At 66.3% G+C, this 53,988-nt stretch carries 60 protein-coding genes (1 of these 60 running past the window's edge); 28 read left to right on the top strand and 32 right to left on the bottom strand.

Annotation, left to right across the window (positions count from 1 at the left end; genetic code table 11):
- Positions 1-252 carry the 3' portion of a 6-carboxytetrahydropterin synthase gene (locus VARPA_RS23755; RefSeq protein ID WP_013543133.1) on the top strand. 111 nt of this gene lie to the left of the window's left edge, so 252 of the gene's 363 nt are visible here — the last part of the coding sequence; its start codon lies beyond the left edge, outside the window; it ends in the stop codon at positions 250-252.
- Positions 253-370: 118 nt separating this feature from the next.
- Here the strand turns inward: VARPA_RS23755 and nadA are convergent, their stop codons facing one another.
- The 6 genes from nadA to VARPA_RS23785 form a co-directional block, all read right to left on the bottom strand.
- Positions 371-1,501, bottom strand: coding sequence for a quinolinate synthase NadA (gene nadA / locus VARPA_RS23760; RefSeq protein WP_013543134.1), 1,131 nt, complete (start codon positions 1,499-1,501; stop codon positions 371-373).
- 7 nt (positions 1,502-1,508) lie between these two features.
- Complete coding sequence (gene nadC / locus VARPA_RS23765; RefSeq protein ID WP_013543135.1) at positions 1,509-2,387, bottom strand: carboxylating nicotinate-nucleotide diphosphorylase; 879 nt, start codon at positions 2,385-2,387, stop codon at positions 1,509-1,511.
- Between the two features lie 22 nt (positions 2,388-2,409).
- Entirely contained in the window at positions 2,410-3,444 is a 1,035-nt protein-coding gene (locus VARPA_RS23770) for an NAD(P)H-dependent glycerol-3-phosphate dehydrogenase (RefSeq protein WP_013543136.1), read from the bottom strand.
- A gap of 25 nt (positions 3,445-3,469) precedes the next feature.
- On the bottom strand, positions 3,470-3,934 hold the full coding sequence (secB, locus tag VARPA_RS23775; RefSeq protein ID WP_013543137.1) for a protein-export chaperone SecB: 465 nt from the start codon (positions 3,932-3,934) through the stop codon (positions 3,470-3,472).
- A 118-nt stretch (positions 3,935-4,052) separates the two neighbouring features.
- Entirely contained in the window at positions 4,053-4,313 is a 261-nt protein-coding gene (grxC, locus tag VARPA_RS23780) for a glutaredoxin 3 (RefSeq protein WP_013543138.1), read from the bottom strand.
- 21 nt (positions 4,314-4,334) lie between these two features.
- On the bottom strand, positions 4,335-4,718 hold the full coding sequence (locus tag VARPA_RS23785; protein ID WP_416367512.1) for a rhodanese-like domain-containing protein: 384 nt from the start codon (positions 4,716-4,718) through the stop codon (positions 4,335-4,337).
- A 105-nt stretch (positions 4,719-4,823) separates the two neighbouring features.
- On the opposite strand from VARPA_RS23785, the gene gpmA reads away from it, so the two are divergent.
- The 3 genes from gpmA (at position 4,824) to VARPA_RS23800 (ending at position 7,960) form a co-directional block, all read left to right on the top strand.
- A complete protein-coding gene (gene gpmA / locus VARPA_RS23790; protein WP_013543140.1) occupies positions 4,824-5,567 on the top strand; it encodes a 2,3-diphosphoglycerate-dependent phosphoglycerate mutase in 744 nt (247 codons plus the stop codon).
- Between the two features lie 106 nt (positions 5,568-5,673).
- Entirely contained in the window at positions 5,674-7,116 is a 1,443-nt protein-coding gene (locus VARPA_RS23795) for a S41 family peptidase (protein ID WP_041943962.1), read from the top strand.
- 76 nt (positions 7,117-7,192) lie between these two features.
- Positions 7,193-7,960 (top strand): HesA/MoeB/ThiF family protein, encoded by a 768-nt coding sequence (locus VARPA_RS23800; RefSeq protein WP_013543142.1) that lies wholly within the window; start codon positions 7,193-7,195, stop codon positions 7,958-7,960.
- 4 nt (positions 7,961-7,964) lie between these two features.
- Here VARPA_RS23800 and VARPA_RS23805 read toward each other — a convergent pair whose 3' ends face one another.
- Entirely contained in the window at positions 7,965-9,977 is a 2,013-nt protein-coding gene (locus VARPA_RS23805; protein WP_013543143.1) for an AsmA family protein, read from the bottom strand.
- Between the two features lie 237 nt (positions 9,978-10,214).
- Here VARPA_RS23805 and VARPA_RS23810 point away from each other — a divergent pair, with 237 nt between their 5' ends.
- Positions 10,215-10,610 (top strand): response regulator, encoded by a 396-nt coding sequence (locus VARPA_RS23810; protein ID WP_013543144.1) that lies wholly within the window; start codon positions 10,215-10,217, stop codon positions 10,608-10,610.
- Between the two features lie 22 nt (positions 10,611-10,632).
- On the opposite strand, the gene VARPA_RS23815 is transcribed toward VARPA_RS23810, so the two are convergent.
- Positions 10,633-11,265, bottom strand: a complete 633-nt coding sequence (locus VARPA_RS23815; RefSeq protein WP_007837167.1) for a response regulator transcription factor — start codon at positions 11,263-11,265, stop codon at positions 10,633-10,635.
- A 130-nt stretch (positions 11,266-11,395) separates the two neighbouring features.
- Here VARPA_RS23815 and VARPA_RS23820 point away from each other — a divergent pair, with 130 nt between their 5' ends.
- The 6 genes from VARPA_RS23820 to VARPA_RS23845 all read left to right on the top strand — a co-directional run bounded on the left by VARPA_RS23820 (position 11,396) and on the right by VARPA_RS23845 (position 14,981).
- A complete protein-coding gene (locus VARPA_RS23820) occupies positions 11,396-12,715 on the top strand; it encodes a CHASE3 domain-containing protein (protein ID WP_041943025.1) in 1,320 nt (439 codons plus the stop codon).
- 197 nt (positions 12,716-12,912) lie between these two features.
- Positions 12,913-13,077: a DUF1328 domain-containing protein gene (locus VARPA_RS30800; RefSeq protein ID WP_013543146.1), complete on the top strand. Its 165-nt coding sequence runs from the start codon at positions 12,913-12,915 to the stop codon at positions 13,075-13,077.
- 54 nt (positions 13,078-13,131) lie between these two features.
- A complete protein-coding gene (locus VARPA_RS23830) occupies positions 13,132-13,509 on the top strand; it encodes a hypothetical protein (RefSeq protein ID WP_013543147.1) in 378 nt (125 codons plus the stop codon).
- 38 nt (positions 13,510-13,547) lie between these two features.
- Entirely contained in the window at positions 13,548-13,928 is a 381-nt protein-coding gene (locus tag VARPA_RS23835; RefSeq protein ID WP_013543148.1) for a phage holin family protein, read from the top strand.
- A complete protein-coding gene (locus tag VARPA_RS23840; RefSeq protein WP_013543149.1) occupies positions 13,918-14,424 on the top strand; it encodes a hypothetical protein in 507 nt (168 codons plus the stop codon). The genes VARPA_RS23835 and VARPA_RS23840 overlap by 11 nt, the downstream gene beginning before the upstream one ends.
- Complete coding sequence (locus VARPA_RS23845; RefSeq protein WP_013543150.1) at positions 14,421-14,981, top strand: ferritin-like domain-containing protein; 561 nt, start codon at positions 14,421-14,423, stop codon at positions 14,979-14,981. Before VARPA_RS23840 ends, VARPA_RS23845 begins: the two co-directional genes overlap by 4 nt.
- Positions 14,982-15,075: 94 nt before the next feature.
- On the opposite strand, the gene VARPA_RS23850 is transcribed toward VARPA_RS23845, so the two are convergent.
- From VARPA_RS23850 to VARPA_RS23940, 19 genes are all read right to left on the bottom strand, one after another.
- The gene (locus VARPA_RS23850) at positions 15,076-15,594 is read right to left on the bottom strand and encodes a BON domain-containing protein (protein ID WP_013543151.1); all 519 of its coding nucleotides are present in this window, start codon (positions 15,592-15,594) and stop codon (positions 15,076-15,078) included.
- Between the two features lie 87 nt (positions 15,595-15,681).
- Positions 15,682-15,879, bottom strand: a complete 198-nt coding sequence (locus VARPA_RS23855) for a CsbD family protein (RefSeq protein WP_013543152.1) — start codon at positions 15,877-15,879, stop codon at positions 15,682-15,684.
- Between the two features lie 133 nt (positions 15,880-16,012).
- Positions 16,013-16,834 carry a DUF429 domain-containing protein gene (locus VARPA_RS23860; RefSeq protein WP_013543153.1) on the bottom strand — a complete coding sequence of 274 codons (822 nt, stop codon included), beginning with the start codon at positions 16,832-16,834 and terminating at the stop codon, positions 16,013-16,015.
- Between the two features lie 13 nt (positions 16,835-16,847).
- Complete coding sequence (locus VARPA_RS23865; RefSeq protein ID WP_013543154.1) at positions 16,848-17,729, bottom strand: EamA family transporter; 882 nt, start codon at positions 17,727-17,729, stop codon at positions 16,848-16,850.
- Between the two features lie 16 nt (positions 17,730-17,745).
- Entirely contained in the window at positions 17,746-18,168 is a 423-nt protein-coding gene (locus VARPA_RS23870) for a BLUF domain-containing protein (protein WP_013543155.1), read from the bottom strand.
- 2 nt (positions 18,169-18,170) lie between these two features.
- The gene (folE, locus tag VARPA_RS23875) at positions 18,171-18,902 is read right to left on the bottom strand and encodes a GTP cyclohydrolase I (protein WP_013543156.1); all 732 of its coding nucleotides are present in this window, start codon (positions 18,900-18,902) and stop codon (positions 18,171-18,173) included.
- A 73-nt stretch (positions 18,903-18,975) separates the two neighbouring features.
- On the bottom strand, positions 18,976-19,746 hold the full coding sequence (locus VARPA_RS23880; RefSeq protein WP_041943026.1) for an endonuclease/exonuclease/phosphatase family protein: 771 nt from the start codon (positions 19,744-19,746) through the stop codon (positions 18,976-18,978).
- Complete coding sequence (nudB, locus tag VARPA_RS23885; RefSeq protein WP_013543158.1) at positions 19,743-20,204, bottom strand: dihydroneopterin triphosphate diphosphatase; 462 nt, start codon at positions 20,202-20,204, stop codon at positions 19,743-19,745. The genes VARPA_RS23880 and nudB overlap by 4 nt, the downstream gene beginning before the upstream one ends.
- Before the next feature lie 8 nt (positions 20,205-20,212).
- Complete coding sequence (locus VARPA_RS23890) at positions 20,213-20,530, bottom strand: CcdB family protein (protein ID WP_013543159.1); 318 nt, start codon at positions 20,528-20,530, stop codon at positions 20,213-20,215.
- 6 nt (positions 20,531-20,536) lie between these two features.
- On the bottom strand, positions 20,537-20,806 hold the full coding sequence (locus VARPA_RS23895; RefSeq protein ID WP_013543160.1) for a type II toxin-antitoxin system prevent-host-death family antitoxin: 270 nt from the start codon (positions 20,804-20,806) through the stop codon (positions 20,537-20,539).
- A gap of 64 nt (positions 20,807-20,870) precedes the next feature.
- On the bottom strand, positions 20,871-22,679 hold the full coding sequence (aspS, locus tag VARPA_RS23900) for an aspartate--tRNA ligase (RefSeq protein WP_013543161.1): 1,809 nt from the start codon (positions 22,677-22,679) through the stop codon (positions 20,871-20,873).
- Between the two features lie 37 nt (positions 22,680-22,716).
- The gene (locus VARPA_RS23905; RefSeq protein WP_013543162.1) at positions 22,717-23,349 is read right to left on the bottom strand and encodes a DUF502 domain-containing protein; all 633 of its coding nucleotides are present in this window, start codon (positions 23,347-23,349) and stop codon (positions 22,717-22,719) included.
- A 10-nt stretch (positions 23,350-23,359) separates the two neighbouring features.
- Positions 23,360-23,701: an FmdB family zinc ribbon protein gene (locus tag VARPA_RS23910; RefSeq protein ID WP_013543163.1), complete on the bottom strand. Its 342-nt coding sequence runs from the start codon at positions 23,699-23,701 to the stop codon at positions 23,360-23,362.
- 82 nt (positions 23,702-23,783) lie between these two features.
- The gene (locus tag VARPA_RS23915; protein ID WP_013543164.1) at positions 23,784-25,232 is read right to left on the bottom strand and encodes a sodium:solute symporter family protein; all 1,449 of its coding nucleotides are present in this window, start codon (positions 25,230-25,232) and stop codon (positions 23,784-23,786) included.
- 13 nt (positions 25,233-25,245) lie between these two features.
- Entirely contained in the window at positions 25,246-26,811 is a 1,566-nt protein-coding gene (ubiB, locus tag VARPA_RS23920) for a ubiquinone biosynthesis regulatory protein kinase UbiB (RefSeq protein WP_013543165.1), read from the bottom strand.
- Complete coding sequence (locus VARPA_RS23925; RefSeq protein ID WP_013543166.1) at positions 26,808-27,365, bottom strand: ubiquinone biosynthesis accessory factor UbiJ; 558 nt, start codon at positions 27,363-27,365, stop codon at positions 26,808-26,810. Before VARPA_RS23925 ends, ubiB begins: the two co-directional genes overlap by 4 nt.
- 51 nt (positions 27,366-27,416) lie before the next feature.
- The gene (locus VARPA_RS23930; protein ID WP_013543167.1) at positions 27,417-28,442 is read right to left on the bottom strand and encodes a Tim44 domain-containing protein; all 1,026 of its coding nucleotides are present in this window, start codon (positions 28,440-28,442) and stop codon (positions 27,417-27,419) included.
- Between the two features lie 33 nt (positions 28,443-28,475).
- Positions 28,476-29,207 carry a bifunctional demethylmenaquinone methyltransferase/2-methoxy-6-polyprenyl-1,4-benzoquinol methylase UbiE gene (ubiE, locus tag VARPA_RS23935; RefSeq protein ID WP_013543168.1) on the bottom strand — a complete coding sequence of 244 codons (732 nt, stop codon included), beginning with the start codon at positions 29,205-29,207 and terminating at the stop codon, positions 28,476-28,478.
- A gap of 157 nt (positions 29,208-29,364) precedes the next feature.
- A complete protein-coding gene (locus VARPA_RS23940; protein ID WP_013543169.1) occupies positions 29,365-29,778 on the bottom strand; it encodes a gamma-butyrobetaine hydroxylase-like domain-containing protein in 414 nt (137 codons plus the stop codon).
- A 99-nt stretch (positions 29,779-29,877) separates the two neighbouring features.
- On the opposite strand from VARPA_RS23940, the gene VARPA_RS23945 reads away from it, so the two are divergent.
- Positions 29,878-30,663, top strand: a complete 786-nt coding sequence (locus tag VARPA_RS23945; protein WP_013543170.1) for a hypothetical protein — start codon at positions 29,878-29,880, stop codon at positions 30,661-30,663.
- A 19-nt stretch (positions 30,664-30,682) separates the two neighbouring features.
- Here VARPA_RS23945 and VARPA_RS23950 read toward each other — a convergent pair whose 3' ends face one another.
- The 3 genes from VARPA_RS23950 to serA all read right to left on the bottom strand — a co-directional run bounded on the left by VARPA_RS23950 (position 30,683) and on the right by serA (position 36,389).
- Entirely contained in the window at positions 30,683-31,126 is a 444-nt protein-coding gene (locus tag VARPA_RS23950) for an HIT family protein (protein WP_013543171.1), read from the bottom strand.
- Complete coding sequence (locus tag VARPA_RS23955) at positions 31,123-35,001, bottom strand: DUF3683 domain-containing protein (protein WP_041943964.1); 3,879 nt, start codon at positions 34,999-35,001, stop codon at positions 31,123-31,125. The genes VARPA_RS23950 and VARPA_RS23955 overlap by 4 nt, the downstream gene beginning before the upstream one ends.
- 155 nt (positions 35,002-35,156) lie before the next feature.
- Positions 35,157-36,389 carry a phosphoglycerate dehydrogenase gene (serA, locus tag VARPA_RS23960; RefSeq protein ID WP_013543173.1) on the bottom strand — a complete coding sequence of 411 codons (1,233 nt, stop codon included), beginning with the start codon at positions 36,387-36,389 and terminating at the stop codon, positions 35,157-35,159.
- 226 nt (positions 36,390-36,615) lie between these two features.
- Here serA and ugpB point away from each other — a divergent pair, with 226 nt between their 5' ends.
- From ugpB to VARPA_RS23990, 6 genes are all read left to right on the top strand, one after another.
- Positions 36,616-37,929, top strand: coding sequence for a sn-glycerol-3-phosphate ABC transporter substrate-binding protein UgpB (gene ugpB, locus VARPA_RS23965; protein ID WP_013543174.1), 1,314 nt, complete (start codon positions 36,616-36,618; stop codon positions 37,927-37,929).
- 98 nt (positions 37,930-38,027) lie between these two features.
- Positions 38,028-38,909 carry a sn-glycerol-3-phosphate ABC transporter permease UgpA gene (gene ugpA / locus VARPA_RS23970; RefSeq protein WP_013543175.1) on the top strand — a complete coding sequence of 294 codons (882 nt, stop codon included), beginning with the start codon at positions 38,028-38,030 and terminating at the stop codon, positions 38,907-38,909.
- A 38-nt stretch (positions 38,910-38,947) separates the two neighbouring features.
- Positions 38,948-39,799: a sn-glycerol-3-phosphate ABC transporter permease UgpE gene (gene ugpE / locus VARPA_RS23975; RefSeq protein WP_013543176.1), complete on the top strand. Its 852-nt coding sequence runs from the start codon at positions 38,948-38,950 to the stop codon at positions 39,797-39,799.
- 3 nt (positions 39,800-39,802) lie between these two features.
- On the top strand, positions 39,803-40,810 hold the full coding sequence (ugpC, locus tag VARPA_RS23980) for a sn-glycerol-3-phosphate ABC transporter ATP-binding protein UgpC (protein ID WP_013543177.1): 1,008 nt from the start codon (positions 39,803-39,805) through the stop codon (positions 40,808-40,810).
- A 3-nt stretch (positions 40,811-40,813) separates the two neighbouring features.
- Entirely contained in the window at positions 40,814-41,560 is a 747-nt protein-coding gene (ugpQ, locus tag VARPA_RS23985; RefSeq protein WP_013543178.1) for a glycerophosphodiester phosphodiesterase, read from the top strand.
- Between the two features lie 51 nt (positions 41,561-41,611).
- Positions 41,612-44,119 (top strand): DUF3772 domain-containing protein, encoded by a 2,508-nt coding sequence (locus tag VARPA_RS23990; protein ID WP_013543179.1) that lies wholly within the window; start codon positions 41,612-41,614, stop codon positions 44,117-44,119.
- 6 nt (positions 44,120-44,125) lie between these two features.
- On the opposite strand, the gene VARPA_RS23995 is transcribed toward VARPA_RS23990, so the two are convergent.
- A complete protein-coding gene (locus VARPA_RS23995; RefSeq protein WP_144299149.1) occupies positions 44,126-44,596 on the bottom strand; it encodes an Lrp/AsnC family transcriptional regulator in 471 nt (156 codons plus the stop codon).
- Positions 44,597-44,864: 268 nt separating this feature from the next.
- On the opposite strand from VARPA_RS23995, the gene VARPA_RS24000 reads away from it, so the two are divergent.
- The 4 genes from VARPA_RS24000 to VARPA_RS24015 are packed head-to-tail and all read left to right on the top strand — an operon-like array spanning position 44,865 to position 48,015.
- The gene (locus tag VARPA_RS24000; protein ID WP_049794551.1) at positions 44,865-45,791 is read left to right on the top strand and encodes an ABC transporter substrate-binding protein; all 927 of its coding nucleotides are present in this window, start codon (positions 44,865-44,867) and stop codon (positions 45,789-45,791) included.
- A 15-nt stretch (positions 45,792-45,806) separates the two neighbouring features.
- Positions 45,807-46,703: an ABC transporter permease gene (locus VARPA_RS24005; RefSeq protein ID WP_013543182.1), complete on the top strand. Its 897-nt coding sequence runs from the start codon at positions 45,807-45,809 to the stop codon at positions 46,701-46,703.
- On the top strand, positions 46,703-47,497 hold the full coding sequence (locus tag VARPA_RS24010) for an ABC transporter ATP-binding protein (RefSeq protein ID WP_013543183.1): 795 nt from the start codon (positions 46,703-46,705) through the stop codon (positions 47,495-47,497). Before VARPA_RS24005 ends, VARPA_RS24010 begins: the two co-directional genes overlap by 1 nt.
- Positions 47,497-48,015 (top strand): GNAT family N-acetyltransferase, encoded by a 519-nt coding sequence (locus VARPA_RS24015; RefSeq protein ID WP_013543184.1) that lies wholly within the window; start codon positions 47,497-47,499, stop codon positions 48,013-48,015. The genes VARPA_RS24010 and VARPA_RS24015 overlap by 1 nt, the downstream gene beginning before the upstream one ends.
- Here VARPA_RS24015 and VARPA_RS24020 read toward each other — a convergent pair whose 3' ends face one another.
- Complete coding sequence (locus VARPA_RS24020) at positions 48,016-48,294, bottom strand: hypothetical protein (protein ID WP_013543185.1); 279 nt, start codon at positions 48,292-48,294, stop codon at positions 48,016-48,018. It lies immediately after the preceding gene.
- A 112-nt stretch (positions 48,295-48,406) separates the two neighbouring features.
- Between VARPA_RS24020 and hemA the strand changes: the two genes are divergently transcribed.
- The 6 genes from hemA to VARPA_RS24050 all read left to right on the top strand — a co-directional run bounded on the left by hemA (position 48,407) and on the right by VARPA_RS24050 (position 53,934).
- A complete protein-coding gene (gene hemA / locus VARPA_RS24025) occupies positions 48,407-49,678 on the top strand; it encodes a glutamyl-tRNA reductase (protein WP_013543186.1) in 1,272 nt (423 codons plus the stop codon).
- Positions 49,679-49,776: 98 nt separating this feature from the next.
- Positions 49,777-50,865, top strand: coding sequence for a peptide chain release factor 1 (prfA, locus tag VARPA_RS24030; RefSeq protein WP_013543187.1), 1,089 nt, complete (start codon positions 49,777-49,779; stop codon positions 50,863-50,865).
- Positions 50,865-51,713 carry a peptide chain release factor N(5)-glutamine methyltransferase gene (prmC, locus tag VARPA_RS24035; RefSeq protein ID WP_013543188.1) on the top strand — a complete coding sequence of 283 codons (849 nt, stop codon included), beginning with the start codon at positions 50,865-50,867 and terminating at the stop codon, positions 51,711-51,713. The genes prfA and prmC overlap by 1 nt, the downstream gene beginning before the upstream one ends.
- 32 nt (positions 51,714-51,745) lie before the next feature.
- On the top strand, positions 51,746-52,072 hold the full coding sequence (gene grxD / locus VARPA_RS24040) for a Grx4 family monothiol glutaredoxin (RefSeq protein WP_013543189.1): 327 nt from the start codon (positions 51,746-51,748) through the stop codon (positions 52,070-52,072).
- Between the two features lie 16 nt (positions 52,073-52,088).
- The gene (locus VARPA_RS24045; RefSeq protein WP_013543190.1) at positions 52,089-52,598 is read left to right on the top strand and encodes a cupin domain-containing protein; all 510 of its coding nucleotides are present in this window, start codon (positions 52,089-52,091) and stop codon (positions 52,596-52,598) included.
- 52 nt (positions 52,599-52,650) lie between these two features.
- On the top strand, positions 52,651-53,934 hold the full coding sequence (locus VARPA_RS24050; protein ID WP_013543191.1) for a hemolysin family protein: 1,284 nt from the start codon (positions 52,651-52,653) through the stop codon (positions 53,932-53,934).
- Positions 53,935-53,988 lie beyond the last annotated feature (54 nt).

Consider the following 53,988-nt stretch of genomic DNA (forward strand, 5'->3'; position numbering starts at 1 on the left):
GTCTGGCTTGCGGGGGAACGCGATCCCGTCACGGGCATGGTCATCGACCTGGGGTTGCTGAGGCGGCGGCTCGAAGACGTGCGTGAGCTGCTCGACCATCACCTGCTGGACGATGTGGCGGGGCTGCACCCGCCGACGCTGGAAAACCTTTGCCTGTTCATTGCGGATGCGCTGCCGGAATTCCGGGCGTCGCTTGCGCGGGTGCGCGTGTGGCGCGAGGCGCTGGGCGATAGCTGCACGCTGGAGTTCTAGGGTCTTGCTCCCTCTCCCCTCGGGGAGAGGGTTGGGGTGAGGGCCAGCAGCAATCGACGCCGCGCGATGTTGCGAGGCCTCACCCTAGCCCTCTCCCCAAGGGAGAGGGAATAAGACCTCAGGCGGCGCCGATGCCCGCGATCAAGCTGCCGGGCGCCTGGCCGTTCTTCAGGCCGGCGGTGAACGCCAGCATCCGGTCGATCGGCAGCCGCGCACGCAGGCCCAGCGTCGGGTCGACATGGATTTCTCCAGCGCCCGTTTCCAGCGCATTCGCCAGTTCGGCTAGCCCGTTCATCGCCATCCAGGGGCAATGCGCGCAGCTCTTGCACGTGCCGCCGTTGCCGGCCGTAGGCGCCTCGATGAAGGTCTTGCCTGGGTTCAGCGTGCGCAGCTTGTGCAGCATGCCGGTGTCCGTGGCGACGATGAATTCCTTCGCGTCCATGCGCTGCGCCGCATTCAGGATCGCGGAGGTCGAACCCACCGCATCCGCCAGCGCAATCACGTCGGCCGGCGACTCCGGATGCACCAGCACCTTCGCCGACGGATGCGCTTTCATGAGCAGATCGAGTTCGAGCGCCTTGAACTCGTCATGTACGATGCAGGCACCGTTCCAGCTCACCATGTCCGCGCCGGTCTGCCGCTGGATGTAGTCGCCCAGGTGGCGATCGGGACCCCAGAGAATCTTTCGCCCTTGTGCATGCAGCGCGCTCACCACGTCGAGCGCGCAGCTCGAGGTGACCAGCCAGTCGGCGCGCGCCTTCACAGCCGCGCTGGTGTTGGCGTAGACGACCACGGTGCGGTCGGGGTGCTGGTCGCAGAAGGCGCTGAATTCCTCGACCGGGCAGCCCAGGTCGAGCGAGCAGTTCGCGTCCAGGTCGGGCATCAGCACGCGCTTTTCGGGCGAGAGGATCTTGGAGGTCTCGCCCATGAAGCGCACGCCCGACACCACCAGCGTGGTGGCGGCGTGGTCGCGACCGAAGCGCGCCATCTCGAGCGAATCGCTCACGATGCCACCGGTTTCCTCGGCGAGGTCCTGCAGGTCGGGATGCACATAGAAGTGCGACACCATCACCGCATTGCGCTCGCGCAGCAGGCGGCGGATGCGCTCCTTGAGCGCGAGGCGCTGGTCGGGTGAAGGCTCGGCGGGCACGCGCGCCCAGGCGTGGCGCGTGTCGCAGGCGGCGCCAGTACCGGTGCCGTTTTTTGCGGCGGGTTGCTCGTAGTCGATGTCGATGACCGGGGACGACATGGGCGGATCAGCTTTCCTGGAAACGCATCGAGAAATCGATGGCTTTGACATCCTTGGTCAACGCACCGACCGAGATACGGTCGACACCCGTCTCGGCCAGGGCGCGCAGGCCCTCGAGCGTGACACCGCCCGAAATCTCGAGCACGGCCTTGCGGTCAGCGCCCGCTTCGTCGTTGATGCGGACGGCCTCGCGCAGCGTGGGCAGGTCCATGTTGTCGAGCAGCACCATGCGCGCGCCGGCGCCGAGCGCCTCGCGCAACTGGGCCAGCGTTTCGACCTCGACTTCGACGAAGTCGGCCTGCGAAGCCCCCGGCGCCACCGAGCGCAGCGCCGCGGCGACACCGCCGGCCGCGACGATGTGGTTTTCCTTGATGAGCACCGCGTCGTAGAGGCCGATGCGGTGGTTCAGCCCGCCGCCGGTGCGCACGGCGTACTTCTGCGCGAGGCGCAGGCCGGGCAGCGTCTTGCGGGTGTCGACGATGCGGGCGCGCGTGCCTTCGACGGCGTCGGCGTACAGCGCGGTCTTGGTGGCGACCGCGCTCAGCAGTTGCAGGAAGTTGAGCGAGGTGCGCTCGGCCGTCAGCAGCGCGCGGGCGGTGCCTTCGATTTCCAGCACGGTCTGGTCGGCCGCGCAGCGTTCGCCTTCGGCGCAGAGCCAGGTGATGCGGGCCTCGGGATCGAGTTGCCTGATCGTCGCCTCGACCCAGGGCGCGCCACACACCACGGCGGCTTCGCGCGCCAGCACGCGGGCGCGCGCCTTGCGGGCGGGATCGACCAGGGATGCGGTGAGGTCGCCGTCGGCGACGTCTTCCTGCAGGGCGCGCGTGGCGTCGGACAGGGCCAGCGCGGCCACGGCCGACGCTGAAAAATCGAAGCGAAGGCTCATGGCTCTTTGTCTCTGCGTTTTTTTAAGAGGATTGACGAGGGGAAGCCGCGGCGCCGGGTTGGACCGATTCGGGCACCGGGTCGCGCCCCGTGAGCGCGGCGACAGCGTCCTGTGGACTCACGCGGCCGTCGAGCAGAGCGACCACACCTTCGGCGATGGGCATCTCGATGCCCAGGCCGCGTGCGCGCTGCACCACGGTGCGCGCGCAGTACACACCTTCGGCCACGTGGCCCAGCGAATCGACCGCTTGCGCCAGCGTGCGGCCCTGGGCCAGCAGCAGGCCGACCTTGCGGTTGCGCGACAGGTCGCCGGTGGAAGTCAGCACGAGATCGCCGAGGCCTGAGAGGCCCATGAAGGTTTCGGCACGGGCGCCGAGCGCGAGGCCGAAGCGGGTCATTTCAGTCAGGCCGCGCGTGATGAGAGCCGCGCGGGCATTGAGCCCGAGCGCGAGGCCGTCGCACAGGCCCGTCGCGATGGCGAGCACGTTCTTGACCGCGCCGCCCACTTCGACACCCACGATGTCTTCGTTGGCATAGACGCGCAGTGCCGGTCCGTGGAAAGCATCGACGAGCGCATCGCGCACCGCGGCATGTGGGCTGGCGGCGACCAGCGCGGTCGGGCGGCCTTCGGCGACTTCCTGCGCGAAGCTCGGACCGCTGAGAACGCCAGCTATCAAATCGGGAGCAGCCTGCGCCCATATTTCATGGGCGAGCAGGCCAAAAGACGTGGCATCGCGCGCGGGCTCGACGCCCTTGCACAGCCAGGCGACCGGCGCGGTGCAGCCGCGCAGCGCGACGAGCTGTTCACGCAAAGCGGCCATCGGTGTGGCCACGATGACAAGGTCGGCGCCGGCATGCGCTTGGCCGATATCGCCCGCCCGCACCGCGAGCGAGGCCGGCAGGGCCAGCCCCGGCAGGTAGCGGGTGTTCTCGCGGGCCTTCGAAATGGCATCGGCCTGGGCCGCATCGCGTGCCCAGAGCGTGACCTCGTGGCGGGCGGCGGCATTGACGGCCACCGCCGTGCCCCAGGCACCGGCGCCATGAACGCAGATCTTCATCGGCGTTGGCGGCGTTGTGCCGTGTTTACTGAGCGAGCGTCGGTGCAGGCTGGCCGGCGGCCTGTGCCTGCTGCTGCTCGTACATGGCCTGGAAGTTGATTTCGGCCAGGTGCACGGGCGGGAAGCCGCCGCGCTGGATCACGTCGGCCACGTTGCCGCGCAGGTACGGGTAGACGATCTGCGGGCATGCGATGCCAAGGATGGCGCCCATCTGGTCTTCGGGCAGGTTGCGGATCTCGAAGATGCCGGCTTGCTTGGCTTCGACCAGGAACACGGTCTTGTCCTGGATCTTGGTCTGCACGGTGGCCGAGACGGTGATCTCGAAGATGCCTTCGGCCACGGGCTGGGCGTCCACGCCGAGCTGGATGTCGACGGTGGGTTGTTCCTGCTCCAGCAGGATCGCGGGCGAATTGGGTTGCTCGAGCGACAGGTCCTTGAGGTAGACGCGCTGGATCTGGAAGATGGGATCTTGGGCTTGCTGGTCGGCCATGGCTGAACTTTCGAGGATCAAAACAATGCCCGCCGGGGAGAGGTTCCCGCAGCGGGCTGCAGATGGATGAGCAGGCGATTATCGCCCGCCCGCAAGACGGCTTTGGCTACGCCCTGTTTCAGGCTGACTGGAGCAGCGGAACGAGGCCGCCGCGGCTGTCCAGGGCCATCAGGTCGTCGCAGCCGCCCACGTGGGTGTCGCCGATGAAGATCTGCGGCACCGTGCGGCGCTGGGTGATCTCCATCATGGTGTTGCGGGCCTCCGGGTCGGTGTCGATGCGGATCTCTTCGATCTGCTCGACGCCCTTGGACTTGAGGATCTGCTTCGCGCGAATGCAGTAGGGGCAGACGGCGGTGGTGTACATCTTGACGGCTTGCATACGCTCTATCTCGGGGAAGTTTCAGGCCTTTTCAACAGGCAGATTAGCTTCTTTCCAGGCCTTGAGCCCGCCGGCCACCGCTTGGGCCTGCTCGTAACCGAGTTTCTTGGCCATGGCCACGGCGCGCTGGGCGCGGGCGCCGGTGGCGCACACCAGAAGCAGCGGCACGTTCTTGTTCTTGACCGTGCTGGTCAGCTTCTCGTCGAGCTGGTTCAGGGGCACGTTCTTGGCGCCGATCATGTGGCCGGTGGCGAATTCTTCGGGTTCGCGCACGTCGACCAGCACGGCGCGCTCGCGGTTGATGAGCTGCACGGCGCCCTGGGCCGTGAGCGTTCCGCCGCCAGAACCCCGGATCAGCGGCCAGGCCAGCATGCCGCCCGAGCTGAGTGCGATCAGGATCAGCATCCAGTTCGCGGTGACGAATTCGATCAATTTCACGGGGGTTCCTTGGATGGCAAACCCGGGATTTTAGAATGCTGGTTTTCCCAAGCGCATCCAAAGGCCTCCGACATGCACAAACTGGTACTGATCCGCCACGGCGAATCGACCTGGAATCTCGAAAACCGCTTCACCGGTTGGACCGACGTCGACCTGACCGAGACCGGCGTGGAACAGGCCAAGCAGGCCGGCCGGCTGCTCAAGGCCGAGGGCTACGACTTCGACGTGGCCTACACCAGCGTCTTGAAGCGCGCCACCCGCACCCTCTGGCACACGCTGGACGAACTCGATCGCACCTGGCTGCCGGTGGTGCACTCCTGGCGCCTGAACGAGCGCCACTACGGCGGCCTGCAGGGCCTGAACAAGGCCGAAACCGCCAAGAAGTACGGCGACGAGCAGGTGCTGGTCTGGCGCCGCAGCTACAGCACCCCGCCGCCGCCGCTGGAAGCGGACGATCCGCGCAGCGAACGCAGCGACGTGCGCTACGCCAAGCTCTCGCCCGAGCAGATTCCGCTGACGGAGTGCCTGAAGGACACGGTCGCACGCGTGCTGCCGTTCTGGAACGAATCGATGGCGCCGGCCATCCGCACCGGGCGCCGCCTGGTCGTGGCGGCCCACGGCAACTCTATCCGGGCGCTGGTGAAGTACCTGGACGGCATCTCGGACGACGCCATCGTCGGGCTGAACATCCCGAACGGCATTCCGCTGGTCTACGAACTGGACGACGACTTGAAGCCCCTGCGCCACTACTACCTCGGCGATGCAGCCGCTGCCGAAAAGGCCGCGGCCGCGGTGGCTTCGCAAGGCAAGGGCTGAAAAGAAAACCCCCGCGTGCCGGTCCCCCCGTGGAACCCCGGCAAACAAATTGCTTCCAAGCTGTGTATATTGGTTCGACAGCCGCCGACAAGGACAACCACTCATGATGGGCCAGAAACTGAAGATCACCGGCTGGGTCGCCGCCGGCGCCGTAGCTGGCGTCCTGACCACCGTCTCCCTGCAGACGGTCGCACGCGGATCGCTTGCGCCGCTCCCGCTCGAGGAATTGCAGCAGCTCGCCGCCGTGTTCGGCATGGTCAAGAGTGACTATGTCGAGCCGGTCGACGAAAAGAAGCTCATTTCCGACGCCATTTCCGGCATGGTTGCCGGGCTCGATCCGCATTCCCAGTACTTCGACAAGAAGTCCTTCAAGGAATTCAGGGAAGGCACGACCGGCCGCTTCGTCGGCGTCGGCATCGAGATCTCCCAGGAAGACGGGCTCATCAAGGTGGTCTCGCCCATCGAAGGCTCGCCGGCCTTCCGTGCGGGCTTGAAGCCCAACGACCTGATCACCAAGATCGACGACACCGCCGTGCGCGGCCTCTCGCTCAACGAAGCGGTCAAGCGCATGCGCGGCGAGGCCAACACCAAGGTGCTGCTCACCATCTTCCGCAAGGACGAAAGCCGCACCTTCCCGGTCACGATCACGCGCGAAGAAATCCGTACCCAGTCGGTACGCGGCAAGATCATGGAACCCGGCTACGGCTGGATCCGCCTGTCGCAGTTCCAGGAACGCACCGTCGACGACTTCGTGAAGAAGGTCGAAGACCTGTACAAGGAAGAGCCGAACCTCAAGGGCCTGGTGCTCGACCTGCGCAACGACCCGGGCGGCCTGCTCGACGCGGCGGTGGCGGTGTCTTCGGCCTTCCTGCCCGAGAACGTGACGGTGGTGACCACCGACGGCCAGCTGGCCGAGAGCAAGTCGGTCTACAAGGCGGCGCCCGAGTTCTACCAGCGCCGCTCCGGCAGCGACCCGCTGCGCAACCTGCCCGCCGCCCTGAAGAACGTGCCGCTGGTGGTGCTGGTCAACGAAGGCTCGGCCTCCGCGAGCGAAATCGTGGCCGGTGCCCTGCAGGACCACAAGCGTGCGATCGTCATGGGCAGCCAGACCTTCGGCAAGGGCTCGGTGCAGACCGTGCGCCCGCTCGGTCCGGACACCGGTCTCAAGATCACCACGGCGCGCTACTACACGCCGAGCGGCACCTCGATCCAGGCCAAGGGCATCGTGCCCAACGTGCTGGTCGACGAAAGCGCCGAAGGCAGCCCGTTCGCGGCCCTTCGCATGCGCGAGGCCGATCTCGAGAAGCACCTGGCCAGCGGCCAGGGCCCCGAGACCAAGGACCCGGAACGCGAAAAGGCCCGCGACGAAGCCCGCAAGCGCCTCGAGGAAGAAGCCAAGAAGCCGCCGCAGGACCGCAAGACGCCCGAGTTCGGCACCGACAAGGACTTCCCGCTGGTGCAGGCGCTCAACCGCCTCAAGGGCCAGCCTGTGCTCGTGAGCAAGACACAGGTCATCGTGGAAAACAAGGACGAGAAGAAGGAAAACTGAAGCCGGTGAACGGACCGCGCGCAAGGTGCGGTTCGACCCGGCGGCGGCTTCTTCATTCGCGAAGACCCGGGCGCGCATGGACGATCACGACCTGCTGCGCTATTCGCGGCACATTCTTCTGGAAGAGTTCGGCATCGACGGCCAAGCGCGCGTCAGTGCCGGCCGCGCATTGGTCATCGGTGCGGGCGGATTGGGTTCTCCGGTAGCGCTCTACCTGGCGGCAGCCGGCGTCGGCCACATCACGCTGGTGGACGACGACGAAGTCGACCTCACCAACCTCCAGCGCCAGGTCGCACACACCAACGCCCGCGTGGGCAGCCCCAAGGTCGAGTCCGCCGCACAGGCGATGCGCGACATCAACCCCGACATCGCCATCGAAACGCATGCGTTGCGCGCCGATGAGGCCCTGCTGTCACGCCTCGTTGCGGCAGCCGATGTGGTGGTCGATTGCTGCGACAACTTCGCGACCCGCCATGCCGTCAACCGCGCCTGCGTGACGCACGGCAAGCCCTTGGTGGCGGGCGCTGCCATCCGCTTCGACGGCCAGTTGAGCGTGTACGACACGCGCGATGCGGCCTCCCCCTGCTACGCCTGCCTCTTCCCGCCCGATGCGGCCTTCGAGGAAACGCGTTGCGCGGTACTGGGTGTGTTCGGTCCCGTCGTCGGGACCATCGGCACGCTGCAGGCCAGCGAAGCCTTGAAGATGCTCGCGGGCATCGGCCCATCGCTCGCGGGCAAGCTGTTGATGTTCGACGGGCGCAGCACCAGCTTCGACACCCTGCGCGTCGCGCGCGATCCGCACTGCAGCGTCTGCGCGCAGCGCGCCGCCGCCCCGTTCCTTTAAAGACTCAAGGCTGCTTTGCGCCCTTGGCCCGGGCTGCACCCTGAGCCGCGGCACCAGCGGTGGGCTTGTTGGCGCCCGCCACCACATCCTTGCAATCGGCATCCTGGCCCGGCCCGGTCTCGATGGTCGCGGCCAGCGCCAGCAGCGGATTGACGGCGCCCAGCGCGAGCGCGGCCAGCCCGCGTCCGGCCAGCGGCCCCACCGCGACGCCACCCGAGGGATCGCCGAACGTGCCGCGGACCACCAGCGGCGTGCGCAGCGAAAGGATGTTCTTCGACTTGGGCTCCGGGTGCACCTCGAAGTTCAGCGTCTCGTTCGCGAGGCTGGCCTGCCCGGTGGCGGTGAACAAGGCATTGGTCGTGTCCACCACGAGCGTGCGGCCCGTCATCAGCCCCTTGTTCACGTCGAACGCCACGGCCGCGCATCGCAGCTCGACATTGCGGTCGCCACGCAGCAGGAACTTGATGATGTCCCCGCCCACCAGCGTTGCGAACACCGGCAGCAGGTTGCCGAACTGGCCGCGCCCCGCCAGCACCGCCACATCGCCCGACGAGCCGCCGAGCCACGTGGCCACCGAGTTGCCGGAGCCCGAAAGGTTGAGTCGTCCGTCGATCCGCCCGACGCTGTTGCCCGTCGTCTCCAGTTTGGGGAACAGGCGCGCGAGCTGCATGCCGCGCAGGTCGAGCGAGGCGCGGATGTCCGCCGGGTTCTTCGCCGCGTCGATGCGGATCGCGCCGGCCAGCTTGCCGCCGCCCACGCCCAGGTCGAGCGGATCGAGCGTCAGCACGCCGTCTTTGAGCTTCACCTGCACGCTGCCGCGGTCGAGGGGAATCTCGCGCACGTTCTGGATGCGGTCGGCCGTGTATTTGACGTCGGCGTTCATCGCGCGCAGGCGTTCGAAATCCAGTGGTGCCGTCGGCAGCACCTTGGCGCCGGCCGGACGCCTGACCTGCGTGATGCTCGGCGGCGGCGCCACGCCTTCGACCGCGCCGGCCGATCGCGCGGTGGGCGGCAGGCCGATGAGCGGGCCGAGGTCGTCCATGTCCATCACCTTCGAGCGCAGGTCGCCAGCGAGGTAGGGCACCTGGGTGGCCTGGTCGAAGCGCATGTCGCCGGCGATGTCGGACAGGCCCAGCTTGCCCTTGAGCCCGGCCACCTGCCAGAGCGTGCCGCGCTTGCTCAGGTCGCCGCTCAGCGCGTAGGGCGAGGTTTGCGGCAGCGCGATGCCCAGCAACGGGAACAGCGCGCCCAACGTCTGGCCCTTGAGCTGGAACTTGGCGTCGACGCCGTCGAGGCTCGCCAGTTCGGCCACGGTGCCGGACGCCTTGAGCTTGGTCTGGCCCGCCGCCGCGTTGATCTCGAGCGGAAACGGCGGCGCGCCGGCCGCGTTGATCTGCAGCACGTTGCCGGTGCGGCCGTCGGCCGTCAGCGGCTGGCCCTTGTAACGGCCCTTGATGCGGTAGCTGAGAGGCATCGCCCCCAGGCTCGTGTCGTATTTGACGTCGGCGTGCAGGTCGACGCCCAGGTGCTTGGCGAGGAAATCGATGGCCCCGCTGTCGATCTGCATGAGGCCGATGCTCGGCACCGTGCCCCCGTCGGAGGTGTCCTTGCCGAACGCCCAGGTGCGGCGCCCGTCCTGCTCCATCTGCAGCCCGAGCGTGGGCGAGAAGAGCGCGAGGCGCGGAATGACGATCTTGCTGGTGACCAGCGGCCAGATCCGGATGTCGAACTCGGCGCGGTCCGCTTTCACGAGATAGGGGTCGCGCGCCCACGAAGGGTTGGCGAATTCGATGCCGTCGAATTTCACCGTGGCGGCGCGCCAGCCGAGATCGACGTCGAGCCGCCGGGTGATCTCGAACTTGCGCCCGGTCTTCTCGCTCACGTAGCGGTTGACCGGCTCACGCAGCACGTCCCACGGAAAGAACACGAGGACAAGCAGCAAGGCGACGAACAGCAGCACGAGCGAAGCCAGCAGTTTTTGCCACAGCGGGCGAGTGCGAAGGATGTTCGTAGCCATATCGTCTGAATAACCTTCCTGCGTCGATCGCCGGGTCGGCAACGAACCGCAACAACCGTGCGGTATTGCCTACGGGCAACGCACCGCCAACGACCTCGTCGGAACACGCCTACAACGCCCGGTCCATGAACCCTGCATGATGCGCTTCGGCGGAGCCTCAAGCTCCTCTGCAGGCATTCCCGTCAGCGGGACGACGTAGGGATGCATCCGCCAACGTGAGAGGAAGCGCGGCTCGGCATGGACTCCAGATTGCAGACATACGTCGTCGAAGACAACCTCACGATCCGTGAAAACCTCATTGGCACTCTGGAAGAACTCACCTGCACCACGGTCGTCGGATTCGCCGAGACCGAAGATCGCGCGCGTGCCTGGCTGCTCGGCGCCGGCAACGAGTGGGACCTTGCCATCGTCGATCTTTTCCTCAAGCAGGGAAGCGGGCTGGGGGTTCTGCAGGCCTGCCAGTCACGCAAGCCGACCCAGAAGGTGGTCGTGCTCAGCAATTACGCGACACCCGACATCCGGCGGCGCTGCGCCGAATTCGGTGTGGACGCGGTGTTCGACAAATCGAATGAAATCGACGCGCTGGTCGATTTCTGCATCGAGCAGGCGAAGGCGTTGCGCGCTTCGCCTTGAAACCAGCCCGAGGCCTGGAAGCTCAGTCGATGAGCTTGTTCTTCAGCGCGTAGTACGTGAGGTCGCTGTTGGAGGAGAGATTCATCTTCTCCATCAAGCGCGTGCGGTAGGTGCTCACCGTCTTCACCGACAGCGACAGCGTCTTGGCGATGTCGCCTGCGGTCTCGCCCTTGGCCAGCTTCAGGAACACCTGGAACTCGCGCTCCGAGAGCTGTTCGTGCGGCGCGGCGTCGTCCTTGCGGTCGAGCTGGCGCGCGAGCAGTTCGGCCACGGCGGGCGTGATGTAGCGGCGGCCCAGCGAGATGGTGCGGATGGCGTTCACGATCTCGATCGGATCGCATTCCTTGTTCAGGTAGCCGCTCGCGCCCTGACGGATCAGGTTCATCGCGTAATGCTCTTCGGGGTAGCCGCTCAGGATCAGGATGCCGACATCCGGCGCCTTGGCGCGGATCATGGCGAGGGCGTCGATGCCGCTCTGCCCGGGCATGGAGAGGTCCATCACCAGCACGTCGAGTTCGGTGGTGCGTACGAGTTCGATGGCTTCGCGCCCGCTGGCCGCTTCGCCCGCCACGCGCAGGTCCACGTGCTCGGAGAAGAACTGCCGGAGTCCAGACCGCACGATGGCGTGGTCGTCCACAATTCCAATTTTGATCATCTGTTACTTTCGTCGTTGTGTTGCGCGCATCTCGGCCGCAACATGCCGGTCCCTGAATGTTGTCAATTATTGACGAACTTGCGTTGAACATAGCTTTGAAAGTTTCATGCACTGGCTAGCCCCTCCAAAAATGGCCTTGAGCCTGCTGCTCGCGGCGCTGGCCGCGCTGGCCCTCGTCGGTATCAACGAGGCCGGATTTCGCCAGTCCACCCGCGCCCTGGCGGACATCGACGAGGCGCAGAAGGGGCGCAGCGTGGTCAACCAGATCCTGCAGAACATGCTGGACGCCGAAACCGGCCAGCGGGGCTATCTGCTGACCGGCGAAGCCAGCTACCGGCAGCCCTACGACACGGCGATCAAGGAGGTCGACGGCAATCTCGCGACCCTGCGGCAGCTGTACGCCGAACGGCCGGCCGAAACGGCCCAGATCGCCGAACTCTCGAAGCACGTGCTGCGCAAGGTCGCCGAAATGGACATGAGCGTGCGGCTGCGCCAGGACGGCAAGGAAGACGCCTGGAAATTCGTCATCACGACCGATGTGGGGCGGGAGGAAATGGAGGCCATCCGCGCCACCGCGCTCCAGCTGGTCAAGGTGAGCAACAAGACCCTGCACGACGGCCAGACGCAAGTGCTGCGGTCGCTGCAGCTCGCGCGCATCGGCACGGCCGTGGTGGCGCTCGCGGCGCTGATCGCCTTCTTTCTCTACCTTCGGCAGACGCACGCCCTGCGCTCCATCGGCGAGCGCCAGCAGGAAGCCCTGCAGCGCGAGCGCAACGCGCTCGAAGACGAGGTGCGCGAGCGCACCGCCTCGCTGGCCGAGCTGGCCACCCACCTGCAGGACGTGCGGGAAACCGAGCGCGGGTATCTCGCGCGCGAGCTGCACGACGAGCTCGGCTCGCTGCTCACCGCCGCCAAGCTGGACGTCGCGCGGCTCAAGTCGCGCCTGGCGGAGTCGCCCGACGCCACCACGCGCCTGCAGCATCTGACCGAACTGCTCAACAGCGGCATCGCGCTCAAGCGGCGGATCATCGAAGACCTGCGACCCTCGTCGCTGTCGAACCTCGGGCTGGTCGCGTCGCTGGAGATCCTGGGGCGCGAGTTCGCAGAGCGCTCGGGGCTGCAGGTCGAGATGGCGCTGGAGCCGGTGACGCTGGACGAATCGCGCCAGCTCACGATCTACCGCATGGTGCAGGAGAGCCTGACCAACATCGGCAAGTACGCCGAGGCCGGCGAAGCGACGATCGTGATGAAGAACTACGAGAACCACGTGATCGTGGAGGTCTCGGACAACGGCAAGGGCTTCGACACGCAGCGCATGCGCCCGTCCACGCACGGGCTGGCGGGCATGCGCCACCGGGTGGAAGCGGCGCGCGGCAAGCTCACGATTTCGTCGACGCCCGGCCGGGGCACGCGCCTGAGCGCGATGCTACCCGTGGTCAAGCCGGCCTGAGCGCGATCCGCAGAACGGCATTGCGTCACACCCCGGCGCGGGCGGACTCGGTCGTCTCCTACGCTCCCCGCCCCCGGTCGCTGACAGGGTGCCGAAGAGGCCCCACTTAAGGTTGCTCCTGTGCCATCCGATGCTTCCCATGAAGACCGGATGCGCCGTTCTCAAAAACAACGAGGGAAGCCTCGAAGGAGTTCCACATGTTGCATTACGCCGTGGTGTTTCTGGTCATCGCACTCATTGCCGCATTGTTCGGCTTTGGTGGGATTGCAGCCAGTGCAGTCGGGATCGCCAAGATTCTTTTCGTGATCTTCGCCGTGCTCGCCATCGCGAGCTTCCTGGCTGGCTTGCTACGACGCAAGTAGCGTAGTTACGATCAACAGGCTCCCGCATTTCATCTCCCCGGAAAGGACTCTCCCATGAACACGACGACCAAGACCCCTTCGCAACTCGCCGACGAGGCGCGCCAGACCGCCAACGACGCGGTCGAATCGACCCGCGCCTATGCACAGAACGCGGTGAATGCGGCGGGCGAAAAGGTCCGCGAATTGCGCCGCGACACCGAGCCTGCCGTCGAGCAGCTCGCAGCCCGCGTGCAGCAAGCCGTTCAGCGCGGCCTGGACGCCGCATCGACCACCAGCGCACGTGCGCAGCGCCGCCTCGAGGCCGCTGCCGACGTCACCGGCCGCTACATCTCCGACCAGCCCGTTCGCTCGGTGCTGCTGGCCGCCGCTGCAGGCGCCGCCATCACGGCGCTCATCGTGCTGGCCAGCCGCCGCAGCCGGGACGACTACTGACCGCTTGAGTTTTCTCAGTTCCCTCGATCCCCGGCACCATGCTTCATCCGATTTTCTCCACGGTGCTCGGGCATCCGGACCTCGTTGCTGAACACCTCGCCAATTACGCCGCCCTCGTCCGCCAAGAGTCTGCTGAGGCCGGGCGCGGCCTCGTCGCCCGCATCGTCGCGGGCGTGCTGGCAGCAGCCAGCGTCATGCTGGCCCTCGGTCTGATCGGCGTGGCCGTTCTGCTGGGCGTGCTGCATGGCAGCTTTCACTGGGTGCTGGTGGCCGTGCCGGCGGTGGCCGTGGTGATCGCGGCTGTCTGCGGCTGGTATGCAACGCGCCCCAGCCAAAGCTACGGTTTCGACGACCTTCGCGCGCAACTGGAGGCCGACCTCCAGGCCTTGCGCACTGCTGGAGCCGACCATGGCCGCTAATACCGAACGCTCCTCGTTGACTCCGCAGCAGCGCCTTGCCAATTCGCGCCGCGCGCTGGTGCGGCAACTCCAAGGCGGCGAGGCTCGCGACCACGATCGTCAGGCGCTCGATGGCGATACCGAAGACGAACTCGAATACGCGCACCACGACGCATCGGGCGAGCCGGGGCATCAACGGCACGCTTCCCGCAGAGGCGGCAACAGCATCTGGGCCGGCGTGGCCCGCAGCGTCGCGCAGCGCTGGTGGCGCCGCCATCCGGCCCATGCGATGGGCCAACTCGCTCGCCCGTTGCTGGAGCACTACGCGCGCAAGGAGCCCGCCAAGCTCATGGCCGCCGCCGCGGCCACCGGTGCATTGCTGGTGCTCGTGAAGCCATGGCGACTGCTGTCGGTCACTGCCGTGCTGGCAGCGGTGCTGAAGACATCCGATGTGGCTGACGTCGTCAACACGTTGATGCAGAAGAACCCAAGCTCCCCACGAAAGGACCCCACATGAATGCCAATGCTTCCTCCCAGAAGACAACCGAGCCGCACAAGCACCTGGAGCTCGACCAGAGCGCTCTCGACGCTGCAAGCCGGAGCCTCGACGAAGGCGCCGTGACGCCCAGCTACGGCCCATGGCGCGACGATGTCGTGAAGCTGCTGAACGACGCGCTCGCCACCGAGCTGGTGTGCGTGCTGCGCTACAAGCGCCACTACTTCACCGCCAACGGCGTCGAGTCCCCGGCGATTGCCGAAGAATTCCTGGTGCACGCCAACGAAGAATCGGCCCACGCCGACCGCATCGCCGAGCGCATCGTGCAACTGGGCGGCGAACCCGATTTCGCCCCGACGCACCTGCTGGAGCGCAGCCATGCCGGCTACGACGAATCGACCGACCTGCAGGCCATGGTGCGTGCCAACCTGGTGGCCGAGCGCATTGCCGTCGAGGCGTACCGCCAGATGATCGTGCTGATCGGCGACAAGGACCCGACAACCCGCCGCATGCTCGAAGACATTCTTTCCGACGAGGAAGAACACGCCGACGAGTTGAAGGATTGGCTCGGCCACTGAGCGTCAGAAAGATTCGGGCCCGAGCGGTCCCGCCCCAATGAAAAAGCCCGGACGAACCGGGCTTTTTCACTGGGGCCGAAAGAAAGAAGAACGATCAGCCCTTCACTTCCAGTTCGTTGCTCACCGAGGTCACGCCCTGCACGCCCTTGGCGATTTCCTCGGCGCGGGCCTTCGCGGCTGCCGTCGGTGCCGGGCCCTTCAGGCTCACCGCGCCACCCTTGGTGTCGACGTTGATCTTGATCGCGCTCAGGTCCGGGTCCTTCGCGAGGCCCGCGGACACCGACGCGGTGATGGCCGCGTCATCGACCGTCGCGCTCACGGCGGTGCCGGCGTCCTTGGCGGCCTCCTTCACATTGGCCATGCCTTCCTTCATCTCGGAAGTGGTGCCGGAGGCATCGAGCTTCGCCTTGGCGTCCTTCACGGCTTCGCCGGTCTTGGCAGCGGCGGTTTCCGCCGCCTGTTCTGTCTTGGCCACCGCGCTGTCGAGCTTCTCGCCGGCGGTGCGGTTGTCGGACTTGTCGCAGGCCGCCAGCGTCAGCGCGGCGCCGGCCACGAGCACGGCGAGCCATGCGCGCGAATGCGGCATGGCCATGGGTTGTTGGGGTTTTTTCATTGAATCCTCCAGTCGATCGTTCGCATGCTTCACATGGAAATGGAACGAGAAAAACAGGTTGCGCCTTGAAGGCGCAACCCGGGTCGGTCACAACTTGTCGGCGCCCGACTTGATGGCGTCCTTGGCCTTTTCCTTCACGTCGCCGTAGGTCTTCTGCACCTTGCCGGCGGCTTGGTCGGCGAGGCCTTCGCCTTCGAGCTTCTCGTTGCCGACAACCTTGCCGGTCACTTCCTTGAGCTTGCCCTTGGCTTCTTCGACGCGGCCTGCCACTTGGTCCTTGTTCATGTCGTTTCCTTCCTGAGTAGATATCGATGGATCGAGACGGGTGGACCAGAATGGCCCACTTGTTTCAATCTAGTCGCCACCTGCAACCCGTGGGGTATCGCCGGCACCCCGAAGCGGTGTAGGACAACAAGGCTCAAGCCGTGACGATCCATCCCTCCAGCGGATCGAAATCCACGGGCAATCCGTAGCCCGGACCGGGGCTTGCGGCGCGCTGCAGGCCCCAGGCGGCCTGCAGGAGACACAGCACCGCATCAATGTGATCGCCGCGCGGGTCGGCCAGCAATTCGGCGCGCTGATCGGCATCGAGCCGGAGCCGCAGGCCGAGCCGCGTCGTGCCCGCCTCGAGTGCGGCGAGCAGGCCGGTGCGGGCCGCAAGGCGCTCGGGCGTCTGCTTCGCAAGGTCGTCGCTCTTGTAGCTGCGGCGGCCGATCAGCTCGCGCGCCAGCAGGCCCGGGTAAGCCTCCAGCGCGATGCGGCCCTCGTGGCTGCCCACGTACAGGCCCGGCAGGCTGGCACCGGCTGCAACGAGCGGCGGCACGCCGGCGTGCAGCATGAAGGCGACCGGCGGATTGACCCACTTCATCGACGGGCTCGACCCTGCGGGTGCATCTGCCGCGCGATGCGCAAACTTGCCGCCAACGGGTCGTGCCGCGCAGAAGGCAGCAAAGGTGTCGCGGATCTCGGCGCGGCCGAGGCTCGCGTAATGCGCCATCAGCGGCGCCCACTCGAGCGGCCATTTCAGGTGCTCGACAAGTTCGCGCGGCAGACTGAACGGGAAGTCGAAGCCGCCGACCCACGAAGGCGTATCGCGCAGCCACCGGCCCCAAGCTTCGAGTGTCGCAAAGCGCTGCAGGGCGGTCAGCGCGACGCTGCCTGCATCAGCCATCTCCCCGATGGCCACCACGATCGGTTTGCGTGTCGTCGGTGCGCTCGAAAAATCGCAGCCGAAGAGCATGGCTCGTCTTCCCTCAGCCCAGCGCGAGCGCCACGACGCCCGCGGCGATGAAGAGCGCGCCCAGCAGCCGCAACAGCCGGTCGCCTTCGCGCAGCAAGTGCCCGCCGATCAACGCGGCGAACAGCATCGACACCTCGCGCGCCGGCGCGACATGCGAGATCGGCGCCTGCTGCACCGCATAGAGCACGAGCACATAGGACACCGGGCTGATCGCCGCCACCAGCAGCGCGTACTTCCACTGCTCCCGCCACATGCGCGCGGTCGTCGCGCGGTCCTGCAGCGCGGCGGGGAGCAGCAGCGCGAGACGCACGAAGTTGCTCATGTAATCGAGCAGGATCGGCGACATCGCGAGGAACTTGACCGCATAGCTGTCGGTCACCGTGTAGGCCGCGATGAAGGCGCCCGTCAGCACCCCGTAGCGGATACCTTTCTGCACACGTTCGCGCTGGATGGGGTCGTGCTTCCTGTGAAAGAGGCGCGGACCGCCGGCCACCAGGAACACGCCGAGCACCACGCCGAAGATGCCGGCCACGCCGACCAAGCTGATCTTCTCGCCGAGGAACAGGATCGCCACCAGCGAAGACAGCAGCGGCCCCGAACCGCGCGCCAGCGGGTAGACCACCGTGAGGTCCGACTTGCGGTAGCCGCGCAGAAGAATGACGTAATAGAAGACGTGCAGCACGCCGCTCAGCGCGATGAAGCCCCACTCCTTCATGCCCCAGGTCGGCACGACGCTCCAGCCGAGCGTGATGCCCACGGGCGCCCACACCAGGGCCATGAACACACCGCTCTGGAACGCGAAGCGCGCGTCGCCGTTCGCCTTCTTGGCGGCGATGTTCCAGCTGGCGTGGATGACCCCGGCCAGCAGGATCAGTGCGAAGGCGGAAAGCGGCACCCCGGTGGAACCGGGATCAGTGGCGGCCGACGATGGCGGCGGTGGCCATCAGTTCTTCGAGCAGCGCCAGCGAGACCTTGCCCGAGACCTTGTACGGGTCGAGTTCGGGCTTCTCGGAGTACTTGAGCAGCGTCGAGGCATTGAGCTTCGAGAGGTTGACTTGCCCCATCGTCCAGCCGCCGAAACGGCGCTCGGAGATTTCTTCGTAGTGCAGCAGCACCACGTCCTTGTGGCGCGCATCGCGCTGAATGTGGCCGTAGAGATCGCTGATGGCGTCGCGCCCGCCCTCGATCGCCTGCAGGAAAGTGCCGGCACCGTAGCAGAGGATGCCGGTGATGCCGCACGCCGGATTGTGGGTGCGCGATTTCGCAAGAATCGCCTCGATGGCCGCAGGGCTGGTGTCGACGGCGCGGCTTGCGTAGAGAAGACGGACCAGCATGTTCAGCTCTTTCGTGGCAACAGGGAAAGAAATTCGCGGCGCAGGCTCGGGTCCTTGAGGAACACGCCGCGCATGACGGAATTGATCATCTTGCTGTCCATTTCCTTCACGCCGCGCCAGGCCATGCAGAAGTGCTCGGCTTCCATCACCAGCGCGAGGCCGTCGGGCCGGGTCTTCTCCTGGATCAGGTCGGCCAATTGCACGATCGCCTCTTCCTGGATCTGAGGACGGCCCATGACCCACTCGGCCAGGCGCGCGTACTTCGACAGGCCGATCACGTTGGTGTGCTCGTTGGGCATCACGCCGATCCAGAGCTTGCCGATGATCGGGCAGAAGTGGTGCGAGCAGGCGCTGCGCACCGTGATCGGGCCGACGATCATCAGCTCATTCAGGTGCTCGGCGTTGGGAAACTCGGTGAGCGGGGGCGGCGGTACGTAGCGGCCGCGGAACACCTCGTTCAAATACATCTTGGCCACGCGGCGCGCGGTGTTGTCGGTGTTGTGGTCGTTCTCGACGTCGATGACGAGGCTCTCGAGCACGGCCTTCATCTTGACCTCGACCTCGTCGAGCAGCGACTCAAGTTCACCAGGCTGGATGAACTCGGCGATGTTGTCGTTGGCGTTGAAGCGCTTTCGCGCTGCATTCAGGCGCTCGCGGATCTTGACGGAGACGGGCGTGCCCTCGTCATCGTCTTTTCGATCGGGGAGCGGTTCGACGTCGGTTTTCCTCAGCATGGCGGGGATCGTACCAGTGAATGGCTCCAGGACATTCGGGCTGCAACGCCCGTCCCTTCTTGGAGCAGTGCTATCAATTAGGTAGCGAAAAGTCAGCTACCAGCGGGAGGTGATCGGACATCCGCGCCCAGATCGGGCCGCGCGGGACGGTGCAGGAAAGCGGCTCCAGCTTGCGGCCGTAGACGAAATCGAGCTGCGCCACCGGCAGCCGCGAGGGGTAGGTGAGCGTGCGCGGGCCGCGCAGATCGCTGGCGTCGCGCAGGCCCATTGCGTTCATGGCGTAGCGCATGCGCGCGCCCCAGTCGTTGAAGTCGCCGGCCACGACCACGGCCTCGTGGGCCGGCACTTCGCGGTCAATGAATTCCCGCAGGCGCGCGATCTGCCGCACGCGGCTTCCCTTGATGAGGCCCAGGTGCACCACGATGGCATGCACCGGCTGGCCTTCGACCTCGATCACGACGTGCAGCAGCCCGCGCTGTTCGAAGCGGTGGTCGGAGATGTCCTGGTGGCCGGTGCGGATCACCGGCCAGCGCGTGAGCAGCGCATTGCCGTGCTCGCCATGGCGCGTGACGGCGTTGGTTTCGTAGACGGCGGTGTAGCCCTCGGGCGCGAGGAAGTCGGCCTGCGGCAGCTCGGGCCAGCGCGCGAAGCGGGCCGCAGCCTGCCGGTTCATCTTGCGCACTTCCTGCAGGCAGACGATGTCGGCGTCGAGCTGCTCTATGGCGTGGCCGAGGTTGTGGATTTCGAGCCGCCGGGCGGGCCCGATGCCCTGCACACCCTTGTGGATGTTGTAGGTCGCGACCCGGAGGTTGTTGGCTGCTGCTGCGGCTGGCGGCTGGTTCATCGCGCAAATTCTGGCAGCAACAGAATGGCTTCGGCGTTCGACGGGGAAAAGCATGCGTCGGCAGCCTCCCGGTACGGCAGCCATTGCCAGTCGGTGTGTTCGCGCGGCGCGAGGCGGGGCGTCAGGCGCTCGGGCACGCAGAGGCCGAACAGGTGCTCGGTGTTGTGCGTGACACCGGGCTCGTAGCGCGCGCGCCAGCCGGGATAGATCTCGTAGATGTTGCTCAGTTGCCAGTCGACCAGTTGCGAGGCCAGCGCGGTGCCCTCGCCGCATTCGATGCCGGTTTCCTCGGCCACCTCGCGCGCCGCAGTGAGCGCGAGCGGCTCATCGACCGCATCCTTGCTGCCGGTGACCGATTGCCAGAACTCGTGGGCATCGGCACGCCGGATCAGCAGCACGTCGAGCGCCGGCGTGTGGATCACGACCAGCACCGACTCTGGAATCTTGAAGGGCTTCACAGCGGTGTTCAGACGCCGCTGATGACCGCGTCGAGCGCAGCCACCAAGTCGTTCGACGCGATGCGCACATTGCCTTTCGCGGTACCCAGATCCTTCACCCGGAAAGGCGAGGTCATCTGAGGCAATGCGAAAAAAGTTTCCCCTTCCCAGTGGACCGGCGGACACAGCCGGCGCGGCGCCTTGGGCGGAAGGTACTTCTGGGTCGTCAGCGGCATGACCAACCGCGTCGGCAACACGCCCAGCAGATCGCTTTGCATGTCGACACACCACGGGAATGCAGTGCGCTGGGCCTTGTCGGGATTGGCGTAGATGTCGAATTGCGCCACAGGTGCTTACCAGGGGCGGAAGTTTTCGCCGAAAACACCGTGCGTCTCGACCAGCTCGTTCTGCGCAGCAATCCAGTCCTTGTATTCCTCGTTGAATTCGCGCTTGCGCTGCGCCATCGACTTCTGCTTTTCGAGCGCTTCGAGTTCCGCAAAACGCGCAGCGGAAACAAGAACGACCGCCACGCGGTCGTTCTTCATCACATGCACCGGTTCACGCTCGGCTTGGCCGAGGTAGTAGCCGAATCGGTTCTTGGCTTCGGTGGCGGTGATCTGCATGGCTGGCTCCGGGGAGTGATTAGCCATTTTAGCCAATCACACTGCCCACGCCAACCTGCCGGACTCAGGCTGCGGCTTGCGGCGTGTTCCGCAGCTTGATGTGCAGTTCGCGCAGCTGCTTCTCGTCGACCGGGCTCGGCGCCTGCGTCAGCAGGTCTTGCGCGCGCTGGGTCTTGGGGAAGGCGATCACGTCGCGGATCGACTCGGCGCCGGTCATCAGCATGACCAGGCGGTCCAGGCCGATGGCGATGCCGCCGTGCGGCGGGGCGCCGTACTGCAGCGCGTCGAGCAGGAAGCCGAACTTGAGCTGTGCGTCCTCAGCGCTGATCTTCAGCGCACGGAACACCTTGCTCTGCACTTCCTCGCGGTGGATACGCACCGAGCCGCCGCCCATCTCGATGCCGTTGAGCACCATGTCGTAGGCCTTGGCGATGCACTTCTCGGGGGCGGTGTCCATGAGGTCTTCATGGCCGTCCTTCGGTGCGGTGAACGGATGGTGCACGGCGCTCCAGCGCTGGCCTTCCTCGTCGAACTCGAACATCGGGAAATCGACCACCCAGAGCGGCGCCCAGCGATCGTCGAACAGGCCGCTCTTCTTGCCGAAGGCGCTGTGGCCGATCTTCACGCGCAGCGCGCCGATGGCGTCGTTGACGACCTTTTCCTTGTCGGCGCCGAAGAACAGGATGTCGCCGTTGCGCGCACCCGTGCGGGCGATGATCTCGGCCAGCGTGTTGTCGTCCAGGTTCTTCACGATCGGGCTCTGCAGGCCTTCGCGGCCGGCAGCCGCGTCGTTCACCTTGATGTAGGCGAGGCCCTTTGCGCCGTAGATCTTGACGAACTCTTGGTACGCGTCGATTTCACCGCGCGACAAGCCGCCCTCGCCGCCGCCGCCAGGCACACGCAATGCGACCACGCGACCGTCCTTTTGCGTCGCGGCGTTCGAGAACACCTTGAACTCGACCCGCTTCATCAGCTCGGTGAGTTCGGTGAATTCGAGCTTCACGCGCAGGTCAGGCTTGTCCGAGCCGTACTTGAACATCGCATCGCCGTACGTCATGGTCGGGAACACCGGCAGGTCGATGCCCGCGGCATTGCGGAACACGTTGCGGATCATTCCTTCGAACATCTCGCGGATTTCCTCTTCGGCGAGGAACGAGGTCTCGATGTCGATCTGCGTGAATTCGGGCTGGCGGTCGGCGCGCAGGTCTTCGTCGCGGAAGCACTTCACGATCTGGTAGTAGCGGTCGTAGCCGGCCACCATCAAGAGCTGCTTGAAGAGCTGCGGCGACTGCGGCAGCGCGAAGAAGCTGCCGTCGTGCACACGGCTGGGCACGAGGTAGTCGCGCGCGCCTTCGGGCGTGGACTTGCCCAGCATCGGCGTCTCGATGTCGATGAAGCCGTTGGCATCGAGGAACTTGCGCGTTTCCATCGTCACCTTGTAGCGCAGCATCATGTTGCGCTGCATGGCCGGACGGCGCAGGTCGAGCACGCGGTGCGTGAGGCGGGTGGTTTCCGAGAGGTTGTCGTCGTCCAGCAGGAACGGCGGCGTGACCGACGGGTTGAGCACCTTCAGCTCATGGCACAGCACTTCGATCTTGCCACTCTTGAGGCTGTCGTTGGTCGTGCCTTCGGGGCGCGAACGCACGAGGCCGGTGATCTGCACGCAGAACTCGTTGCGCAGGTTCTCGGCCACGGCGAAGGTGGAGGCGCGATCGGGGTCGCACACCACCTGCACGTAACCTTCGCGGTCGCGCACGTCGATGAAGATCACGCCGCCGTGGTCACGGCGACGGTTGACCCACCCGCACAGGGTGACGGTCTGGCCCAACAGGGCTTCGGTCACAAGACCGCAATAGTGAGTACGCATGGCCATAGGGATGACTTCCGGCGCCGTCGTGGCGCGTTCGTTTTTATGAGTTGGATGGCTTGATCGCCACCGTGGCGGGGCCGCCTGGAACGACCACCCCCATCGAGACGATGTACTTGAGCGCTTCGTCCACGCTCATCTTCAGTTCGACGCAGTCGCTGCGGCGGAGCATGACGAAGTAGCCGCCCGTGGGATTGGGCGTGGTCGGCACGTAGACGCTGAGGAATTCCTCGATGCCCAGGTGCTCGGCCACCTCGTTGCCCGGCGCGCCGGTCACGAAGGCGATGGTCCACACGTTTTCGCGCGGCCACTGGATCAGCACCGCCGTGCGGAATGCATTGCCGTTCTCGGAGAACAGCGTGTCCGACACCTGCTTGACGCTCGAATAGATCGAGCGCACGACCGGAATGCGCCGCACCACGGCATCGCCCCAGCCGAGGAGGCGCTTGCCGACGAAGTTGCTCGCGATGGCGCCGACCACCAGCAGGATCGCCAGCGTGAGCAGCACGCCCAAGCCGCGGATATTGTTCTCGAACAGCCATTTCTGCCACACGGCCGGGAGCACCCAGAGCGTCTGGTCCAGCGTGTCGATGATCCACTTCAGCACCGCCAGGGTGATGAACAGCGGAACGATCACCAGCAAGCCGGAGAACAACCATTTGCGCAGGGCGAGCATGGGTGGGGTCTCAGTCGCCGGTCTTGGCGGCAGGAGCCGGGGCGGGAGCGGGCGCCGGGGCAGGAGCAGGGCTCGGCGCGGCGGCGCTGGAGGAAGAAGGTGAAGAGTCGGCGGACTTGGCGCCCTCGCTCGCTGCGGGAGCAGTGGCCGGCTCGGCCTTCTTGCCGCCGCCTTCGCGGAAATCGGTCACGTACCAGCCCGATCCCTTGAGCTGGAAACCGGCGGCCGTCACCTGCTTTTCGAAAGCGCTGGCGCCGCACGCCGGGCACACCGTGAGGGGCGCGTCGGACATCTTCTGCAAAGCGTCCTTGGCAAAGCCGCAGGCGCTGCACTTGTAGGCGTAGATGGGCATGGGGAAATAGGGTCCAGAAGCGGCGCAGCTGCCGCTCGCAAAGCCCTCGATTATAAGGGCCCACCCCGCCCCCGGGGCGCTCTCAGGCCGCTTCGGTGGCCAGCGGCCGATGCGGCGTGTGAGTGTTCGCTACCCACTGCGGCAGCAGCGAGCCGGCCACCATGCCGGTGAACGAGGCCAGAACGCCCGCCAGTTGCGCCGGAAAAACGGCGCCCCAGGGCAACGCCAGGAACAACAGCCAGGTGCCGATGCCCAGCAGGATCGACGCCACCGCCCCCTGCGTGGTGGCGCGGCGCCAATACAGCCCGCACACCAGCGGCACGAACGCCCCCACCAGCGGCACCTGGTAGGCGCCCGAAACCAGCTCGTAGATCGGCGTGCCCTGCATGCGGATCGCGTAGGCCAGCACGGCGGCGCTGAACAGCAGCACCGTGATGCGCATGGTCCGGAGGTTCTCGCGGTCCGTGCCGGACGGACGGAACTGGCGCCAGATGTTCTCGGTGAAGGTGACGCTCGGGGCCAGCAGCGTGGCCGAGGCGGTCGACTTGATGGCCGACAGCAGCGCGCCGAAGAACAGCACCTGCATCACGAACGGCATCTTCTGCAGCACCAGCGTGGGCAGCACCTTCTGCGGATCTTCCTTCAGCAGCACGGCCACCTCGTCCGGCATGATCAGGAGCGCGCTGGCCACGAGGAACATCGGCACGAAGGCGAAGAGGATGTACGCCACGCCGCCGATCACCGGCCCGCGGGTCGCGGCTTTCACGCTGTTGGCCGACATCACGCGCTGGAACACGTCCTGCTGCGGAATGGAGCCCAGCATCATCGTGATGGCCGCGGCGAAGAAGAACACCATGTCGTGCCAGTTGGGCTCGGGCCAGAACTTGAAGAGATCCTTGCTGACCGCGAAGGCCACCACCTTGTCGGCACCGCCGGCCATGTTGCCGGCGAACATCGCGATGATCGCGAGGCCGGCGACCAGGATGATCATCTGGATGAAGTCGGTCACCGCCACCGACCACATGCCGCCGAAGAGCGTGTAGGCCAGGATCGAGATGACCCCGATCACCATGCCCATCGGAATGCTGATGGCGCCGGCCGACAGCACGTTGAACACCAGCCCCAGCGCCGTGACCTGCGCCGAGACCCAGCCCAGGTAGCTCAGCATGATGATCAGCGTGCAGGCCACTTCCACCGTGCGGCCGTAGCGCTCGCGGTAGTAGTCGCTGATGGTCAGCAGCGTCATGCGGTAGAGCTTGCCCGCGAAGAACAGGCCCACCAGGATCAGGCAGGTGCCGGCGCCGAACGGGTCTTCCACCACGCCGTTCAGCCCGCCTTCGATGAATTTGGCCGGGATGCCGAGCACCGTTTCGGACCCGAACCAGGTCGCGAAGGTTGTTGTGACGATCATGAAGAGCGGCAGGTGCCGCCCGGCGATGGCGAAGTCGGTGGTGTTCTTCACCCGCTTGGCGGCATAGAGCCCGATGGCGATGGTGACCAGCAGATAGACGACAACCAACGTCAGCAGCACGGGGGAATCTCCTCTAGAACAACTTCACACGCACCAGCAATTGCATGGCGAGCAACCCCAATACAAAACCTATGCCACCGTAAATGATGGTCTGGAGCAGCCTGTTGGTGCGCTTTTGCGCGGCCAGCAGTTCGAGCAACTCGCGGCGATGATCGGGCGGCCGATTTTCCAGGAAATCGTGAAGCAATCGAGGTAATTGCGGCAGCAATTTTGCGTAGCGCGGCGCTTCGGCCTTGAGTTGCTGCAGCAGCTTCTTCGGCCCGATCTGGTCGACCATCCACTTTTCGAGGAAAGGCTTGGCCGTGTGCCAGAGGTCGAGTTCAGGGTCGAGCTGGCGGCCCAGGCCCTCGATGTTGAGCAGCGTCTTCTGCAGCAGCACCAGTTGCGGCTGGATTTCCACATGGAAGCGGCGCGAGGTCTGGAACAGCCGCATCAGCACCATGCCGAGCGAAATTTCCTTCAGCGGCCGGTCGAAGTACGGCTCGCAGACGGTGCGGATCGCCGCCTCCAGCTCGTCGATGCGCGTGCCTTCGGGCACCCAGCCGCTTTCCAGGTGCAGTTCGGCCACGCGCTTGTAGTCGCGCCGGAAGAACGCCACGAAGTTCTGCGCGAGGTATTCCTTGTCCGACTCGGTGAGGGTGCCGATGATCCCGAAATCCAGCGAGATGTAGCGCCCGAAGGTCTCGGGCGCCAGGCTCACCTGGATGTTGCCCGGGTGCATGTCGGCGTGGAAGAAGCCGTCGCGGAACACTTGGGTGAAGAAGATCGTGACGCCGTCGCGCGCGAGCTTGGGAATGTCGACGCCGGCCGCGCGCAGGCGGTCGAGCTGGGCAATGGGCACGCCGTTCATGCGCTCCATCACGATCACCTCGGGGTGGCAGAAGTCCCAGAACATCTCGGGAATCAGCACCAGATCGAGCTCAGCCATGTTGCGGCGCAACTGGGCCGCATTGGCGGCCTCGCGCACCAGGTCGAGTTCGTCATGCAGGTACTTGTCGAATTCGCCGACCACCTCGCGCGGCTTCAGGCGCTTGCCGTCGGGCGAGAGCTTCTCGACCCAGCCGGCCATCATGGCCATGAGCGCCAGGTCTTTCTCGATGATGCCGCGCATGCTTGGGCGCAGCACCTTGACCGCCACGTCGCGGATCTCGCCGTCGTTGGTCCGGATGGTCGCGAAATGCACCTGCGCGATCGAGGCGCTCGCGATCGGCGTCTCGTCGAACTGCACGAACACATCGCCGACCGGCCTGCGGAACGCGCGCTCGATGGTGGCGATGGCCACCGCCGAGGGGAACGGCGGCACACGGTCCTGCAGGAAGGCGAGTTCGTCGGCGATGTCGGGTGGCAGCAGGTCGCGCCGTGTCGACAGCACCTGGCCGAACTTCACGAAGATGGGACCCAGGCGCTCGAGCGCCTCGCGCAACCGCTGGCCGCGTGGCGCATCGAGGTTCCGGCCGATGGAAACCACACGGGCCACCACGCGCAGCCAGGGCTTCTGGAAGCTCGTGAGCACGAGCTCGTCCAGGCCATAGCGCAACGCGACCCAGACGATGAACAGGCCGCGGTAGAAGCGCCTCATTCGGCCTGGCCCGCCGAACCGCCGGCCTTGGCCGTGCGGTCGCCGACGAACTGGCGCAGCGCCGTCACCACGCGTCGCACGCCATTGCCCAGGGTGTGCGCGGGCACATCGCCGATCACGCGTGCGAGGTCGTCCTCGACGTCCCAGCGCACATGGTCGACCAGCCAGTTGACCTCGGCCGCGAGCTGCACGTCGCCGACGATCTGCACCGAGGGCTTGTCGCCGCGCAGCGTGGCACGGGCGATCTCGAAGGGGGAATCGTCGGTGACGGTGAGGGTGAGTTCAGGCGTGGAACCTGCGGGTGCCAGGTCGAGCAGGCCGGCCGGCGTGGCGACCAGTTCCATGGTCACGAAGCGCCATTGGAATCGCACCACCCTGCCCTGCTGGCGCAGCAGCCGCTGCTGGGCTTCGGGCTCCTGCTGAAGCACGTGGTTGAGGAACAGGACCGCGCGGTGCTGAATCTCGTGGACCGCCCAGTCCGGCGGCTGCAGGCGCTCGCCGATGCGGTTGAAGAGGTCGCCGAGAAAAGAAAAAGGGGACGATGGTGTGGCCATGTCCCCATTATCGTTTCTGTACGCGGCCCGGCGGCCGCGAACGTCTGCCGTTTACTGCAGCGCTTGCACGCCGGCAACCAGCCAGCCGCCACCGCCGCTGGTCGGCTTGGTCATGTTCCACACTTCGCGGAACGGACCCGGGCCTGCCGAGGCGTCCTCGCGGATCATGCCGGAGAACTCCACGCTCGCCATGTAGGCATCGGGCAGCTCTTCGATGCCGAGCAGCTTGGCGTCGAGCATCACGACTTCGGTCTTGTTCGACGCGCCACCGGTGTGGCTTGCACGGTCGGCCAACTGCGTGCGGATTTCCTCGACCATCTCGTCGGTCATCATCGAGCGCAGCATCGACACGTCGGCGCGGTCCCATGCGTCCTGCAGCGTCACGAAGTTGCGCTTGGCGGCGCCCAGGAAACCGTCGACATCAAAGCCCGTGGGGATGCCCCAGGACTGCGAACCGCCCAGCGCGGAGCCGATCATGCTGCCGCCGGCTGCGGCGCCTGCTGCAGAGAGGCTGCTGCCATGGCGATCACCGTCGGCCGGCGTGGCGTCGAAGGCCGTGGCCGAACGCTCCCATGGCCGTGCCGAGGCATCGTTGCCCACGTTGTTCGGGCTGTATTGCGCCGGCGCGCTGGCGTTGGAGGGGCTGGCGCCCGCGCCCTGGAACGCGAAGCCGCCTTGGCCATTGGTACCGTTCGAAGCAGCCGAACGCGCCTTGAAGATGCGCCACACGGCGAGCGCCGCGAAGATCAGCAGGCCGATCAGCAGGATGTTGGCGAAGCCGGCGCCCAGGCCGAGCGAACTCGCGAGCCATGCGAGGCCGAGGCCAGCGGCGAGACCGCCGAGCATCGCGCCCCATGGACGCTTCGGTGCAGCGGCTGCAGGCGCAGGCGTTGCGGGCTTGGCGGCCGAGTTGGTCGCGTTCTGCTGCGCAGGTGCGGCAGGCGGCGTGGACTGGCGCTGCGTCACGTTGGACGATTGGCGGCCGAGGGACTTGCCGCCGCCCACACGGGCGGCGTCGGCCTGCACGCTCACGAGCACCAATGCAGCTGCCAAAAACAAAGAACTCAAACTTTTCATGTCGTCTCCTCTAGAGCGAAAAATTCGCTTCAATCAACACTTGATTCCAACATGCAGGGCAGCGATGCCACCCGTCATGTTGTGATAGTCCACATGTCCGAAACCGCCCTCTTTCATGAGGGTCTTGAGCTCCTCTTGCGAGGGATGCATGCGGATCGATTCGGCCAGGTAGCGATAGCTCGCGTCGTCGCCGGCCACGAGCTTGCCAAGGCGTGGCAGCACGTTGAAGGAGTACCAGTCGTAGGCCTTGGTGAGCGGCTTGGCGATCTTGGAGAACTCGAGCACCAGGAGCTTGCCGCGCGGCTTGAGCACGCGATTCATTTCCTTGAGCGCGATGTCTTTGCGCGTCATGTTGCGAAGGCCGAAGGCCACGGTGACGACATCGAAATGGTCATCGGGAAACGGCAGCTTCTCGGCATCGCAGACCAGCGTGGGCAAGGCAACGCCGGCATCGAGCAGACGGTCGCGGCCGGTGCTCAGCATGGCTTCGTTGATGTCGGTGTGAACCACCTGGCCGGTGGCGCCGACCTTCTTCGAAAAGGCGAGTGCGAGGTCGCCGGTGCCGCCCGCGATGTCGAGCACGCGCGAACCTTCGCCCACGTTCGCCACCATCACGGTGTAAGCCTTCCACGCGCGGTGCAGGCCCACGGACATCAGGTCATTCATGACGTCGTAGCGCGAGGCCACCGAATCGAAGACGCCGCGGACACGTTGCGCCTTCTCGCTTTCGTCGACTTTCTCGAAGCCGAAGTGGGTTGTACTCATGCAACCGATGTTAGGCCGGAAGCCTACACATCAAGCCGACGACCCCGCACCCACGGCGGGCATTTGTTGCTTTTTCTTCAAATGAAGAGGCGCTGCAACGCGCGTCCCTGCTGCCTGCAGAGCTATCTTTTCAATAGCGCCAAGGAAATTTGGAGCATCAATGGCTGCTGCACGCAGACCCGCCCTTGTCGATCATCGGCGCATCGCGATCGACGCCCGCTTCGGCGAGTCGGCGTTCGTATTGCGCCCACAGGTCGGCCTGGTTCGCGCCGAGTTCATAGAGCAGGTCCCACGAATAGATGCCGGTGTCGTGGCCGTCGCTGAAGGCCGGCTGCACGGCGTAGTTGCCGACCGGTTCGAGACCGACGAGCTCCACATCGCGCTTGCCTGTCTGAAGCACTTCCTGGCCCGGACCGTGGCCCTGCACTTCGGCCGAGGGCGAGTAGATGCGCATGAGCTCGAACGGAATGCGGAAGGTCGCGCCGTCCGAGAAGCCCACTTCGAGCACGCGCGACTGGCCGTGCACGGTGATCGATTGCGGCGTCGGTGCGCCCGGTTTCAAACCTGCCATGGGATTCCGTTCGGAAAATTTTCGTGAGGCGCGCAGTATGCCGCGCGGCTGCGCCTGCATGCGCCTCGGCCCACGAATACCAGCGCTTAGCATCGCAGCATGCAGATTCAACGCCATCGATCATCGCGCCCGAACTGGGCAGCACTTGTCCTCTGCGCCGCGCTGGCGGTCGGCACCGTCGTGCCGGCGCATGCCTTCCTGGGCCTGCTCGGCAAGGCTGCTGGCAAGGCTGCAACCGCGGGAAAGGCGGCCGGTACCGCAGGCAAGGGCGCGGCAGTTGGCGCAGGCGCCGTGGCGGCGGAGAGCGCGACCGGCGTGGCGGGTGTTGCCGGAAAAGGGGCGGCGGCGCTGGGCGACGACGCGGCGCATGCCGCGCAGTTGGGACCGCGGGGCGCAGGCGCCAGCCATGAATTCAGCAGCGTGAATGCGGCGCTGCCTCCCGAAGTCGCGGCTTACCTGTCAAAGCCCGCGAAGGACCTGACGCCCAAGGACACGTCACGAATGATGGACAGCTACCGCCAGATGGTCGAGCGCGCGGGCAAGAGCGGCGACTTCACCGCGGTCGAGCGGCTGCCCACATCGGCGGGCACGGCCCGCACGCTGCCGACGGCCGAGACGGCAAGGCCGGCCACATCCCCCTCGAAGACCGAAACGACGACCGCATCGAGCGGCGTGCCGTCTGCGCTGCCCATCCACGCACTGCGTGTGCTGGCCCATGCATCGCATGCGGGTAACCACGACGCGCAGGCCGAACTGGACCGTGTGTGCCGCGATGGCAGCGCCGCATCGAAGCGCTTCTCGAAGGAGATGCGCGCCACGCCGGAATTCAAGGAGACCTGCGCGAACCGCAAGCTGGGGACGACTCGCACGGCCGCCGCGCGCTGAGGCGTCATCGCTCTCGCGTTCAGCCCTGCAGCAGCACCAGCCGGCGGACCATCTCGGCCTCGAGCTCCGGCAGCAGCGCCTGCAGTTCCGCCACGCGATCGACCGGCGCCGCGCGTTGCGCAGCCGCCCAGAACGGCGCGGGAAAGTGGCTGTCCCAGTCGAAGCGCGCGATCACGTGCCAGTGCAGGTGCGGCACCATGTTGCCGAGCGCGGCGAGGTTGATCTTCGTGGGCTTCAGCCGCTCGCGCAGGCACTGCTCGACCGCCGTCACGGCTTCCATGCACAGCACGCGATCCGCGGCATCGAGATCGGAAAATTCCGGCGCATGCTCGCGCCAGATCACGCGGTAGAAGGCCGGAAAGCCGGCCTCTTCCGCATGAATCACGCGCAACTTCGCGCCCTCGAAGACGACGCGGCCACCAGGGCCTTCGCAGAACGGACAGCCTTGCTGCACCGTCGTCATACCAGCACCCGCTCGATGCCGCCCTGGTTGGCGGCGGCCACGTACTTCGGCATCCAGTCGTCGCCCAGGATCTTGTTGGCCATCTCCACCACGATGTAATCGGCTTCGAGCAGGCCGTTGTTCAGGTCGTTGCCGTAGCGCGAGAGGCCTTGCAGGCAGCTCGGGCAGCTGGTGAGAATCTTGACGTTGTCCTTGGCGCCGACGACTCCGCTCTCGCGCAGCTCAGCTTCACCCTTCTTCAGCTCTTCTTCCTTGCGAAAGCGGATCTGCGTCGAGATATCCGGCCGCGACACGCCCAACGTGCCCGACTCGCCGCAGCAGCGGTCGTTCTTGAGCACGTTGTCGCCGACCAGCGCCTTCACCGTCTTCATTGGGTCCTGCAGCTTCATCGGCGAGTGGCAGGGGTCGTGATAGAGGTAACCGCCACCGCCCGCATCGGCCAGCGTGATGCCCTTCTCGAGCAGGTACTCGTGGATGTCGATGATCCGGCAGCCCGGGAAGATCTTGTCGAACTGGTAGCCCTGCAACTGGTCGTAGCAGGTGCCGCAACTCACCACCACGGTCTTGATGTCCAGGTAGTTGAGCGTGTTCGCGACGCGATGGAAGAGCACACGGTTGTCCGTGATCATCTTCTCGGCCTTGTCGAACTGGCCGCTGCCGCGTTGCGGATAGCCGCAGCACAGGTAGCCCGGTGGCAGCACCGTCTGCACGCCGGCATGCCAGAGCATCGCCTGCGTAGCGAGCCCCACCTGCGAGAACAGGCGCTCCGAGCCGCACCCCGGGAAGTAGAAGACAGCCTCGGTTTCCGAGGTGGTCGCCTTCGGGTTGCGGATGATCGGCACGTAATCCGCATCCTCGATGTCGAGCAGCGCGCGCGCCGTCTTCTTCGGCAGGTTGCCCGGCATCTTCTTGTTGATGAAGTGGATCACCTGCTCCTTGACCGGCGCCGGGCCCAGCGTGGCCGGGGGCGCCGCGGTCTGCTTCTTCGCGAGGCCGCGCAGCAGGTCGTTGGCCAGGCGCTGCGCCTTGAAGCCGATGCCCACCATGCCCGCGCGCACCGCCTTGATGGTCTGCGGATTCGTCGCGTTCAGGAAGAACATCGCGGCCGCGTTGCCGGGACGGAAGCTCTTCTGGCCCATCTTGCGCAGCAGGTTGCGCATGTTCATCGACACGTCGCCGAAGTCGATCTTCACCGGGCACGGCGTCAGGCACTTGTGGCACACGGTGCAGTGGTCGGCCACGTCCTCGAACTCTTCCCAGTGCTTGATGCTGATGCCGCGCCGGGTCTGCTCCTCGTAGAGGAAGGCCTCGACCAGCAGCGAGGTCGCAAGGATCTTGTTGCGCGGGCTGTAGAGCAGGTTGGCGCGCGGCACGTGCGTGGCGCACACCGGCTTGCACTTGCCGCAGCGCAGGCAGTCCTTCACGCTGTCGGCGATGGCGCCGATGTCGCTCTGCTGCATGATCAGCGACTCGTGCCCCATGAGGCCGAAGCTAGGTGTGTAGGCGTTGGTCAGGTCGGCGTGCAGCGTGACGGCTTCACCGGCCGGTGCACGCAGCAGCTTGCCCTTGTTGAAGCGGCCTTCTGGGTCGACCCGGGCCTTGTATTCGGTGAAGGGGCGCAGCTCTTCGTCGCTGAGGAATTCGAGCTTGGTGATGCCGATGCCGTGCTCGCCCGAGATCACGCCGTCGAGGCTGCGCGCCAGCGCCATGATGCGCACCACCGCGGCATGCGCGGTCTGCAGCATGTCGTAGTTGTCGCTGTTCACGGGAATGTTGGTGTGCACATTGCCGTCGCCCGCGTGCATGTGCAGCGCGACCCACACGCGGCCCTTGAGCACGCGCTTGTGGATGGCCGTGCATTCGGCCAGGATCGGCGCGAACTCGGCACCCGAGAAAATTTCCTGCAGCGGCTGGCGCAGCTGCGTCTTCCAGCTCGCGCGCAGGCTGTGGTCCTGCAATTGCGGGAACAGCGCATCGACGTTTTCGAGCCAACTGGCCCACAGCGCACGTACCTCGTGCACCAGCGCCACGGCCTGCGCCACGCGGTCTTCGAGCAGCTCGGCCGCCGGGATCTCGTGCGCGTCGTCGGTCTTGCCGAGAGGTAGGTTGCCGCGCGTGAGGAAGGTTTCGAGCTCGTCGGTGAGCGCGAGCTTGTTCTGCAGCGACAGCTCGATGTTGATGCGCTCGATGCCGTCGCTGTACTCGGCCATGCGCGGCAGCGGAATCACCACGTCTTCGTTGATCTTGAAGGCGTTGGTGTGCTTGCTGATGGCGGCGGTGCGCTTGCGGTCGAGCCAGAATTTCTTGCGCGCCTCGGGGCTGATGGCGATGAAGCCTTCGCCGCTGCGCGAGTTGGCGATGCGCACCACTTCCGAGGTGACGCGCGCCACCGCATCGGCGTCGTCGCCCGCGATGTCGCCGAACAGCACCATCTTCGGCAGGCCGCCGTGCTTCTTCGATTTCGTGGCGTAACCCACGGCCTTCAGGTACCGATCGTCCAGGTGCTCAAGACCAGCCAGCAGCACGCCCGAGCGCTTCTGCTCGGCGAACATGAAGTCCTTGATCTCCACGATGCTGGGCACCGCGTCCTTCGCGTTGCCGAAGAATTCGAGGCACACGGTGCGCGTGTGCGAGGGCATCTTGTGCACCACCCAGCGGCAGCTGGTGATGAGGCCATCGCAGCCTTCCTTCTGGATGCCCGGCAGGCCCGAGAGGAACTTGTCGGTCACGTCCTTGCCGAGGCCTTCCTTGCGGAAGGTTCGGCCGGGGATGTCGAGGCGCTCGGTCCGCAGCTTGGTCTTGCCGTCGGCCGCAAAGTACTGCAGCTCGAACAGCGCGCTCTCGGCGTCGTGGATCTTGCCCAGGTTGTGGCCGATACGCGTGACTTCGAGCCATTCGGCCTGCGGCGTCACCATGCGCCACGAGGCGAGGTTGTCCAGCGCCGTGCCCCAGAGCACGGCCTTCTTGCCGCCGGCGTTCATCGCGACGTTGCCGCCGACACACGAGGCTTCGGCAGACGTGGGATCGACCGCGAACACGAAGCCCGCGCGCTCGGCCGCGTCGGCCACGCGCTGCGTGACGACACCCGCTTCGGTCCAGATGGTGGGCACGGGCTGGTCGAGACCGGGCAGCGGCATGTGCTCGACCTCGGTCATCGCCTCGAGCTTCTCGGTGTTGATGACGACGCTGTTCCAGGTCAGCGGAATCGCACCGCCCGTGTAGCCCGTGCCGCCTCCGCGCGGGATGATGGTCAGCCCCAGCTCGATGCAGCCCTTCACCAGGAGCGCCATCTCGGCCTCGGTGTCGGGGCACAGCACGACGAACGGGTACTCCACGCGCCAGTCGGTCGCATCGGTCACGTGCGACACGCGCGAAAGCCCGTCGAACTTGATGTTGTCCTTGGCGGTGAGCCGGCCCAGCACGCGCGTGGCCTTGCGGCGCAGCGCCGCGACGTCGCGAAACTTGGTGTCGAAGGCAGCGACCGCATCGCCGACCAGGGCGGTGAGCTCGCCGACCAGTTGGTCGCGCGGCATGTCGCTGTCGGGGGTGCGGCGCTTCTGGACTTCGGCCAGGCGGTGCTTGAGCGCCTCGACCAGTTGCCCGCGGCGGCGCGGGTTGTCCAGCAGGTCGTCGACGAGGTAGGGGTTGCGCTGCACCACCCAGATGTCGCCGAGCACCTCGTAGAGCATGCGGGCCGATCGGCCGGTGCGGCGCTCGGCGCGCAGGGTCTGGAGCAGTTCCCAGCCACGTTCGCCCAGCAGGCGAATCACGATCTCGCGATCGGAGAAGCTGGTGTAGTTGTACGGGATCTCGCGCAGTCGGACAGGCTCTGCGGCCTGTGCCAACAGCGTGTTCAACGCGGTCGGAGCATTCATCGGGTGGGGCGCCTCGGCCGGGCGCTGCGCGCCCATAGCCGGGCTGGGGATTTTAGGACAGGGCTTGGGGTCTTGCCGCGTGGCGCGCCCGTTGTCCCTGTGCTAGGCGCCGCCCGACCGGCACGCCGCCCCGCTGAATCGGCTCAGGGCTCCGTTCAGAACAGCACGCGGCTGCGGATCGTCCCGCCAACCTTCGCGAGCTTCTCCAGCGCCAGGTCGGAAGAAGCCGCGTCGATGTCCATCACCACGTAGCCGATCTTCTCGTTCGTCTGCAGGAACTGCGAGGAGATGTTGATGTGGTTGTCCGAGAAGATCTTGTTGATCTCCGACAGCACGCCCGGCACGTTCTTGTGCACGTGCAGCAGCCGGTGCTTGCCCGGGTGCGCGGGCAGCGCCACCTCGGGGAAGTTGACCGAGGACGTAGAGGTGCCGTTGTCGCTGTACTTCACCAGCTTCTCGGCCACTTCGAGCCCGATGTTGGCCTGCGCCTCCATGGTCGAGCCGCCGATGTGCGGCGTGAGGATCACGTTGTCCAATCCCCGCAGCGGCGACTGGAACTCGTCCTTGTTGCTGCGCGGCTCAACCGGGAACACGTCGATCGCGGCGCCCAGGAGCTTCTTTTCCTTCAGCGCGCCGGCCAGCGCGTCGATCTCGACCACGGTGCCGCGCGAGGCGTTGATGAGGATCGAACCCGGCTTCATGGCAGCGATCTCGGCCGCGCCGATCATCCATTGCGTGGCCTGCGTCTCGGGCACGTGCAGCGTGACGATGTCGCTCTGGCCCAGCAGCTGGTGCAGGTCGCGCACCTGACGCGCATTGCCCAGCGGCAGCTTGGTGACCACGTCGAAGAACGCCACATGCATGCCCAGCGCCTCGGCCAGCACCGACAGCTGCGCGCCGATGGAGCCGTACCCCACGATGCCCAGCGTTTTGCCGCGGATTTCGAAGGCGTTGTCGGCCGACTTTAGCCAGCCGCCGCGGTGCGCCACCGCGCTCTTCTCGGGCACGCCGCGCAGGAGCAGGATCGCTTCGGCCAGCACCAGTTCGGCCACCGAACGCGTATTCGAATAGGGGGCGTTGAACACGGCCACGCCGTGTTCGCGGGCGGCTTCCAGGTCGACCTGGTTGGTGCCGATGCAGAAGCACCCGGCCGCCACCAGCTTGTGGGCGGCGGCGAACACTTCGGCCGTCAGTTGCGTGCGCGAGCGGATGCCCAGGAAGTGAACGTCGGCGACCTTCGCCTTGAGTTCGGCGTCGGGCAAGGCACCCGGCAGCGACTCGATGTTGGTGTAGCCGGCGGCGCGCAGCACCTCCACGGCCGAGGGGTGGATGCCCTCGAGCAAGAGGAACTTGATCCTGCTTTTGTCGAGGGAGGTTTTGCTGCTCATGGCGGTCTCGCAAAGGGCCCTGGCCGTGGCGACAAGCTGGGCCAAAAAAGGGAGGGCGATGCTAGCATGGTGCGGCGCAGCATGCAGGCCCGCGACCCGCGCCGAGCTTGGTGCCAAAGGGGTTTTCCCGATTGGAAGATGACGCCGGTCCGTGCGCCAATGTGACGCGGCTGTGTCATTCACATGCCCTAGCATCCGCGCTTTCATTTTCCCTTCAGGAGTCTTCATGCGATTCAAGACGCTCGCGCTGGCATCGGCGCTGGCCGCGACCACGCTGTTCAACATGGCGCAGGCCCAGACCGAGATCCAGTGGTGGCATTCCATGACCGCCGTCAACAACGAGTGGGTCAACGACCTGGCCAAGCAGTTCAACGAGAGCCAGAAGGAATACAAGATCGTGCCGACCTTCAAGGGCACGTACGACGAATCGATGACGGCCTCCATCGCGGCCTTCCGCGCCGGCAACGCACCGCACATCCTGCAGGTGTTCGAAGTGGGCACCGCCACCATGATGGCCAGCAAGGGCGCCATCATTCCAGTCGGCCAGGTCATGAAGGACGCGGGCGAGAAGTTCGACCCGGCCGCCTACATCCCCGCCGTGGCCGGTTACTACACGGCCCCCAACGGCCAGATGCTGAGCTTCCCGTTCAACAGCTCGACCACCATCTTCTATTTCAACAAGGACGCCTTCAAGGCGGCTGGCCTCCCCACCGACAAGGCACCGTCGACCTGGCCTGAAGTGGTGGCCGCGGCCGCCAAGCTCAAGGCGAGCGGCCACAAGTGCCCGTTCACCACCGCCTGGCAGAACTGGACGCAGGTCGAGAGCTTCTCGGCCTGGCACAACGTGGAGTTCGCGAGCAAGGCCAACGGCCTGCAGGGCCTGGACGCCCGCCTGAAGGTGAACTCGCCGCTGCACCAGCGCCACATCGAGAACCTGGCCAGCATGGCCAAGCAGGGCCTGTTCATCTACAAGGGCCGCGGCAACGTGCCCGAGGCCTCGTTCGTCTCTGGCGAGTGCGCCATGATCAACACGTCGTCGGGCTTCTACGGCAACGTGGCCAAGAACGCCAAGTTCGCCTATGGCCTGGCCCCCCTGCCCTACTACCCGGACGTGCCGGGCGCACCGCAGAACACCGTGATCGGCGGCGCGAGCCTGTGGGTCATGTCGGGCAAGAAGCCGGCCGAGTACAAGGGCGTGGCCAAGTTCTTCAGCTTCATCTCGACGCCTGAAGTGCAGTCTGCCAGCCACAAGCGCACCGGCTACCTGCCGGTGACCACCGCCTCGTACAAGCTCACCGAGGACTCGGGCTTCTACAAGCAGAACCCCGGCACCGACGTGGCCGTGACGCAGATGATCCGCAAGGTCACCGACAAGAGCCGCGGCATCCGCCTGGGCAATTACGTGCAGATCCGAGCCATCGAGGACGAAGAGCTCGAACAGGTCTGGAACGGCAAGAAGACCGCCAAGGAAGCCCTGGACGCCATCGTGACCCGCGGCAACGAACAGCTGGAGCGCTTCCAGAAGGCGAACAAGAGCTAACAATTGTTAGCCGGGCCTCTGTGTCCGGCTAATATCGCCCGCCCCCGTTCGCTCTTGCACAAGGGCGAGCCGGGCGGGATTTTTTATTCAGAGGGATCATGGAAAAACGCGTTTTCTTTCGCTCGGGCTGGTTGCCCTGGCTGTTGCTGACGCCGCAAATGGCGGTGATCCTCGTGTTTTTCTTCTGGCCGGCGGGGCAGGCCATCCTGCAGTCGCTGCAGCAGCAGGATGCGTTCGGCACTTCGGTCGAATTCGTCGGGCTGCAGAACTTCAGGGAACTGTTCCACGACCCGGCGTATGCCGAGTCGTTCAAGACCACCGCGCTCTTCTCGGTGCTGGTGGCCGGCATCGGCATCAGCCTGTCGCTGATGCTCGCCGTGTTCGCCGACCGCATCGTGCGCGGCGGCATGTTCTACAAGACCATGCTGATCCTGCCCTACGCCGTGGCGCCCGCCGTGGCGGCGGTGCTGTGGGTCTTCATGTTCTCGCCCTCGCTGGGCGTGGTGGCCTATGCGCTCGGCAAGATCGGCATCAACTGGAACCACCTGCTGGACTCCGGCCACGCGATGACGCTGATCGTCATGGCCTCGGTGTGGAAGCAGATCTCCTACAACTTCCTGTTCTTCCTGGCCGGGCTGCAGTCCATTCCGAAGTCGCTGATCGAGGCCGCCGCCATCGACGGCGCGCGCCCGTGGCGCCGCTTCTGGACGGTGCAGTTCCCGCTGCTCTCGCCCACCACGTTCTTCCTCTTGGTGATCAACGTGGTCTACGCCTTCTTCGACACCTTCGCGATCGTGGATGCGGCCACGCAGGGCGGCCCGGGCAAGGACACGACCATCCTGGTCTACAAGGTCTACCACGACGGCTTCAAGGGCCTGGACCTGGGCGGCTCGGCCGCGCAGTCGGTAGTGCTGATGGTGATCGTGGTGGCGCTGACGGTGATCCAGTTCCGCTACGTCGAGAAGAAGGTGCAGTACTGACATGAAGCAACAACAAGACAAATCCGGCGGAGCACGGCATGGTTGAGAAGCGCGGAACCCACGGCATCCTGGCCCACGTCATCATGGTCCTGGGCGTACTCATCGTCGCCTTCCCGCTCTACCTGGCGTTCGTGGCCTCCACCCACACCGCGCAGGAAATCGTGCAGGCGCCGATGCCGCTCCTGCCCGGCTCGAACATCGTCGACAGCTACAAGGGCGCGCTCTTCGGGCGCGAGAACAGCGCGGGCTCCAACGCGCCGGTGGCGCACATGATGTGGGTGAGCTTCGTCACGGCCATGGTCATCGCCATCGGCAAGATTTCGATCTCGCTGCTGTCGGCCTTCGCCATCGTGTACTTCCGCTTCCCGTTCAAGAAGATCTGCTTCTGGGCGATCTTCGTGACGCTGATGCTGCCGGTGGAGGTGCGCATCCTGCCCACCTACAAGGTGCTGTCGGACCTGAACATGCTGAACACCTACGCGGGCCTCACGGTGCCGCTGATCGCGTCGGCCACGGCGACCTTCCTGTTCCGCCAGTTCTTCCTCACGGTGCCGGACGAGCTCACCGAGGCCTCGCGCATGGACGGCGCAAGCCCGATGCGCTTCTTCTTCGACGTGCTGCTGCCGCTGTCCAAGACCTCGATCGCGGCGCTGTTCGTGATCCAGTTCATCTACGGCTGGAACCAGTATCTCTGGCCGCTGCTGGCGACCACGAGCGAAGACATGTACCCGGTGGTGGTCGGCATCAAGCGAATGATTGCCGGCGGCGACGGGCAGAACGAATGGAACGTCGTGATGGCCACCGCCATCCTCGCGATGCTGCCGCCCGCGCTGGTGGTGGTGCTGATGCAAAAGTGGTTCGTCAAGGGCCTTGTGGACACTGAAAAATAAGTTATGGCTGCTCTTTCCCTACGCAACGTCATCAAGCGCTACGGCCACGGGCCGAAAGCCAACCAGGTCATCCACGGCGTGAGCGCCGAGATCGCCGACCATGAGTTCATCGTGATCGTCGGGCCCTCGGGGTGCGGCAAGTCCACGCTGCTGCGCATGGTGGCCGGCCTGGAGGAAATCTCCGCCGGCGAAATCGCCATCGGCGGCAAGGTCGTGAACCAGCTCGAGCCCTCCGAGCGCGACATCGCGATGGTGTTCCAGAACTACGCGCTCTACCCGCACATGAGCGTGTTCGCGAACATGGCCTATGGCCTGAAGATCGCCAAGGTGCCGGTGCCCGAGATCAAGGTGCGCGTGGACAAGGCCGCCAAGATCCTCGAACTGGGTCACCTGCTCGAGCGCAAGCCGCGCGAGCTTTCGGGCGGCCAGCGCCAGCGCGTGGCCATGGGCCGCGCGATCGTGCGGCAGCCTCAGGTGTTTTTGTTCGACGAGCCGCTGTCGAACCTCGACGCCAAGCTGCGCGCGCAGACCCGCCTGGAAATCCAGAAGCTGCACCGCGAGCTGGGCATCACCTCGCTGTTCGTCACGCACGACCAGGTCGAGGCGATGACGCTCGCGCAACGGATCATCGTGATGAACGGCGGCGTGATGGACCAGTTCGCGACGCCCGAAGAGGTTTACAACCGCCCCGCTACCACCTTCGTCGCAAGCTTCATCGGCTCGCCGCCGATGAACCTGCTCAAGCACGCCCCCGGCGTGCGCGCGGGCCAGATCCTGGGCATCCGCCCCGAGCACATGAAGCTCGACGAAAGCGGCTGGACGGTGCAGGTCGAGCAGGTCGAACTGCTGGGCGCGGAGCGCCTGGTGTACGGCCGCATCGGCGACGAGCAGATCATCATGCGCACCGACGAAAGCGATCACCCGCCGGTCGCCGGCGACACGGTGAAGATCGCCGCGCGCGAAGACAAGCTGCATTGGTTCGACGCCGGATCGGGCAAGCGGGCGGATTGAACGATGGCCGAACGCAGCCCCTGGCCTTATCCCCGCTGGGTCGCGCATCGCGGCGCCGGCAAGCTGGCTCCTGAGAACACGCTCGCCGCCTTCCGCTTCGGCGCGGCGCACGGCTACCGCATGTTCGAGTGCGATGCCAAGCTGAGCGCCGACGGTGTGCCGTTCCTCATGCACGACGCCACGCTCGATCGCACCACCAACGGCCACGGCATCGGCGGTGAACAGACGTGGAGCGCGCTGTCGCAGCTCGATGCGGGCGGCTGGCATTCGCGCGCCTTCGCCGGCGAGCCGCTGCCCACGCTGAAGAACCTGGCGCGCTTCTGCCTGGCCAACGGTTACCTGCTCAACATCGAGATCAAGCCGACGCCCGGCGCCGAGCGCGAAACCGGCGAGGTCGTGGCGCGCGAAGCGGCGCGCCTCTGGCAAGGCGCGGCGGTTCCTCCGTTGCTCACCTCGTTCCAGGTCGAGTCGCTGCGCGGCGCGGCCGCGGTGCAGCCCGAATTGCCGCGCGGCCTGCTGCTCGATTCGCTTCGCAAGGGCTGGCTCGAGGCGGCGCTCGATCTCGGCTGCCAGGCCGTCGTCTGCAACCACGCGCTGTGGGACGCCGGCACTGTCGCGCAAGTGCACGACGCGGGCATGCGTTCGCTGAGCTACACGGTGAACGACGACTGGGCCGCGCAACGGCTCATTGCGCTGGGCACCGACGGCATCATCACGGACAGGGTCGACCTCTTCAGCCCCGCCGGCTGACGCAGCACTTCTTACCGGCGTTTACGAAATGGCGGCTTCTATGATGCGGCCATGAATCGGACCTCTCGCCTGGCGGGCATCTGCCTCCCCGCCATCCTGGCCCTGTGGATGGTGTTGACGTGCGGCAGCGCCATCGCGCAGCCGGACGCCAGCATGGCCGCCGGCATGGCCGCCGGCAACGGCAACCCCAACAACGGTGCCAACACCGCCGCCGCGGCGCCGGCTCCCACCATCGCCGAGTTGCGCGCGGAGTTCGCCAGGATCGCCCCTGCAGGCAAGGGCGGCACCAATGCCAATGCCATCCCGGGCGCCGAGGACAATGCGCGCAAGCAGCTCACGCAGATCAACGACATCGGCGCGCAGGCCGACAAGTTCGTCGCCGCCCGCGTCGGCGACCTGGCCGACCTGAACGCGCGGCTCGGCGAACTGGGCAATCCGCCCGCCGCCGGCGCCACCGAAGACCCGAACATCACGCGTCAGCGCGCGCAGCTGACCAAGGAGCGCAATGCGCTCGATGCGGACATCCGCCTGGCCAGGCTGCTGTCGATCGACGTGCGCCAGCGCGGCACCGACCTGGTGTCACAGCGTCGCCAGCAGTTCGAGGCCGAGCTCACCAGCCGCGCCGCCTCGCCGCTCAACGGCACGTTCTGGAACGACCTGCGCGAAGCCTGGCCCGACGACCTCGCCCGGCTGCAGGCGATAGCCCTCGCGCTGGATGACGGTTTCGCGCAGGCGCTGGAGCCCGAGAACCGCACGCCGGTGATCGCCGCGCTCATTGGCGCGCTGCTGCTCGCGTGGCTGGGCGTCTGGGCGGCCGAACACGGGCTGGCGCGCCTCGCGATGCGCGTGCTGCCGGCCGGGCGGCTGCGCCGCTCGCTGCTGGTGATCGCCATCGTCGCGGCCCACGTGCTGCTGGTGGCCGTGGCCGCGCACGGCTTCGTGGAGGTGCTCAAGGCCTATGCCACCTGGGACGCGCAGGCACGCAAGGCGCTGCAGTCGGCGGCGCAGGCGCTGACTTTCATGGCATTCGTCATCGGCCTGGGGCGCGCGCTGCTCGCCACCGCCCGGCCCTCGTGGCGGCTGCCGCCCATTCCCGATGCCACGGCCGAGCGGCTGTCGGTGCTGCCGTGGCTGGTGGCGCTGGTGGCGGCGCTCGCGTGGACGCCCGCGGAGATCAACGCGCTCATCGACGCGAGCTTCGCCGCCGTGGTGGGCACGCATGTGCTGACGGCGCTGCTGCTCACCGCCTTGGTGGGCACGGTCGTCTACCGCCTGAAGGCCCTGCGCGCCGACGCGCCCGATGCCGGCCTGCCCGAGCGGCCGATGTGGGTCGGCCTGCTGGTGGCGCTGATCGGCGTGCTGATGATCGCGATCTGGGTGCTGGTGGCCGTGGGCTACGTGGCGCTCGCGAGCTTCCTGGCCTCGCAGCTCACCTGGAGCGGCATCGTGGCCGCGGCCTTCTACGTGCTGTTCAAGTTCGCCGACGACGTGTTCATGGCGCTGGTGTCGTCGCGCAGCACCTTCGGCCAGCGGCTGCAGAAGAGCTTCAACCTCGCGCCGCAGACGCTGGACCAGGCCGCCACGGTGCTCTCGGGGCTGAGCCGGGTCGGACTGTTCTTCTACATGCTGATCGCGCTCGCCGCGCCGCTGGGCACGGGGCCGGGCGAGGTGTTCCAGCGCAGCGGCAAGTTCGGCACCGGCGTGAAGGTGGGCGAGTTCCAGCTGGTGCCGGGCGCCATCCTGAGCGCCATCGCGGTGGCGGTGGTCGGCTTCATCGTGATGCGGGTGTTCAAGCGCTGGCTCGAGCGCAGCTACCTGCCCAACACGCAGCTCGAGCCGGGCATGCAGAGCTCGATCACCACGCTGCTGGGCTACGTGGGCGGCATCCTGGTGATCGCGTTCGCGCTCTCAGCCCTGGGCATCGGCATCGAGCGCATCGCGTGGGTGGCGAGTGCGCTGTCGGTGGGTATCGGCTTCGGGCTGCAGGCGATCGTGCAGAACTTCATCTCGGGGCTGATCCTGCTGGCCGAGCAGCCGGTGAAGGTGGGCGACTGGGTGGTGCTGGGCACGGCCGAGGGCGACGTGCGGCGCATCAACGTGCGCGCCACCGAGATCGTGCTGGGCGACCGCTCCACGCTGATCGTGCCGAACTCGGAGTTCATCACCAAGACGGTCCGCAATATGACGCTCTCCAATGCAGAGGGCCGCGTGCTGATTCGCCTGCCGATGCCGCTGACGACCGATGCGCAGCGCGTGCGCGAGCTGATCCTCGAAGCCTGCCGCGCGCACGAAGGGGTGCTGGAAACGCCTGCGCCGTCGCTCACGCTGGAGGGCATCGAGAACGGGCTCTTGATCTTCCAGGCCATCGCCTACGTGGCGAGCCCGCGGCTGGCGGGCGGCGTGCGCAGCGATTTGCTGTTCGCGATCCTCGACGAACTGAAGAAAGCCGCGCTGCCGATGGCAACGCCGACCACCTTCATGATGGCGCCCGCCGAGCCCGCCGCGGCCGCCCCGGCGCCCGCGACGCAGAACTCGCCGATCCCCGGCATGCCGACCTGAGGCTCATCACTCCAGCGGCAGCGCCGTGGTGCACTTGATCTCGTTCAGGCACACGCTGGACCGCACGGCCGACACGCCGGGCATGTGCATCAGCGTGTGCATCAGGAACTGCGAGAGCGACTCCAGGTCGCGCGCGACCACTTTCAGCACGTAGTCGAAGTCGCCGGTCACCGAGTAGCACTCCAGGATCTGCTTCAGGTCGGCGATCAGGTCCTGGAACTTGGGCAGCTCGTCGACGTGGCCCCGCGCCATGGTCACGTGGATGAAGGCGATCACGCCGAGGCCGACGTGGCGCGCGTTCAGGTGCGCCGCGTAGCCGTTGATGAGGCCCAGCTCCTCCAACCGTCGGTGGCGCCGCATGCACTGCGCGGGCGACAGGTTGGCAACCTCCGACAGCTCGAGGTTGGTGGCGCGGCCGTGCACCTGTAAGTGGTCAAGAATCCGCCTGTCGATCCGGTCAAGTTCGATCTCGTGCAATTTCATCTCTTGCATCCTCCAATAGATGCAATTATGTTTCCTAAAGCGGGGTAAGCCCGATCCGTCCATGCACCTTAATTGTGCAAAGTACGATCTAGACTTCGAAGCTGCCGGGACTGCACACGCAGTTTCCCGACGCCGCTGAATTCCCCGCCCCGGCGCACGCCGGCGGCCTCCTCCTCAGACATTCCCATCCCCACCCGGAGACCCTCACGTGAAAAACGCCTTGCTTCGCACCCCTTTCAGCGCTGTCGCCCTGGCCTTCGGCATGCTGGCCGCCGCGCCTTCGTTCGCGGCCGAGACCAAGTCCGTGGCGGTGACCGCCATCGTCGAGCACCCGGCACTCGATGCGGTGCGCGACGGCGTGAAGGCCGAGCTCAAGGCGGCCGGCTACGAAGAAGGCAAGAACCTCAAGTTCACCTACCAGAGCGCGCAGGGCAACGTGGGCACCGCCGCCCAGATCGCCCGCAAGTACGTGGGCGATGCGCCCGACGTGATCGTCGCCATCGCCACGCCGTCGGCGCAGGCCGTGGTGGCCTCCACCAAGACGATTCCGGTCGTGTACTCGGCCATCACCGATCCGGTGGCCGCCAGGCTGGTGAAGAACTGGGAAGCCACCGGCACCAACGTGACCGGCGTGTCGGACCTCTCGCCGCTCGAAAAGCACATCGGCCTCATCAAGCAGGTGGTGCCGAACGCCAAGCGCATTGGCGTGATCTACAGCCCCGGTGAAGCCAATTCGGTGGCGATCGTCGCCTCGCTCAAGAAGGCCGCGGCCGATGCTGGCATGACCGTGGTCGAAGCCGCCGCCGCCCGCACCGTGGACGTGCCGACCGCCGCGCAGAGCCTGGTGGGCAAGGCCGACGTGATCTACACGCCGACCGACAACAACGTGGTCTCGGCCTTCGAAGGCATCGTGAAGGTCGCCCAGCAGGCCAAGCTGCCGGTGGTGGCGGCCGACACGGCCACCGTCGAGCGCGGCGCAGTGGCGGCCCTCGGCCTGAACTACAACGACATCGGCCGCCAGACCGGCAAGATCGTCGTGCGCATCCTGAAGGGCGAGAAGCCCGGCACCATCGCCTCGCAGACCAGCACCAACTTCGAGTTGGTGGTGAACCCCACCGCCGCCAAGGCGCAGGGCGTGACGCTGTCCGAATCGCTCTTGAAGAGCGCCAAGGTCGTGGCCACGAAGTAAGAAGCGCGCTTCTTTATGTCGCTCATCGCTTCGCTGGGCGCTATCGAGATCGGTCTGATATTCGGACTGGTCGCGTTGGGCGTCTTCATGTCGTTTCGCATCATCAACTTCCCCGACCTCACGGTGGACGGCAGCTTTCCGCTGGGCGCCGCCGTGGCCGCGATGCTGATCGTCCTCGGTTGGAATCCGGTGGCCGCCACCGCGGTCGCCTGCGTGGCGGGCGCCGCTGCGGGCTGGGTCACGGCGTGGCTCAACGTCAAGCTCAAGATCATGCAGTTGCTCGCGAGCATCCTGGTGATGATCGCGCTGTACTCCATCAACCTGCGTGTGATGGGCAAGCCCAACGTGGCGCTGATCACCGAGCCGACCGTGTTCACCATGGTCGACTTCGGCGGCATGCCCGAGCAATGGGCCAAGCCGCTGTTGCTGCTCTTCATCGTGATCGTCGCGAAGATCGTGGTCGACATGTTCTTCGCCTCCGAAGCGGGCCTCGCGATGCGCGCCACCGGCGGCAACGCCCGAATGGCGCGCGCGCAAGGCATTTCGACCGACTTCCACACGATGGCGGGCCTGGCGCTCTCCAACGCGTTGGTGGCGCTGGCCGGCGCGCTGTTCGCGCAGAGCCAGGGCACGGCCGATATCTCGATGGGCGTGGGCACGATCGTGATCGGCCTGGCCGCGGTGATCATCGGCGAGACGCTGCTGCCGGCGCGCAGCATGGTGATCACCACGCTGGCCTGCGTGCTGGGTGCGCTGCTCTACCGCTTCTTCATCGCGATGGCGCTCAATACCGATTTCATGGGCCTGCAGGCACAGGACCTGAACCTGGTGACCGCCGTGCTGGTTGCAGTCGCGCTGCTGATCCCTGCTTACAAGCGCAAGCTGCGCGGACTCTTCAAGGGGAAGAACTGATGCTGCGCGCTCAAAACCTGGAGATGACCTTCAACCCGGGCACGCCGATCGAGAACCGCGTGCTGCGCGGGCTCAGCCTGGAAATTCCGACCGGCCAGTTCGTCACCGTGATCGGCTCGAACGGCGCGGGCAAGTCGACCTTTCTGAATGCAGTGAGCGGCGATCTGATCGTCGACAAGGGCAGTATCGAGATCGACGGCAAGGACGTGACCCGCATGAACGCCTGGCAGCGCTCGGGCATGGTGGCCCGCGTGTTCCAGGACCCGATGGCCGGCACCTGCGAGGCGCTGACCATCGAGGAGAACATGGCGCTGGCATGGAAGCGCGGCGAGCGTCGCGGCTTCGGCTTTTCGCTCAACCGGGGCCTGCGCGAGTTGTTCCGCGAGAAGCTGTCGATTCTCAAGCTGGGTCTGGAAAACCGGCTGGCCGACCGCATCGGCCTGCTCTCGGGCGGGCAGCGGCAGGCGGTGAGCCTCTTGATGGCGTCGCTCAAGCCCTCGCGCATCCTGCTGCTGGACGAGCACACGGCAGCGCTGGACCCGAAGACCGCCGCCTTCGTGCTGGAGCTGACCGCCAAGATCGTCGAAGGCAGCCAGCTCACCGCGATGATGGTGACGCACAGCATGCGGCAGGCGCTGGACTACGGTTCGCGCACCGTCATGCTGCACGAGGGTCAGGTGATCCTCGACGTGGCCGGGCCGGAGCGTTCGGGCCTCGATGTGCCCGACCTCTTGCGAATGTTCGAGCAGACGCGCGGCGAGAAGCTCGACGACGACAAGCTGCTGCTGGCCTGATGGCGGTCGTGGCAGGCGCTGTCTTCGTGCGTGCGATGCGCGCCGACGATCTGGACGCGGTGCTCGCGATCCAGCTCGCCTGCTACGGCGCGGGCTTCGTGGAAGACGGTGCGTTGATTGCGCGGCGGTTGGCTGCGGCGCCGGAGACGGGGTGGGTGGCTGGGCACGCGGGGAAGGTCAAGGCCTATCTGGCGGCCTACCCCTCGGTCGCCGGCAAGCTCACGGCGCTGCATGGCGAGTTCGAGGTCGCAGCGGACGCCGACACGCTGTACCTGCACGACCTGGCAGTGCACCCGGCCGCTTCGGGGCTGGGCCTCGGGCCGCGACTGGTGCGCCATGCGTGGGCACACGCGGCCAAGGCCGGCTGGCGGCAATCGACGCTGGTGTCGGTGCAGGCGTCGGTCGGCTTCTGGGAGCGGCAAGGCTATGCGGCGATGCAGCCGGCAGATCCGGCGCAGCAAGCCCGGCTCGCGACCTATCCCGGCACGTCGTTCTACATGGCCCGCCGGCTGGCCTGATCAGCGGCGCCAGCCGCGCATCGCGAGCCATTGCACGGTGCCGCAGACTGCCACGAGCGCGGCATAGGTCGTCATCACTCCGTCCCGCCCGAACACCACCAGGCCGACGACAAGGACGCCGACGCCGGTCCCGAAGGTGATCGCCCATTGCACCCACCAGCGCGGAACGCCAGCGCGACGCCCGCCCAGGAAGCGGCTCGCCAAAGCCAGCACCAGGGCGACAAACGCGGCGGGTGCCACAAAATTAAGCAGGTGATTGAGGAGGGCCAGCAGGTCCATCGGAGAGGGTTGGGAGGGGGCGCCACCATGTGGCGAAGGTTATGGCTGTTATAGGGAAAGCCATTTGTCCCTCGGCAAGCCCCGGGCCGCTGCTGATTTTATAATCACGCGCATGTCTGTCTGGGCTCTCGGCTTGAACCACACGACCGCGCCGCTCGATCTGCGCGGTCGTTTTGCGTTTGCGCTCGATCAGATCGCCCCGACGCTGCAGAGCCTGCGCAGCTCCTTCCCCAGCAGCCGCCACCCGCAGGTGGAAGCCGCAATCATCTCGACCTGCAACCGCACCGAGATCTACTGCGCCTCCGAACACATCGCCCTCGACCACACCTTCGGCTGGCTGGCCGAAAGCGGCGGCGTGGCGCCCACCCTGCTGCGCTCCCACGCCTACACACTGCACGACGACGAGGCTGCGCGCCATGTCTTCCGCGTGGCCAGCGGGCTCGATTCGATGGTGCTCGGCGAGGCCCAGATCCTCGGCCAGATGAAAGACGCGGTGCGCGCGGCCGAGAACGTCGGCGCCCTGGGCACCACGCTCAACCAGCTGTTCCAGCGCTCGTTCGCCGTCGCGAAAGAAGTGCGCACGGCCACCGAGATCGGTGCGCATTCCATCAGCATGGCCGCCGCGGCCGTGCGGCTGGCCGGACAACTCTTCGAAGACCTGCGCAAGACGCGCGTGCTGTTCGTCGGCGCGGGCGAAATGATCGACCTCGCGGTGACGCACTTCGCGGCCAAGGAGCCGAAGTCCATCGCCATCGCCAACCGCACGCTGGAACGCGGCGAAAAGCTCGCCACGCGCTTCGGCGGCGAGGCGATGCGGCTGGCCGACCTGCCGGCGCGGCTCGCCGAATTCGACATCGTGGTGAGCTGCACCGCGAGCACGCTGCCGATCATCGGCCTGGGCGCCGTCGAGCGCGCACTCAAGGCACGCAAGCACCGCCCGATCTTCATGGTCGACCTGGCCGTGCCGCGCGACATCGAGCCCGAAGTGAAGGCGCTGGAAGACGTCTACCTCTACACCGTCGACGACCTCGCGCACGTGGTGCAGCAGGGCCAAGCCAACCGCCAAGCGGCGGTGGCGCAAGCCGAAGTCATCATCGATGCCGGCGTGCAGAGCTTCATGCACTGGCTGGGTCAGCGCAGCACGGTGCCGCTGATCCAGCAGCTCAATGCGCAGGCCGACGAATGGCGCGCCGCCGAGATGGCGCGCGCCCGCAAGCTGCTGGCCAAGGGTGAATCGGTCGATGCGGTGCTCGAGGCGATGTCGCGCGGGCTTACGCAAAAGATGATGCACGGCGCCATGGCCGAGCTGCACTCGGGCGATGCCGCATCGCGCGAGCAGACCGCGCAGACGATCTCCCGGCTGTTCCTGCGCAAAGAGCGTTAGCGACGCTCGTCAGCGGCCCGGCCCTGCGTGCCGCGGCCTCCCTGCGCCCTGCCGCTGCACGCGGCATTCATCTCCCATTTTCCCGAGTTCCTTCTTCCGTGAAATCCTTTCTTCGCCATCAACTCGAACGCTACGTCCAGCGCCTGGGCGAGCTCGACTTCCTGCTCTCGCGCGAAGACATCATGAGCGACATGGCGCAGTACCGCACCATCTCGCGTGAGCACGCCGAGATCACGCAGATCGCCGGCCGCTACGAGCGCTACAGGCAGCGCGAGGCGGATATCGCCGGTGCGAAGGAAATGCTCGACGATCCGGACATGGCCGAGATGGCGCGCGAAGAAATCGCGGGCGCCGAGGCCGAGCTGGTGCAGCTCGAAGAAGAGCTGCAGCGCCTCTTGCTGCCCAAGGACCCCGACGACGCACGCAACGCCTTCATGGAAATCCGCGCCGGCACGGGGGGCGACGAATCGGCCCTCTTCGCGGGCGACCTGCTGCGCATGTACACGCGCTACTGCGAACGCGCGGGCCTGCGCTGCGAAATCGTGAGCGAGAGCGCGAGCGAACTCGGCGGCTACAAGGAAGTGGTGATCCGCATCGTCGGCGACGAGGTCTTCGGCAAGCTGCGTTTCGAATCGGGCGGCCACCGCGTGCAGCGCGTGCCGGCCACCGAAACCCAGGGCCGCATCCACACCAGCGCCTGCACGGTCGCCGTGCTGGCCGAGCCCGACGAAACCGTGGCGGTGCAGATCAACCCCGCGGACCTGCGCATCGACACTTACCGCGCGAGCGGCGCCGGTGGCCAGCACATCAACAAGACCGACTCGGCCGTGCGCATCACGCACATCCCGACCGGCATCGTGGCCGAGTGCCAGGACGACCGCAGCCAGCACCGCAACAAAGCCAAGGCGCTGCAGGTGCTGTCGGCGCGCATCCAGGAAAAAGACCGCAGCGAGCGCGCCGCCAAGGACGCGGCAATGCGCAAGGGGCTGATCGGCAGCGGCGACCGCTCGGACCGCATCCGTACCTACAACTTCCCGCAGGGGCGGCTCACCGACCACCGGATCAACCTGACGCTCTACAAGCTGCTGGCGATCATGGAAGGCGACCTCGGCGATGTGCTGGAAGCGCTGCGCGCCGCGCGCGAGGCCGAGCAACTGGCCGAGCTGGAATCGAGCCTTCCCGCGTGATGACCGAATCCACCGCACCGTCAACCGTGGCGCAGGCGCTGGCCGCGGCCGCGGCGCTGGGCGTCGATCGGCTCGATGCGCAGTTGCTTCTGCTCCATGCGCTGGGCCGCGCGCCGCACGACCGCGCCTGGCTGCTCGCGCACGACACCGATGCCATGTCCGATGCCGCATGGGTGGCGCTTGCGGCGCAACTGTCGCGCCGCCTGACGGGCGAACCGGTGGCCTATCTGCTCGGCACGAAGGAATTCCACGGCCTCGACCTGCAAGTGGACGCGCGGGTGCTGGTGCCTCGCCCGGACACCGAGACGCTGGTCGACTGGGCCCTCCAATGCCTCGAAGACCGCAACGCACCCCGCGTGCTCGACCTCGGCACGGGCAGCGGCGCGATCGCGCTGGCGCTGCAGCATGCGCGCCCGGATGCACAGGTCGATGCGGTCGATGCCAGCGCCGACGCGCTCGCCGTCGCAGAGGCCAACGCCCGGCGCCTCGGCCTCCCGGTTCGCTTTGCCCTGGCCCACTGGCTCGACGGTGCCGCCGACGGCTACACGGCCATCGCCAGCAACCCGCCGTACATCGCCGCCAACGATCCGCATCTGCCCGCGCTGCGGCACGAGCCCTCCTCCGCGCTGGTCGCGGGCGCCGACGGGCTCGACGACATCCGCCAGATCGTCCAGAACGCCCCCGATCACCTCGCCGAGGGCGGCTGGCTGCTGCTCGAACACGGCCACGACCAGGCCGCCGCCGTGCGCCAATTGCTCGAATACCGCGGCTTCGCAGAAGTCCAAAGCCGGGACGACCTGGCAGGCATCCAGCGCTGCTCGGGCGGAATCTGGCGCTCGGTGAAATAATCCCCTTCAGCCCCCACTTTTCAGGAGTTCCCATGTCCGACGCCCAGCAACGCATCGACGACCTCGTCAAAACCAACGAACTCGTGCTCTTCATGAAGGGCAATGCCAGCTTCCCGATGTGCGGTTTCTCGGGCCGCGCGATCCAGATCCTCAAGGCCGTGGGCGTCGACACCAAGACGCTCAAGACCGTCAACGTGCTCGAAGACGACGGCATCCGCCAGGGCATCAAGGAATACAGCAACTGGCCCACGATTCCCCAGCTCTACGTGAAGGGCGAATTCGTCGGCGGCTCGGACATCATGATGGAGATGTACGAGTCGGGCGAACTGCAACAGGTGCTGAACGGCAACCCCGCCTGATTCCCCGAGGCTTGCCATGAGCCACGATCACGCGGACCACGGCCACTCGCATGAGGGCGATGAAACCCCGGCCTGGAAGCACGACGGCGTGCGCGTGATCGGCGCCAACCAGCTCGACGTCAACACGGCGCAGACGCCCGGCATGAACCGGGCAGCCGCCATCAACTTCGCCCGCGTGGGCGCCCAGAAGCTCTGGGCCGGCACGGTGACCATCCATGCCGATGCCAAGACCGGCGCCCATCACCACGGGCACCTCGAATCGGTGATCTACGTCGTGCGCGGCCGGGCCCGCATGCGGTGGGGCGAGAAGCTCGAGTTCACCGCCGAAGCCGGACCGGGCGACTTCATCTACGTGCCGCCTTTTGTGCCGCACCAGGAAATCAACGCCAGCGCGACCGAGACGCTCGAATGCGTGCTGTGCCGCAGCGATGGCGAGGCGGTGGCAGTGAACCTCGACATCGAGCCTGTAGAGAAACCCGAATCGGTCCTGTGGGTCGACCCGACCCACCCGCACGGCGGCGTCTGAGGGGTTTTCGCGGGCCGAGTCATGGCACCATGGCACTCTTCGCCGTGCCACCATGAACCTCACCCAAAGCCTGCTCATCATCGTCTTGCTGATCGCGATGAGCGCGTTCTTCTCCCTTGCCGAAATCACCCTGGCCGCCTCGCGGCGTCTTCGCCTGCGCCAGATGGCCGACGAGGGCGATCCACGGGCCGAGCGCGTGCTGCGCGTGCAGGAGCAGCCGGGCCATTACTTCACCGTCGTGCAGATCGGCCTCAACGCGGTGGCGATCCTCGGCGGCGTCGTCGGCGAGGGCTCGCTGAGCCCCTACTTCGCGCGTTTCTTCGAGAGCTGGCTGAGCGTGGAAGCGTCTGCGAACGTGGCCTTCCTGTGCTCCTTCGTGATCGTGATCGCGGTGTTCCTGGTGTTCGCCGACCTCTTCCCCAAGCGCCTCGGCATGAGCGACCCGGAGCGCATTGCGGTGCGCATGGTCGGGCCGATGCTGGTGCTGATCACCACCTTCAAGCCGCTCGTGTGGTTCTTCACGCGTTGCACCGACCTGCTGTTCAAAGTGCTCGGCATGCCGATGGCGCGCGACGACAAGATCACCTCGGCCGACATCCTCGCGATGACCGAAGCCGGCGCGCGGGCCGGCGTGCTCGCGGTGCGCGAGCAGCAGGTGATCGCCAACGTGTTCGAGCTCGACACGCGGCTCGTGAGCAGCGTGATGACGGCGCGCGAGAGCATCGCCTGGTTCCTGCACGACGACCCCGAGTCGGTGCTGCGCGCGCGCATCGTGGCCGAGCCGTTTTCGGCCTATCCGGTGTGCGATGGCGATATCGACCATGTGCTCGGCTATGTCGATGCCAAGGAGATGTTCCAGCGCGTGCTGAGCGGCCAGCCGCTCGCGTTCGACCAGGGCCTCACGCTGCACAAGGCGCTGGTGATTCCCGACCGGCTCTCGCTGACCGAGGTGCTCGAACAGTTCCAGCAGGCGCATGAAGACTTCGCGATCATCGTCAACGAATACAGCCTCGTGGTCGGCGTGATCACGCTCAACGACGTGATGAGCACGGTGATGGGCGACCTCGTGACGATGCCCGACGAGGAGCAGATCGTGAAGCGCGACGAGAACTCGTGGCTGATCGACGGCATCACGCCGATCCAGGACGTGCAGCGCGCGCTGCAGATCGACGAGCTGCCGCATTCGGAAGAGTACGAAACGCTCGCGGGGTTTTTGATGGTGATGCTGCGCCGCGTGCCCAAGCGGACGGACAGCGTTGCCTGGGGCGGCTACACCTTCGAGGTGATGGACGTCGACAGCTACCGCATCGACCAGGTGATGGTCACAAAAACCTAGCTCGAAGTCCTGGCGCGCCCCGCTGGGCAGGGCCGCTTTCGCCTATTCGCGAAA

This window comes from Variovorax paradoxus EPS (genome assembly GCF_000184745.1).
GTDB lineage: Bacteria > Pseudomonadota > Gammaproteobacteria > Burkholderiales > Burkholderiaceae_C > Variovorax > Variovorax paradoxus_C.

Excerpts from the sequence above, each read along its gene's own strand:
- nadA (WP_013543134.1), bottom strand. The coding sequence starts at position 1,501 with ATGTCGTCCCCGGTCATCGACATCGACTACGAGCAACCCGCCGCAAAA.
- nadC (WP_013543135.1), bottom strand. The coding sequence starts at position 2,387 with ATGAGCCTTCGCTTCGATTTTTCAGCGTCGGCCGTGGCCGCGCTGGCC.
- VARPA_RS23770 (WP_013543136.1), bottom strand. The coding sequence starts at position 3,444 with ATGAAGATCTGCGTTCATGGCGCCGGTGCCTGGGGCACGGCGGTGGCC.
- secB (WP_013543137.1), bottom strand. The coding sequence starts at position 3,934 with ATGGCCGACCAGCAAGCCCAAGATCCCATCTTCCAGATCCAGCGCGTC.
- grxC (WP_013543138.1), bottom strand. The coding sequence starts at position 4,313 with ATGCAAGCCGTCAAGATGTACACCACCGCCGTCTGCCCCTACTGCATT.
- VARPA_RS23785 (WP_416367512.1), bottom strand. The coding sequence starts at position 4,718 with ATGCTGATCCTGATCGCACTCAGCTCGGGCGGCATGCTGGCCTGGCCG.
- gpmA (WP_013543140.1), top strand. The coding sequence starts at position 4,824 with ATGCACAAACTGGTACTGATCCGCCACGGCGAATCGACCTGGAATCTC.
- VARPA_RS23795 (WP_041943962.1), top strand. The coding sequence starts at position 5,674 with ATGGGCCAGAAACTGAAGATCACCGGCTGGGTCGCCGCCGGCGCCGTA.
- VARPA_RS23800 (WP_013543142.1), top strand. The coding sequence starts at position 7,193 with ATGGACGATCACGACCTGCTGCGCTATTCGCGGCACATTCTTCTGGAA.
- VARPA_RS23805 (WP_013543143.1), bottom strand. The coding sequence starts at position 9,977 with ATGGCTACGAACATCCTTCGCACTCGCCCGCTGTGGCAAAAACTGCTG.
- VARPA_RS23810 (WP_013543144.1), top strand. The coding sequence starts at position 10,215 with ATGGACTCCAGATTGCAGACATACGTCGTCGAAGACAACCTCACGATC.
- VARPA_RS23815 (WP_007837167.1), bottom strand. The coding sequence starts at position 11,265 with ATGATCAAAATTGGAATTGTGGACGACCACGCCATCGTGCGGTCTGGA.
- VARPA_RS23820 (WP_041943025.1), top strand. The coding sequence starts at position 11,396 with ATGGCCTTGAGCCTGCTGCTCGCGGCGCTGGCCGCGCTGGCCCTCGTC.
- VARPA_RS30800 (WP_013543146.1), top strand. The coding sequence starts at position 12,913 with ATGTTGCATTACGCCGTGGTGTTTCTGGTCATCGCACTCATTGCCGCA.
- VARPA_RS23830 (WP_013543147.1), top strand. The coding sequence starts at position 13,132 with ATGAACACGACGACCAAGACCCCTTCGCAACTCGCCGACGAGGCGCGC.
- VARPA_RS23835 (WP_013543148.1), top strand. The coding sequence starts at position 13,548 with ATGCTTCATCCGATTTTCTCCACGGTGCTCGGGCATCCGGACCTCGTT.
- VARPA_RS23840 (WP_013543149.1), top strand. The coding sequence starts at position 13,918 with ATGGCCGCTAATACCGAACGCTCCTCGTTGACTCCGCAGCAGCGCCTT.
- VARPA_RS23845 (WP_013543150.1), top strand. The coding sequence starts at position 14,421 with ATGAATGCCAATGCTTCCTCCCAGAAGACAACCGAGCCGCACAAGCAC.
- VARPA_RS23850 (WP_013543151.1), bottom strand. The coding sequence starts at position 15,594 with ATGAAAAAACCCCAACAACCCATGGCCATGCCGCATTCGCGCGCATGG.
- VARPA_RS23855 (WP_013543152.1), bottom strand. The coding sequence starts at position 15,879 with ATGAACAAGGACCAAGTGGCAGGCCGCGTCGAAGAAGCCAAGGGCAAG.
- VARPA_RS23860 (WP_013543153.1), bottom strand. The coding sequence starts at position 16,834 with ATGCTCTTCGGCTGCGATTTTTCGAGCGCACCGACGACACGCAAACCG.
- VARPA_RS23870 (WP_013543155.1), bottom strand. The coding sequence starts at position 18,168 with ATGCTGGTCCGTCTTCTCTACGCAAGCCGCGCCGTCGACACCAGCCCT.
- folE (WP_013543156.1), bottom strand. The coding sequence starts at position 18,902 with ATGCTGAGGAAAACCGACGTCGAACCGCTCCCCGATCGAAAAGACGAT.
- VARPA_RS23880 (WP_041943026.1), bottom strand. The coding sequence starts at position 19,746 with ATGAACCAGCCGCCAGCCGCAGCAGCAGCCAACAACCTCCGGGTCGCG.
- VARPA_RS23895 (WP_013543160.1), bottom strand. The coding sequence starts at position 20,806 with ATGCAGATCACCGCCACCGAAGCCAAGAACCGATTCGGCTACTACCTC.
- aspS (WP_013543161.1), bottom strand. The coding sequence starts at position 22,679 with ATGGCCATGCGTACTCACTATTGCGGTCTTGTGACCGAAGCCCTGTTG.
- VARPA_RS23905 (WP_013543162.1), bottom strand. The coding sequence starts at position 23,349 with ATGCTCGCCCTGCGCAAATGGTTGTTCTCCGGCTTGCTGGTGATCGTT.
- VARPA_RS23910 (WP_013543163.1), bottom strand. The coding sequence starts at position 23,701 with ATGCCCATCTACGCCTACAAGTGCAGCGCCTGCGGCTTTGCCAAGGAC.
- ubiB (WP_013543165.1), bottom strand. The coding sequence starts at position 26,811 with ATGAGGCGCTTCTACCGCGGCCTGTTCATCGTCTGGGTCGCGTTGCGC.
- VARPA_RS23925 (WP_013543166.1), bottom strand. The coding sequence starts at position 27,365 with ATGGCCACACCATCGTCCCCTTTTTCTTTTCTCGGCGACCTCTTCAAC.
- VARPA_RS23930 (WP_013543167.1), bottom strand. The coding sequence starts at position 28,442 with ATGAAAAGTTTGAGTTCTTTGTTTTTGGCAGCTGCATTGGTGCTCGTG.
- ubiE (WP_013543168.1), bottom strand. The coding sequence starts at position 29,207 with ATGAGTACAACCCACTTCGGCTTCGAGAAAGTCGACGAAAGCGAGAAG.
- VARPA_RS23940 (WP_013543169.1), bottom strand. The coding sequence starts at position 29,778 with ATGGCAGGTTTGAAACCGGGCGCACCGACGCCGCAATCGATCACCGTG.
- VARPA_RS23945 (WP_013543170.1), top strand. The coding sequence starts at position 29,878 with ATGCAGATTCAACGCCATCGATCATCGCGCCCGAACTGGGCAGCACTT.
- VARPA_RS23950 (WP_013543171.1), bottom strand. The coding sequence starts at position 31,126 with ATGACGACGGTGCAGCAAGGCTGTCCGTTCTGCGAAGGCCCTGGTGGC.
- VARPA_RS23955 (WP_041943964.1), bottom strand. The coding sequence starts at position 35,001 with ATGAATGCTCCGACCGCGTTGAACACGCTGTTGGCACAGGCCGCAGAG.
- serA (WP_013543173.1), bottom strand. The coding sequence starts at position 36,389 with ATGAGCAGCAAAACCTCCCTCGACAAAAGCAGGATCAAGTTCCTCTTG.
- ugpB (WP_013543174.1), top strand. The coding sequence starts at position 36,616 with ATGCGATTCAAGACGCTCGCGCTGGCATCGGCGCTGGCCGCGACCACG.
- ugpA (WP_013543175.1), top strand. The coding sequence starts at position 38,028 with ATGGAAAAACGCGTTTTCTTTCGCTCGGGCTGGTTGCCCTGGCTGTTG.
- ugpE (WP_013543176.1), top strand. The coding sequence starts at position 38,948 with ATGGTTGAGAAGCGCGGAACCCACGGCATCCTGGCCCACGTCATCATG.
- ugpC (WP_013543177.1), top strand. The coding sequence starts at position 39,803 with ATGGCTGCTCTTTCCCTACGCAACGTCATCAAGCGCTACGGCCACGGG.
- ugpQ (WP_013543178.1), top strand. The coding sequence starts at position 40,814 with ATGGCCGAACGCAGCCCCTGGCCTTATCCCCGCTGGGTCGCGCATCGC.
- VARPA_RS23990 (WP_013543179.1), top strand. The coding sequence starts at position 41,612 with ATGAATCGGACCTCTCGCCTGGCGGGCATCTGCCTCCCCGCCATCCTG.
- VARPA_RS24000 (WP_049794551.1), top strand. The coding sequence starts at position 44,865 with ATGCTGGCCGCCGCGCCTTCGTTCGCGGCCGAGACCAAGTCCGTGGCG.
- VARPA_RS24005 (WP_013543182.1), top strand. The coding sequence starts at position 45,807 with ATGTCGCTCATCGCTTCGCTGGGCGCTATCGAGATCGGTCTGATATTC.
- VARPA_RS24010 (WP_013543183.1), top strand. The coding sequence starts at position 46,703 with ATGCTGCGCGCTCAAAACCTGGAGATGACCTTCAACCCGGGCACGCCG.
- VARPA_RS24015 (WP_013543184.1), top strand. The coding sequence starts at position 47,497 with ATGGCGGTCGTGGCAGGCGCTGTCTTCGTGCGTGCGATGCGCGCCGAC.
- VARPA_RS24020 (WP_013543185.1), bottom strand. The coding sequence starts at position 48,294 with ATGGACCTGCTGGCCCTCCTCAATCACCTGCTTAATTTTGTGGCACCC.
- hemA (WP_013543186.1), top strand. The coding sequence starts at position 48,407 with ATGTCTGTCTGGGCTCTCGGCTTGAACCACACGACCGCGCCGCTCGAT.
- prmC (WP_013543188.1), top strand. The coding sequence starts at position 50,865 with ATGACCGAATCCACCGCACCGTCAACCGTGGCGCAGGCGCTGGCCGCG.
- grxD (WP_013543189.1), top strand. The coding sequence starts at position 51,746 with ATGTCCGACGCCCAGCAACGCATCGACGACCTCGTCAAAACCAACGAA.
- VARPA_RS24045 (WP_013543190.1), top strand. The coding sequence starts at position 52,089 with ATGAGCCACGATCACGCGGACCACGGCCACTCGCATGAGGGCGATGAA.
- VARPA_RS24050 (WP_013543191.1), top strand. The coding sequence starts at position 52,651 with ATGAACCTCACCCAAAGCCTGCTCATCATCGTCTTGCTGATCGCGATG.